A 57,671-nucleotide genomic window follows, 5' to 3' on the forward strand; every position below is an offset into this window, starting at 1 on the left:
TCTTCTTTTACCAAGAAGAACTGAGGTTAGAAAAAGAATTAGAACAAGTTAGGCAAAGCTTTTAATTAGTTTTATATTCAATTATTTAAAAATAACCATGCTTTTCATAAAGCATGGTTATTTTTTTAAATAGCAATTAATAAATTATGGCATTTTGATTATAAGACGTCGCTATTTAATACTCGAATTATTTCTGCCGATTTACTGCCCGTTAATATAAAACTTGTATATATACAAAACAGATTCATGATAACATGCGTGGTATTATTCAACTTATAGTTGTAAATGTTGAGTTTATGCTGTTAAACTTTAAAAATAATGTACATTATTAATCAGGTTGTAAAGCATTTTACTTAAAAATGTAAATAATTAGTTATAAAATTTTAACTGAACATTCGATCAATGAGTCAATTAGTTCATCGATTTATAATGTTGGTAAAAAGTTAATAGTATGGATTTTTATGCTAAGGAAGTAATCTGCATTAAAACATATGGTTTAAATGGTTTAACGCTGTAAATTAAATTATTGCAGTAAATTAAAAGTAGGTTGCCTTTGTTCTGCTTAAAAATGTACTATGTGTTTTGTATTTTGTTGCATACTTTAAAATATTCACTTGGAGTAACTTTACAAAAAGTTTTAAAAGCTCTATTAAAAGATTGTTGTTTTTTAAAACCACACTCTTTCACTAATGCATTTACAGTATATTTATTTAAATACCCATTGCTTATAAGTGAACAAGCATGCTTTATTCTCAAAGAATTAAAATACATTGGTATAGTTAATCCATTAGTTTCTTTCATAAACTTTCTTAATCTATAATCTGCAATACCTGTATCTATACTCAACCTTGAAATGCTATAATCTGGCTTTAAATAAGCTTCAGTAAGCATTAAATGATTTTCAATTTGTTTAAAAATATTACTATGCTCGGATTTGTCAGAAATTCTGGTATTGCTAATTTCTTTTAAAATGAAAGTTGTTGCAGAAAGAACTAAAAGACTTGCTATGGTTATTATTTTTTGTAGCAAAATAAATTCTACTGTAATAAGTTTAAAAAGGATTAGATTAACATGTAAGCTCAAAAAAATGCTGCTTAACACGTAAAATAAAACATAGTGGTAGAAAAAACTCAGTAAAGTTGTCCTAACTTTACTTTTTATAGCTGTGTTTATAGTAATTTTTACATAGACAGTAATAATATTTACACTATAATAAATAATTATAATTGTTGATATTATAATTACATCTTCAAATCCATTAAAATAAAATTTACTTAAATCCATTATGCTTCCAGTCATTGGTATATGGTATTCAAAACTTGTAAGTTTTATACCAAAATGGTTTAAGGTGTTAACAATAATTAAGCATGTAAATAGCAGCTTATCAGTTATGTTAATTTTCACATATCTTTCTAAATAAACACTTTGCAAGTGTTTAAAGATAAAAATTAGGGCTGCTAACTTTACAACACTTATAAAAAACACAGATAACTTTATTTTTAAAGTTATGTAAAGACAAATACTAACAATAATAAATAACCTGGCAATGAAATGTAACAGTAAATAAATAAATTGGTATTTGTTTTTTTTATTTATTCTCTTAAATATTATAATTAAGATATAGACAAGAATAAATACAAGTAAGAAAGCAGGGCTAATCATACGCAATATTACACATTTTTTAAAAACTGAGTGCAACCAAAAATTAATTGAAAGCGTCTAAGTAGACTTAAATGTAAATTTGAATTTGTTTAAAACCCCTTTATATGCAAATTAAAATTACACGGTATTTCATTCATTTTATAGTTTTTTTTGGTATTGGATTGTTATTTGCTCAAACTGTTCCCCAAACATCAAATTTAATAGCTTATTATCCACTTTTTGAAAATGCTAATGATATAAGCGGAAATAATTACAATGGTGTTATTTTTAATAATCCAACATTGGTTGCTAACCGATTTGGGACATCTAATTCTGCTTATTTCTTAGATGGCGAAGATGATTTCATTTATTTTGGCGATGAAATGTATGCTAGTTTACCTGATACAGATAATGATGGTTTTTACGAAGATAGTTTTTCTATTAGTATTTGGGCTAAATCATCTTCAAACTCAACAGAATCGTTTATAGCGTTTGGTGTGAGTGATGGTTTATATACTGGTTTGATTTCTAGAATGGAAAGTAATAATCAAGTTTCTTTTAATTCTTCTAACTGGGGTTTTAATACGCATACTAGTGGTAGAAGAAGCGATGGTAATTGGCATCATTATGTATTTGTTTATACGGCAGGTAGTTCTAGGAAAGTTTTTATTGATGGTGATCTTACAGGAGTAAATTCTGATATCTCAAGACGTTTTAGATTTAAAACCTATGGCCTTTCAATTGGTAGAGAACGTTACATTCCTAATCAAGATATTACAGATCTTAGCAATAGTACTATTAATTACACCGGCAGTGTAGATGATGTAAGACTATGGAATATTGCTTTATCTGATGCAGAAGTCGCGAGTTTATTTAATTATGAAAACAATTCGACTAACGATTATAGTCCTGAAACTTCGTGGGATGGAAGCCAATGGGATAAAGGTACACCATCGATAAATTCAACTGCTGTAATAGCTGTAGATTATTTAGAATCAACCAATTTAATATGCAATAAACTTGTAGTTAATTCTGGTATTAAAATTAATGTTTACAAGACTTTAAATGTAGGTTCATCAATACTAAATAATGGACAAATCATTTTTAAAAGTGATGTTACGGGCGATGGTTATTTGGATGAATTTACAGGAACAATTTCGGGAACAGGAACCGTTATTACAGAAAAATACTACCCCGCCAAACGTGCCTTTAGAATGGTAGCTAGTCCTATAAGTGGTGGCAGTATTTTTGACAATTGGCAAGATGCCGGAGCTAGTAATACAGGTATTGGAACGCATATTACGGGCGAAGTAGGAACAGTAGGACAACACAATACTACAACAGGGCTAGACTATACCCAGTCAGGTAATCCTTCTTTGTTTGGGTTTAATGGAAGTTGGCAAATGGTTACTAATACAAAAACCACTAATTTAACAGTTGGAGTACCTTACCGCTTAATGGTACGTGGCGATCGAACTCCGAGTTTATTACAATCTAATGATGCAACACCCAATCCTACCACTTTAGTTTCTACAGGTAATTTAGAAGTTGGCACTAAAAACATTACTTTTCCAAGTGCAACAGCTGGCGGTACAACTTATGCTTTTATAGCTAATCCCTATCAATCTAGAATCGATATGAGTGATGTTCTTTCAGCAAATACCAATACAGATAACACTAAACTTTGGGTATGGGATCCGATGGTAAACGATCGAGGGACTTTTATTTTAATCGATGAGTTATCTGGTAATGGAACAGCTACACCAGCAAGTACAGCTACAAAGTTTATCGAACCTGGACAAGCATTGTTCATTCAAACAACAGAAGAAAGCCCAAGTATAACTTTCACTGAAAGCATGAAAGATGTAAGTAGTTTAAGCCTATCACCTGAAAGTTTAAGTCAACAACCACAGTTGTTATTCAACCTTCAAGATGAAAACCAAGAAGTGATCGACGCTATTCGTCTGCGCTTTACTGAAGATACTGATAACGGAATAGATGCTTTGGATGTAGTTAAAATGGGCAATTTAGATGAAAACCTAGCTTCGGTAAACGAGAATAGTTTATTCACTATTCAGCGTAGAAACTTTCCAGAAAATGATGAGGTGATTCCGTTATTTACCAACAACTGGCGTAATGAAAATTACAGTTTTACCGCGAATTTAAATAACTTGGGAGATACCAATGTGTACTTAGTAGATCACTACTTAGGCACAGAAACTTTAATAACTAATGGTGAAGCTTACAGCTTTAGTGTAGATACGAATATAAGTGAATCGGTAAACAGTTTACGCTTTGCGTTGAAGTTTAATACAGAGACCATGAGTATAGAAGAGCAAGAAAACACTTTCTTTAGTCTCTATCCAAACCCAGCAAGAGATGTAGTCAACATTCAAACGAGTTTAGCCTTAGGTAGTCAAGTAAATATTCAAATCTACAACATGCTAGGTCAGCTAATGTTAAGTCAGAAGCAAACACTAAAAGCGAGTAGCTTACAAGTAGATGTACATAACTACCCAAGTGGGATATATATGGTAAAACTTACTAACGAAACAGGGAATAAACAAGCGCAACAACTTATTAAAGAATAAAAAAATAGGATTCGCTAATAATTAATTCTTTTTTTAAATCTAGAGAAGTCTGATAAGTAAAAATTATACTTTTATAATGATTACTATTTATAAAACCTATTTAAGTTTAGTAACTAGCTAATTGTCAGCTATATTTTTCTAATTCTGTATTTTCTATAACTACAAAAGAGTAAAAGTATAAAATAGATACTTGCAGAATATTATACTAAGTTCGTTTTTATTATTTCTGCTAAAAAAATCAAAAATAGTAACAAACACAATTAAATATCTGTTATTACTACTAATAGAATTTTTTTTATTATTAATTTGTAGATTAATTTTTACAAATGAAAGTTTTTGTTCATTTTTTGTGTGTTATTTTTTTTTCCTTTTGTTGTTTAGGAGAAACAGGATTGTATGCTTACAATATATCTAAAAGCAATAACCAGCCAGAAAAAAAAACAATAGATTCTTTAGTCAATCAATCAAATTATTATCTAAATAGTGATCTTAATAAATCATTAAATTATGCCTTAAGTGCACTTGAAGTTTCTGTTAAGGGAAATAATAAAAGTGATTTAATGCATGCTTACAATCAGTTGGGGAGAGTGTATTTTTATGTTGGCATGTTTGAAAACTCTTATGTTAATTGGCATAAAGCACATCAATTAGCTATTGAAACTTCTATAGAATCAGATGTTTCTAGTACTGCTTTTAATCTTGCTGCTTTATTTATAATTTTAGAAGAATACGACAAAGCCCAAGATTTTCTAAATATTGTAAAGCCTTATTATTTTTCATCTACTTCTAAGGATTTTTTATTGAAACAATTAAATGTAATAAATAATCAAGCCTTGATTTACCATAAAACAGGAAAAATAGAAGAAGCACGAGAGCACTTTGAAAAAGGCATAATCATTATTGAAAAAATTGAGCATAAAGCTCATGCTCTTTCATTTTTAAATGCCTACGCAAGCTTTTTAATAGAACAAAAAGATCATGCTTTGGCATTAAAAATACTTAATAAAATTGGCGAAGTAAACAATGTTGACCTTTATTACAATGCACAAGTTGATGCTACACTACAGTTGAAGTATGCTAGTATTTATTTTGAATTAAAAAATGAACAAAAGGTAAAATACCACTTAAATAAGGGCATAGCTTTAGCAAAATCAATTAACTCTATTTCGTTGCTTAAAGAGTATAGTTTATTCTACCATCAAGTTTTTAAAGCTGAAGGCAATGCTGAAAAAGCACTCTTGTTTAAGGAAAGTTCAGATTCACTTTATAAACTAGAACAACATAACGAATCAAAAATTGCCATTATTCGAGACGAGTTTGAAGAACAGTTGACTCAATTCAGAGGAAAAATAGATGAAGAAGCTTTAAAATTTACAAGACAAAAAAGGTTAATATTTATCTTTACCTTTATTACATTAACAGGATTATTGTACCTTATTTTTCTTAAATCCAAAAAACAAAAGTTGCTTAAAAAATTGAATAAAAAAAACATTAACCACTTAGAAAAAAAAGTAGAAAGTAAACATAAAGAAATTATTTCACTAGAATTAAAACACATACAACAAAATTCTATGTTTGAAAAAATAATTTCAGACATAAAGTTTAACACTTCACAAAAAGAAATATTTGTAAACGATAAAAAAGCAATTGCTTCGTTGGTAAAGCAAAACAAGTCTTTGTGGGATGAGTTTGAACTAAGGTTTAATCAAATCGATGCTGGTTTTTATACGGCTTTAGAAGCACAAAGCAAACAACTCACAAAAAATGAAAGACGACTTTGTGCACTTCTGCGCTTAGATTTTAGCACAAAAGAGATTTCGAACATAAATAATCAATCCATTAGATCTGTAGAGATTGCCAGAACACGCATTAGAAAAAAATTAAATTTAACCCATACCAATATCAAACTTAATGCGTTCTTGAAACAAATTTAGTGCAAAGTCCTTTTTTTTAGCACAAAAATTTTACAGTGTACAAATCAATATTAGCCTTTCCTTTTTTGTAAAAACACTTGCCTGTTGCAATCTAGATAATTGTAGACTACTACAATTTTAATTCCTAATAACCTAAAAACGATTTTATTTTATACCAATTTTAGCCTACAGCTTCATTATACTTCTACAAACATGGAAAAGGGTTTTCTAAGTGTTAAAAATATTCTTTACGCCTGTTTTTTAATACAAAAAGCCATTTTGTGATAGTTTTGTGCTAGTAATATGAGATTTTCATGATGTGTTTTGTAAATCAACAAAGCTAAATTGTCATACATTTATTTAAGTATAAATTTAACAAACATATAATGAATAAGTACTCCATTTTGTTTTTAATGTCTATTCTAGTTAGCATTTGTTACGCACAAACACCTGGTCTAATTTACAAGCCATCTTCTACCGATTTAGGGAGTAGTATTTTAGACCCTAATGGAGACGGATTTGTATCTCCAACCACCAATGGTTTTTCAGTTACAGATTCTGGAGTTGGAAGCGAGTTAAAAATGATTTCATTACCAGTTTTTGAAAGTGAACCATTAAATGACATTTCTACAGGTTCTGGAGGAGGTCACACAGATATAGCTTCAGCTGGAGGTTCAGAGTCGTGTTACATTCTTAAGCGTACTGTAAACGGTATTGATTACCTCATTATTCGCTTTAGGCTAGGTGGTGCATCTACAGCCAGTAAAGGCTACTCCCTGCTTATTGATTCGGATGGCGTTTTTGGTACGGCATTAAGTTCTTCAAATTTAGGTTTTGATAGAGAGATTGTATATGAAACAGGTAATAATGGCCGTATTGCAATCTATAAACACGAGCAAGGAGCGGCAGGAACTTTAATTGCTTCATACAACGTAAATGCATACTCACAACGTTCTGTTGCACTCTCTACTGCAGGAGGAAATCCCGATTATTTTTATGACTTCTTTGTTCCATTAGAAGATATTGATGCGCCTGATCCGGTTCGTTTTACAGCAGTAACCGTTACAAGTGCAGGTAGTGGGGTGTTAGGAACCATTTCCGATTTTAATGGAATAAACGACAAGCTCTACGGAAACAATCTCTTATTGATTCAACAATTACTCATCAATTCATTTCCTGCGGTTTCATTTGAAAATTTAGATGAAAATTTTGAAGCTTCAAACTGGTTGGTAAAAACAAACCATCCTACTATAAACGCAGGTGTAACTCCAAGTTCCAATAGTATTTCTGGATTCAGTACCGAAGCAGATGGTACGCTCATTGAAGTTTTTAAGAACGCTATTTCATTAGGAACAACTACAGTAAGTAGTAATACATGGTCTATTAGCATAACTGGATTAGAAGCAGGAGATATAATAAATGCTACCGCAAATGCTTCAGGGAAGAATAGTTCAGATTTGTCAGCTAATGTTGTTGTTGCTAATGCACAAAGTTGTTTCACATCAAAACCAACGAACCTACAGAGAGGGAATCAACAAACAATAACAGGCGATTGGAGTCAAGAAGGTGTTGATCCTTCTGGTAATGTTGTGAGCATTCAACTTTATGAGCAAAACATTACTACAAATGCAATTACAATTAGAGATGATTCTCCCAACCATACCGTATTTGTTCAATCAGATGGTACTTGGAGTATGTCTCTAGCGGATAATCAAAATAACTTCAATAATAAATCTTATCTCTTTAAGGCAATTATTATCGCCAACAATTGTACTTCTGCATTTTCTAACGTATCTACTAAAACCAATGGAGGTGCAGGTACTATAACATTTGCACCAGATATAACAACCAGTACCCTATCGGATGTTGCTACAGAGCAACAAGTCTCTGTAATTAATCAAGATGCTGCTGCTGCCAATCTATTTTTGTATGTTAATGGTTTAGAAATACAAACATCTGCAACCACTGTTGCATCAAATACTTCCTATTCGTTTACAGTTTCTGGACTTGCAGGCGATGATGTAATAACTGCGCGAGCTCAGGTTCCAAGTGAAGAATATTGGCTTTCAAATGTTTCAAATCAAATTAGTGTAACATTATCTGATCCACAAGCTTCTAGTATTCCCACAATAACGGGTACCTATGTTGCGGGTTCAGGCATTGGCATTACGGGAACAAGCTTGGAAGCATCAGGCACATTAATTACGGTATTTAAAAATGGTGTAGAAATTGGCACAGCTACTGTTTCTGCTTTTGGTACTTGGGAGTTAACAGGGCAAACCCTTGTCGCAGGAAACTCGCTTACAGCAACAGCAAAAGCAACGTCTAAGTCTGTTAGCGAATCATCAAATTCAGTTAGTGTTATTGCTAGTTTGCCAAGCTCGCCAACACTTAATGGTCCAATTAGTGTTGGGGATACCTCAGTTTCAGGCGGAGGAATAGATGGAAATACTATTATAATTCTTGTAGATGCCGATCCTATTGGTACTGCAACGGTTGGAGCAGATAATGAATGGTCTTTAGAAAATATAGACTTAAACTACTTGTACAAAGGTGCAGAAGTTACAGCTATTGTTGTAAATAACAATGTTGAAAGCGAGCCTTCAAATGCAGAAATAGTATCCGGAGTATCTGATTTTTCCTTTACTCTAGCAGATGGTAGTGTCATTCCAAGTAATTTAATTTCAGGGGAAACTATTGAAATAAAAATCACTGCTCAAGACTGTGCAAGCACACCTTGTACCACAGCTACTAACTTTAATTCTTCAATAAGTCTAGCTTCAAATGCCATTATATCTCCTTTAGGTGAAACAGCCAATTTTAGTAGTGGGGAGTTAACGCTCTCATTAACCATTGGAGGAAGCGGAACTGTAAGAATATTAGGGACAAATCCTAACGATCCTACTGCAACAGGAGAATTTCAAATAGAAGTTTCTCCAGCAACTTGGGTGGGCGGTACTTCTACCGACTTTAATACAGCTTCCAACTGGCTTACAAATTCTGTACCTGGTAATGGGGCAGACATTGTATTTGATGCAAATGTTCTGAATAATTGTGCGTTAAATAATAATATCACTTTAAATACAATTGATTTCAATTCTGGGAGTCACTCGTATTCAATCGATTTAAATGAAAAGGAACTAAGTCTTAGAGGCACACTCGTAAACCATACGCAACAAAAGCCTTTATTGGCTTCTGGTGAAGCAAAACTCAATTTACTTAGCAGTAGCCAAACCTTTACTGTTTATTTTGAAGAAAATTCCAGCCTAGAAAATTTAGTGATTAATGCAAATGCAAGCGAAATAACTCTAGGAAGTGAACTTCGTGTGACCAACACAGTTGAACTAAAACAAGGAACATTTAATACGAGTGATTTGTTAGTTTTTGCAGTTACACTTCCCCAAACCGACGATGATGTAGCTAAAGAAGCTTCATTTTTTTACGAAAGTGGAACGCTAAACGGAGAGGTAATCGTTGAAAAATATTACCCTGTTAAACGTGCTTTTAGAATGGTAGCTAGTCCTGTAAACGGCGCTAGTATCTTTAGTAATTGGCAAAATGGAGGTAATTATGAACCTGGTTTTCATACCCACATTACTGGGGAAGTAGGCACTGTAGGACATCACAACCCTAGCACAGGTATAGATTATACCACATCAGGAAACAAGTCCTTATATTTATTTGATAATGGTTGGCAAGAAGTTTTAAACACAAAAAATACCAACCTACAAGTAGGATTCCCTTATCGTTTAATGGTTCGTGGAGACAGATCAACTACTAATATTAGTAGCAATACGGGTTCAAATAATACCATTATTCGCTCTAAAGGAACTCTAGTACTAGGCAACCAATCACTTTTTCCGCCAACAGCAACTACCACTACCACTGGTGGAGGTAATCCTAATCACTTTAGTTTATTGGCTAATCCATATCAAGCTACCATAGATGTTTCAAGCATATTGTTTAGACCTGCTAATTTAGATAAAGCCAATAACAACGCATTTTATGTTTGGGACCCCATGATTAACAATCGTGGAGCTTTTGTTACAGTTGACAATCTTGAAAATGGAGGGCAGCCTGTTAATTCAAATTCTTCAGCTTCAAATTTAATCGAACCTGGACAAGCTTTTTTTATTCAAGCAAATACCAACAACCCAAACATTAACTTTACCGAATCAATGAAGGTAATTCCATCTGCTACTATTGTTGATAAACCAGTTGCCTTTAGTACTAATGAAATGAGTGTGTTATTCGAGTTACATAACGATGAAGCTCAAATTATCGACGCTATTCGTTTGCGCTTTGCTGAAGATGCTGATAACGGAATAGATGCTTTGGATGCATTTAAAATGGTTAATTTAGATGAAAACCTAGCTTCGGTAAACGAGAATAGTTTATTCACTATTCAGCGTAGAAGCTTGCCAGAAAACAACGAAGTTATTTCACTATTCACCAACAACTGGCGTAATGATAATTACAGCTTTACCGCAAATTTAAATAACTTGGGAGATACCGAAGTCTATTTAGTAGATAATTACTTAGCAACAGAAACTCTATTAACAGATGGAGAAGCTTATAGTTTTAGCGTAGATGCCAACATAATTGAATCGGTAAGCAGTTTACGTTTTGCATTAAGGTTTGATAATGAGACTATGAGTGTAGAAGAGCAAGAAAAGACTTTCTTTCATCTCTATCCAAACCCAGTAACAGATGTAGTCAACATTCAAACCAGTTTAGCCTTAGGAAGCCAAGTAAAAGTAGAATTATACAATATGTTAGGGCAATTGCTAAGTAGCCAAACAAAAATCATCATGCAGACAAACCTAAGTTTAGGAGTTATGCATTTAGAAGCGGGAGTGTATTTAGTAAAACTCACAGACCAAGATGGCCATAGCCAAACACAAGAATTAATCAAACAATAAAAACAAAATGTATAGGCCTGTTTATTTTAAGGTACATATAAAATGAACAGGCTATATATAAAACTTAAACGATGAAAAATCCAGTATACATAAAAAAAATAGTAATTGTCTTGCTATTAATAATAGCCTTTATTCCCGATATCAATGCACAAAATTTAGAAGACGTCTTTGGCTTTAACGACGATAATGTAAACGATGTACCCGAAGCCCCGATACACTTTTTGGTTGCATTAGGCTTACTAATAGGTGGATTTATTGGTGTAAAAAAGTTTAAAAAAGAATAGCATTTTGAAATCTTCAAAAAAAAATTTTTGGCTTGATATACTAGTTATAATTCTAACAATAGGAATAATTCTAGAACTAATTATAATGTTTTTTTTATATAAAGAAGAAGTGCGATTAGAAAAAAAATTAGAGCTGCTTAGAATAAGTTTTTCTATTACTTTGTAGTTATATTTCTTTTTAAGATTAAACACTCTTTACTTTTAGGTAAAGAGTGTTTTTTTATATAATACTATAAACTTAAAAAGTGGACTGCCAAAAAAGTTACCTACCAAGAGCTTAAATTTAAAAGTTAATGATGATTAACTTTTAAAATAATGTACATTAATCTATTTAATAATGTGCTATTTTAGTTATTAATTAAACAGAATTTGTAAATATTGTAAGTATGTAATTAATTATTTGTTTCAAACAAGCTAAAAAGGAGTACATACTAGCCTAGTCTTTAAAGTATTTCAATATTTAACAAGATAAAAAACAATTAATTTAATTTCAATAAACTGTAATACTTAGTTATAAAATAGAAAACATATGGCTAATAAAAGATTACAATATCATTTTCCACATCCTAGTACGGCAAATGCAGCTGGACTCTTGTCTATTGGTGGAGATTTGCACCACCAACGCTTAATCCATGCTTATCAAAATGGGATTTTTCCTTGGTACAATGAAGGTGAACCTGTATTATGGTGGAGTCCAGACCCAAGAATGGTACTGTTTCCTGAACAATTAAAGATTTCAAAAAGCATGCAACAACTAATCAAAAAACAAACTTTTAACATTACAGTAAACCAAAATTTTGAAGCTGTTTTAAGCAATTGTGCAAGTATGCTAAGAAAAGACCAAGACGGAACGTGGATTACAGAACATATGAAAAAAGCCTACATTGATTTACATAAATTGGGTCATGCGCAGTCTGTTGAAGTTTGGAAAGGCTCAGATTTAGTAGGCGGTTTATATGGTGTTTACTTACAAGAGCAGAAAGTTTTTTGTGGAGAAAGCATGTTTACTAAAGTAAGTAATGCTTCAAAATATGGTTTTATTTGGTGGGTACAACAACTTCAACAAAAAGGAGTACGGCTTATCGATTGCCAGATTTATACTTCGCATTTGGCTAGTTTAGGAGCCAAAGAAATAAGTAGAGATGCTTTTTTAAGTTATCTACAAGTCTAAACCAATTTGCCTAACTTCGTTAAATCGAAAACAGCATGTTAGATGGTCGTTCACCAAACCTGCAGCTTGCATAAATGCGTAAGTAGTGGTTGGTCCCATAAATTTAAAACCTATTTTCTTTAGGTGTTTACTAAGTTTTCGACTCAAATTAGTTTGTGAAGGAATTTCATTTAAATCTGAATATTGATTCTGGATTGGTTTAAAGTCTACATATTTCCATAAAAATTCAGAAAAAGAATTTTGGTTTTTTTGAATTTCTAAAACAAGATTGGCATTGTGTATACATGCTTCAATTTTTCCACGATGCCTAATAATTCCTTTATTTTGAAGTAATTTTAATATATCCTTTTGAGAAAATTCAGCCACAGTATGAATCTCAAAATTTGCAAAAGACTCACGAAAATTTTCTCGTTTTTTTAGTATTGTTAACCAATTTAGTCCAGCTTGGAAACTTTCTAAAACAAGCAATTCAAATAAATCACGATCACCGGTCTTAGGCACTCCCCATTCTTGGTCATGATATTTTGTATATACATCGTTTGTAAGGCACCAGTTGCATCTGTTGAACTCCATAAACACTATGTTTTAGAAATAATTGTTCATTTTTTAAATCAACGCCTTTTAATCTTTAGGCTCTAGACTTGAAAGAAAAACAAAACTATACTTAAGCTTACACAATTAATTAAATGTAAAAATACGCTAAACCAAAATATAAGTAATGAAAACTAAAACGTACAGGGTTTAAAATGCATGAAGTAAAATTTTGAACTCATTAAATCCTTTATTGTAAAGTGACTACTATTTTGTTTGCTTTAAAACTTAAAAAAATAAAATAAAAAATTTTGTAGTCTTGAAGTTTGGATTATATTTGCACTCGCAATTTAGCAGGGCGCATAGCTCAGTTGGTTTAGAGCGTCTGGTTTACACCCAGAAGGTCGGGGGTTCGAATCCCTCTGCGCCCACCAGGCTTCAACAGAAATGTTGGAGCTTTTTTTATGGTTATTTTTTTGATTCGGGGTTGCCGTAAAATGGAGTTTTACGGGCATGCTCGCTGGTTGTGAAAACTGATTTTTCAGTTTTGCAATCATCGGCATTGAAATCCCTCTGTGCCCACCACTTAACTTAAAAATCTTTAGATCAATGATTTAAAGATGTTTTTACTTTTCTTCAAAATTCATCAAAGAGTTATTATTCATTGAGTTATAGGTTCGAACTTTTATAGTCGAGAAATTAACGACCTAAAACTATAATTCTTATATTATAATGATGCATATTAAATACATAAATACTATATTTGTCGCAAATAAGAGACTTAATGAACTCTAAGAAAACAATACTTCTTCCTAAATATCAAAAGATGTTTGAACAAATAGGTGAGAATATTAAACTTGCCAGGAAACGTAGAAAACTAACTACACAACAAGTAGCAGAACGTGCTGGGATTCATAGAGCCACGCTTTATCGCATAGAAAAAGGTGATCCTGCTGTCTCCATAGGTTTATATTTTAATGTCTTCAGAGTCCTTAACCTTCAAGATGACTTTTTAAAATTAGCTAGTGACGATGAGTTCGGCAGAAAGCTACAAGATCTTGATTTACTATAGAAACTGTGGGAACCGGAAAATTTGACATATTTGTTTATGCTGACTGGATAGAACTGGATTTCCCTACTTTAGTTGGAGTTTTATCAGCCCATTTTGCTAAAGGTAAAAAAGCGTTCAGTTTTGAATACGATCGCGAGTGGCTTAAAAGTAAATCGCAGCACTTGCTCGATCCACATCTTGATTTTTTTTCTGGCGCACAATATCCAACAAATAAAGAGAATTTTGGCATTTTTCTAGACAGCATGCCAGACACCTGGGGAAAAACCTTGTTGAAACGTAGAGCAGCTCAAGATGCAAGAGCTAAAAGTGAGAAAGCTACAACACTTTATGATATAGATTATCTATTAGGTGTTTATGATCAGATTAGAATGGGTGCTTTACGATTTAAAACAGATTTAAATGGATCTTTTCTCGATAATGATGAACACAGTCCTACTCCACCGTGGTCTTCTTTAGGTGATTTACAAGAAGCTGTGAATCAATTAGAAAATGATGATCATAATGAAACTATTAAAAAATGGATTGCTGTTCTTATTGCACCTGGTTCTTCATTAGGTGGCGCAAGACCTAAGGCTAATGTATTAGACAAGGATAAAAACTTATGGATTGCAAAATTCCCATCTAAAACAGATACCACTGATAAAGCTGCGTGGGAATATTTAGCCTATAAATTAGCTTTAAATGCTGGAATAAATATGGCAAAATCTAAGATTGAAAAAATCAGTGGAACTTACCATACTTTTTTAACACGCAGGTTTGACAGAGAAAATAATAAAAGGATTCATTTTGCATCTGCCATGACTATGACTGGTAATACAGAAGATAGTATTAAAGGAACAACTCCTAGTTATTTAGAAATAGTAGAATTTATTGAAAATTATGGAGTACATATAGAAAGTAACCTTCACCAAATGTGGCGACGTATTATTTTCAATATAGCAATATCAAATACAGATGATCATTTACGCAATCATGGCTTTATTTTAACAGAAGAAGGCTGGATTCTATCACCAGCATACGACTTAAATCCTTCCATTGAGAAGGATGGCTTATCCCTAAATATAGACATGGATGATAACGCACTGGACTTTGAACTGGCAAAAAATGTCGGCTCTTATTTCCGCTTACGCAAAAGCGAAATGGACACGATCATTCAGGAAGTTTCACAAGCTGTCAAAGATTGGAAAACAATTGCAAAAAAAATAGGAATTAAAAACTCTGAAATAGAATTAATGTCTGGAGCTTTTAGATATTGAAAATTTCACATCCCGATACTAAATGATTTTTCAGTTTTGCAATCAAAGGCATTCGAATACATTTGCCTTTAACAAAGCAAGTTGTTTTTTACCTTCTGTCTTTCAGCCATGAATAATAAGGCCAAGATTAATTTACAAAAACACGTATTTCGCTTTATTAAAATTGTATTTTTAATTTATATCAACATATTAGTAAGCCTAAATTCCCTTTGCTAACTTTGTGTTTTTATGCTTATGAAAATTCTAGGACAAAACATTCGCTTTGGTAAAAGTCTCTCAGAAAGAGATGAGAAAGTAATTTGGCACCCGCTAACGCAACATAAAACTGCTGCACCTTTAAAAGCTATTAAAAAAGCAAAAGGGGTTTGGTTAGAAGACGAAGATGGAAAGCAGTATATCGATGCTATTTCATCATGGTACACCAGTATGTACGGTCATTGTAATTCAAAAATTAGAAAAGCAGTAAGCAAACAAATGGAGAAACTAGACCAAGTAGTGTTTAGTGGTTTTACACACGAACCTGCTGTAGAATTAGCAGAAAAACTCTTGGAAATTTTACCACAAAATCAAGCCAAGCTTTTTTTTAATGATAATGGATCGACAGCTACCGAAATCGGAATAAAAATGGCTTTGCAGTATCATCATAACCAAGGTCATAAACGCCATGTAATGTTAGCCTTAGAAGAAGGTTTTCATGGCGACACTTTTGGAGCTATGTCTGTTTCAGGACTTTCAGTGTATAATGGCGCTTTCGAAAAACATTTTATTGAAGTAATAAGACTACCCAAACCCGTCGGTTACAATAACGACGAAGTAATCAATCTTTTACAACAATGGATTGAAACTTACGAAATTGCAGGTTTTATTTATGAACCTTTAGTACAAGGTGCGGCAGGAATGAAAACCTATTCTAAAGCTGGTTTAGAAGATATTTTGAAACTATGTAAACTCAACGATATTATCTGCATTGCCGATGAGGTAATGACTGGTTTTGGAAAAACTGGAAAAACCTTTGCATCGCAATACATGCAAACTTCGCCCGATGTAATTTGTTTAAGCAAAGCCCTTTCAGCTGGAATGGTACCGATGGGAATTACTAGCTGCTCACAAAAAATATACGATGCCTTTTACGATGATGAGCTTTCAAAAGGCTTGTTTCATGGCCACACATATACCGGAAATCCGTTGGCTTGTGCAGCTGCCTTAGCATCAATTAAATTACTACAATCTGAAGAAATTCAACAACAAATTAAAAATATAATGAGTTGGCATCAATCCTTTGCTATTCAATTAAAACAGCATCCTAAAATTGCAGAAGTACGGCAAATAGGCATGATTTTAGCATTCGATTTATCGGTTAAAATGGAACGTTACGGAAGCTTAAGAAATGAATTGTACGATTATTTTATGCAAAAAGGAATTTTTTTACGACCTTTAGGAAACACCATCTACATTTTAACCCCTTTTGTAATTAAAAAGGAAGAGATGCAACAAGTATACGACAGCATTTTGAGTTGTGTAGAAGAAGTAATTTAAAAACTATGAAAGCATTTATTCTTGTAATATTAATATGTATGAGTACACCGAAAACCAATTTATTCAATTTTAATACGAGTACCAATTCATCATCTTGGCAAATTATAAACGATGGTGTTATGGGTGGAGTTTCTAAGAGTACTTTGCAAATAACTAACGATGGACACGGTCTATTTTCTGGTCATGTTTCCTTAGCCAATAATGGTGGATTTGCTTCTATTCGACACCAACCTAATTTTAAAGATTTAGATCAATTTACGCATGTAATTCTTAAGCTAAAAGGCGATCAAAAAAACTATCAATTTCGATTAAAAGCATCTACACAACAACGCCAATCTTATGTGCAAGAATTTAAAACCAATGGCAAGTGGCAAGAGATTGAATTAAAAATCAGTGATTTTTATCCGCAGTTCCGCGGCCAACAACTAGACATGTCTAATTTCAATTTTAATGAAATACAAGAAATGGCTTTTTTAATTGCCAATAAAAAGGAAGAAGATTTTAGTTTACTTATCGACCAAATTATGCTTAGATAAATGAAGAATAACGATCAAAAATTTATAGAAAATTGGCGAAAAACCAAGTCCGCTGGTTTTAAAAAATATGCACTAACCCATGGATTAGGATTTGGGATCATTATAACTATATTCAATTTAATTTGGCTTAATTATGACAATGAACAATCCGTTGAAGTAGACAAATTCATTATAGCTGGTATAGTGATGATTCTTGTTGGTGGTTTTAGCTACGCAGGAGTTTCTTGGCTTTTAAATAATTATATTTATAAGAAGAAAGTGGGGAAGCAGTAAAACATATTTGATTATTAACTACACCCAATATGTTTTTTTAAGCAAAACTTTTTTAGAATTATTATACCCATTTCAAATATACCATAAGTAACATCCAGGCATTTCTTAAGCATCTCATAAGGATTTGATTTCAATTTATTATAACAATTTTAATTTTAAAAGTTTCGTTAAGGGTACGAAATTGCTTTTACAACCTAAGTACACAGAGTATTTTAGCTAGAATTCACAGGATTGGTGATGTTGTTGTTTTTAAACATTTGGTTGTGTATTGCTTCCAGAAAATTTGATGTAAAACTAAAATGTAAGGCTGCTGAGTAAAAACAAAAAAGCTCCCAAAAGGAGCTTTTTTGTTTTTGTACCGAAGCACCGATTTTTAGTACCGATAATACGCTGGTTTAAATGGTCCTTCTACTTCCACGCCAATATATTCGGCTTGGTCTTGTTTTAGTTTAGTAAGTTCTGCACCAACACGGCTTAAGTGTAATTCGGCAACTTTTTCATCCAAATGTTTGGGCAGCATATAAACTTTGTTTTCGTATTTTTCGTTGTTGTTCCATAATTCCATTTGCGCCAAAGTTTGGTTAGTAAACGAGTTACTCATTACAAAACTCGGGTGTCCAGTAGCACAGCCTAAATTTACCAATCTGCCTTGCGCTAATAAAATTATATCTTTTCCGTCGATGTTATATTTATCAACTTGTGGTTTAATTTCTACGTGGGTATCGCTATAATTTTCTTTTAGCCAAACCACATCAATTTCGTTATCAAAATGCCCAATGTTACAAACAATTACTTTATCGCGCATAGCCTTAAAATGTTCTCCACGCACAATGTCGCGGTTACCTGTAGTAGTGATAACGATATCTGCATTGGCAACTACGCTTTCTAAACGTTTCACTTCAAAACCGTCCATAGCAGCTTGTAGGGCACAAATTGGATCGATTTCAGTTACGGTAACAATCGAACCTGCTCCACGAAAAGAAGCCGCTGTACCTTTGCCTACATCACCATAACCACAAACTACCACGCGTTTTCCAGCCAACATGGTATCGGTGGCACGTCTAATGGCATCTACTGCGCTTTCTCTACAACCGTATTTATTATCGAATTTAGATTTGGTAACCGAATCGTTTACATTAATGGCCGGCATCACCAAAGTTCCTTTTTTCATGCGTTCGTACAAACGGTGAACGCCAGTTGTGGTTTCTTCTGAAAGGCCACGAATGCCTTCCGCTAATTCGGGATATTCATCAAAAACCATATTGGTTAAATCGCCACCATCATCTAAAATCATGTTTAATGGTTTACGGTCTTCACCAAAAAATAAAGTTTGCTCTATACACCAATTGAATTCTTCTTCCGTCATGCCTTTCCACGCATACACAGGAACTCCAGCAGCAGCAATAGCAGCCGCAGCCTGATCTTGAGTAGAATAGATGTTACATGAACTCCAAGTTACATCAGCACCTAATGCTACTAAAGTTTCAATTAAAACCGCAGTTTGAATAGTCATGTGCAAGCAGCCGGCAATTCGAGCTCCTTTTAGTGGTTTTTCTTTTCCATATTGTTCACGAAGCGCCATTAATCCTGGCATTTCTGCTTCCGCTAATTCAATTTCTTTTCTTCCCCAATCAGCTAAAGAAATATCTTTTACTTTGTAAGGCACATAAGGTACGGTATCTTTACTCATAGTCTGTATTTTTGTCTAAATTTGCTGCAAAACTAAGCATAAACCTACTATTTTAATGCCTGTTTATAAAACAATAACAGTTAATGAACATACCAAAGTCTTGATTTGGAAGGTAGAAGAATCTTTTGATGAATTGGCTAAAGGAATACGCTTGTCGGCCAATTCGCAAAACCGAATCAATAATATGAAATCAGACCTTCACCGCCGTGGTTTTATGAGTATTCGGCATTTGTTGAAGAAGTTTGGCTACAAAGACGAAGACGTAGTTTACGACCAAAACGGAAAACCCCATTTAAACGATGGTAAACACATTTCAATTTCGCACTCATTCGAATTTACATGTGTAATCGTGAGCGATGTGGTCGTGGGAATTGATGTTGAAAAACAGCGCAATAAAATTAAAAAAATTGCGGCCAAATTTACGCCTATTAAAGAATACCGCGCATTGGGTAATGGAGAAGATTTGGTAAGAAAACTCACCATTGTCTGGGGTGCAAAAGAATCGCTTTACAAATTGTACGGTAAACAAGGTTTATTGTTTTTACACGATATTTTTGTGAAAGACTTCAATTTTGAAGCTGGAGAAACTACCGCAGAAGTGACTTACAATAGCCTTAAAAAAGAATATGTGCTTCATTTTTTAGAATTTGAAGGCTTTACATGTGTTTATGCTTATAAAGATGAATAGAAAATCTACTGTAAAATCCATAGCTTTATTGAAGCATTTTCAGCAAGCCAACAACCAGTTAGCGGTTTTAATCGACCCCGAAGATTTTAGAGAGAGCCCAGTTGATTTTTTAAAGAAAATACCCGAAGAAACTTCTATTTTGCTCGTAGGCGGAAGCCAAGTATCGGCAGGAAAAACAGAAGAAGTGGTAAGTAAATTAAAGGCTTTTACACATTTACCTATTATTTTGTTTCCAGGAGATTACTCGCAATTAACGCATAAAGCCGATGCAGTTTTGTTTTTGAGTTTGCTCTCGGGTCGAAATCCAGAATATTTAATTAACCAACACGTAAAAGCTGTTCCATTTTTGCAAACTAGTAATTTAGAAGTTATCTCTACAGCATATATTTTAATCGATGGTGGTTGCGAAACTGCAGTAGTAAACATTAGCGAAACCCAACCCATTGCAGCAACCGATGTACAGCAAATTGTTAATACGGCCTTGGCAGGCCAATTTATGGGCAAACAACTTATATACTTAGAAGCGGGAAGTGGAGCTAAAAATCCAATTCCTGTTGAAGTGATTTCTGCAGTTAAAAAAGCCATTCAAATTCCGTTAATTGTTGGTGGCGGAATTAAAACGCAAGCACAAAAGCAAGCTGCATTTATAGCTGGAGCTAACTTGGTAGTTATGGGAACAGCTTTCGAAAATTAAAGCTTTATATGTAAATATCTAAGCCCAATTCGGTTTTCCACATTCTTCGTAAAACTGATTTAAAAACTGAAGCATAAATTCATGGCGTTGTTGGGCAAGTTGTTTTCCTGTTTTTGTATTCATCTGGTCTTTTAGCAAAAGTAGTTTTTCGTAAAAATGATTAATTGTGGGTGCGTTTGAAGCTTTATATTCAGCTTTAGATTGTTTGGTTTTCGGGGGAATTTCAGCATTAAAAATAGCTCTGTTTTTGTATCCACCATAATTAAAAGTACGCGCTATTCCAATTGCACCCAAAGCATCCAAACGATCGGCATCTTGTACAATTTGAAATTCAATTGATTTTTCTGCAATGGAAATCGTATCCGATTTAAATGAACTGTGTTTTACTATGTAAACTACTTCGTCTATTACAGATTTTTCTAGATGTAGTGCTGTTAAAAATGAAGCCGTTTGCTTAGGGCCTAATTTTTCATTTCCATCATGAAATTTTGCATCGGCAATATCGTGCAATAAACAACCTAATTTTACGATAAAAGTATCTGCTTGTTCGTAATTTAAGAGTTCTTCAGCATTTTTTAAAACCCGCTGAATATGTTGCCAATCGTGTCCGGCTTCAGCATCAGCTACCTGCCTTTTTACAAAATTCGTAGTTTTTAAAAGTATTTCAGTTTGTTTAGCATTCACAACAAAAGTTTATTTTACTAAAGCTGGTTTTACCCATGCAAAAGTAGTTTGTTCTTGTGGAATACGAATACGCTGATTAATGCGTTGCATACGGTCGGGCAACTTCATTAAATAGTCTCTTGCTTTTTCGGCTTCAGGTGTTAATCCGTTCAACTTTTCAATGTCCCATTGTTTAATTAAGTTGCGCATTATATCAATATAATCTTGGCCTGTGTAAACACCAATGCGTTGTGCACAATTCGAGAAATCTTCAAAAGCAGTACCAATTCCTTTACCCGATTCGCGTAAAAAATGTGCAGGCATAACAATTTTACTCACCATCATTTCTTTAAAAGCAATCATCATTTGCGATGGGTCTACGGCAAAAATTTCTTTTACAAATGTGCTGTAAGCACGGTGATGCCGCATCTCGTCTCCAGAAATTATTTTACACATTCTAGCTAAAGACTTATTGGCATATTGCTTAGCAATTTTAGCTACACGATTGTGCGAAATATAGGTAGCTAATTCTTGAAAACTGGTATACACAAAATTTTTGTATGGGTCACGATCGGTTTCAATAGAAAATCCATCGTTAATTAAGTGTTGTGTTGTAATTTCAACCTGGCGCATATCTACTCGTCCCGATAAATACAAATATTTGTTTAGCACATCGCCATGGCGGTTTTCTTCTCCTGTCCATTGGCGAACCCATTTTGCCCATGGGTTTCCTGCATTTCCATCGTGTTGATTTATACCTTCTACGTCCATTAACCAAGATTCGTAGGTAGGTAAGGCTTCTTCAGTAATTGTGTCGCCTACTAAAACAACCCAAAAATCGTAAGGTAATTCTTTAGCTAATTCCCGAATTTCTTTTATTTCATCAAAAAAACTATCGCTTTCAGAATTGGGTAAATAGTCGGTAGGTTGCCAAATTTTTTCAACAGGAATTAAGTATTCTTGAATTAATCCATCTACTTTTTCTTCCAATTGCTTCATTACTTCTAATCGTACATTGAATGCTGACATATCTTTCAATTTATATTATAAGGTCGTTAGTGACGCTTTGTTCTACTTTTTGTATTAATTCTTTTGGATCGAAGTTTTTTACAGGAATGGGTTGTTGCACAGTAATTTTTAAATGTACACCCAAATCTAAAGGAAACATTCCGAAACGCTGCAATTTCCACGAGTTATTTATACTTACAGGCACCACAACTGCATCCGGGCAATATTTAAATAACATTAATAAGCCATTTGTAGAAAACTTTTTAGGCACACCTGTTTTGCTTCGTGTACCTTCTGGAAATATGACTGCAGCATGCTTGGTTTGGTTTAAATAGTCAGTAAATTTTTTTATTTCGGTTAAGGCTTGTCTAGAGTCTTTTCTGTCGATTAATATAGAGCCTCCATGACGTAGATTGTACGATATACTAGGTATTCCCTTGCCTAATTCTTTTTTGCTGATAAATTTTGGATGTAATTCTCGTAAAAACCAAATTAAAGGGGGAATGTCGTTCATAGATTGGTGGTTGCTTACAATAATATGGGGTTTACCTTTCTGAAATTGGTCGGCAAACTTGTTTTCGAATGTAATTTTTGTACCTAATATATGTAAGGTTTTTAATAAAAACCAATTAAAAACATCGACACTTTTTTTATGAGCTCTATAGCCGAAAAGGTTAAAACACAACCATTGAATAGGATGAAATACGATTAGCCAGAGTCCAAAAAACAAGTAGTATACGGCGCTTAAAATGTAATTGAATAATTGTTTCATGTGTGAAAATGAAAAAAATAAATGCTAAATTATATATGCGTGCATAATAAAAAAGCTGCCTGTTTAAAGGCAGCTTTTAAATTTATAAATGGTATTGAATTAAGCGCAATGCTCATCGTAAGCTTGCTTTAAGTTGTCAGCAATCATTTCGGCGGGTCTACCTTCTATATGGTGGCGCTCTAACATGTGTACTAATTCTCCGTCTTTAAACAAAGCCATAGAAGGAGAGCTTGGTGGAAAAGGCATCATTTGTGCACGAGCCACATCGGTTGCTTCTCGGTCTACGCCTGCAAATACAGTAAATAAATGTTCTGGTTTTTTTGCATTAGCTAAAGACATTTTTGCGCCTGGTCTTGCATTAGCTGCAGCACAACCACAAACTGAATTTACTAAGACTAAAGCAGTTCCTTTTTGTTGTAATGCATTTTCTACATCTTGTGCAGATAATAATTCTTTGAAACCAACGGTAGTTAGTTCTTCTTTCATCGGTTTTACTAGCTCTGGTGGATACATATATTTTCTACTTTTATTTAAACTTAATTTAGATTGCAAATATACATAAAAAGCAAGAGTTGTTTAATTTTTAATCTTAATGCTTTGATAAGAATTTTTTATGTTGAATAGGCTTTTGCTTACAACTAATATCATTTTAAATTTTAAATCTTCTACTAAATTGAGCTTTGCTTAGCCTATGTTTTTATTTACCTTCCTTTATATGCTTATTTAAAAAGGAAAATAACTTTGTGTGTTTTTCCTTCCAATATTTTATAAATCTTAAAAATGAATTTGTTTTTAAGCTATTTTTGTAAGCTTGATTTTAGAAAAAGAAAATGCACAACAACCAAACTTTACAAACTACCGGAGTTGAATTAAATTTAACTTACGAAAAAATTATTGAAGATATTGGTCGACAACATTGGTCTATTATAGACCATTTTTTACCCCAACAGCTTGTAACTAATTTACGGGCTAATTTGCAAGTAAAACATAAAGAAGATAATTTAAAGAAAGCCGCTATCGGCAACCGAACTAACGAATATATTGTAAAAAATATACGAGGCGATTTTATTCAATGGATGGATGAAAAAAAAGCAGGGCCTATCGAAAATCTATTTTTTAAAGAAGTTCAGCTTTTAATACAATACCTTAACCGAACTTGTTTTATGGGAATTTTACATAAGGAATTTCATTATGCACTTTATCCCCAAGGTACATTTTATAAGCGTCATTTAGATACGTTTCAAAACGATGACCGCCGAGTGCTTTCTATGGTTTTTTACTTAAATGAAGCCAATTGGGACATAACTAATGGGGGCGATTTAGTTATTTATCAACCCATTAAAGATGGAGAAAACCCAATACATATTCACCCATTACCTGGTAGATTAGTAATATTTGAAAGCCAAGTTCTAGAACACGAAGTGCTACCTGTATTAGCAGGAGAACGATACAGTATTACGGGTTGGCTTAAAACTAGGTAAAAGAATTTTGTGAAATCTAACTGAAATAAAGGCTTAACTTTTTGGCTTAACCTATATTTGCAACAACTTTTAAGTTTATGTTTAAATTAGTTGGAATTGTAGCAGGGTTTTTAGTATTCAAAGGTTTTTTTGGTGCTTTTATAGGTTTTTTTATTGGTAGTGCAATAGACCGTTTATTGGGTACAAAAGTGCAATTTCAAACAAGTAGTTTTGGCGATCGTAGCAGAAATGTAAGCCCTGGCGATTTTGAACTTAATTTACTCTCCTTAGCTTCAATAGTTATTAAAGCAGATGGAAAAACCACCCAACAAGAACTCGATTTTGTACGCCAATATTTTGTGCAAGCTTACGGAAAGGAACGGGCTAATGCTACTTTTAGAACTTTTAACCAAGTAGTTAAAAAGCGAGAAGTTTCTGCAGAACGAATTTGCGATTTTATTCGTCCAAGATTAAGTTACGAAGTGCGTCTTCAAGTCTTGCATTTCCTTTTTAATATAGGTCAGGCAGACGGTCGTGTGTCTGATGCTGAATTAAATGTTATCATGCGTATTGCCAGAAATTTACGCATTAACAAATACGATTTTGAAAGCATTAAAGCAATGTTCTTTAAATCGGCAGATAATGCTTATAAAATTCTAGAAATCGATAAGTCCGCTTCTAACGACGAAGTAAAAAAAGCTTATCGGAAAATGGCCAAAAAGTATCATCCCGATAAATTACAACATATGGATGAAGCTTACCAAAAAGGCGCGCAAGAAAAGTTTACTAAAGTACAAGAAGCTTACGAGCAAATACAAAAAGAACGCGGTATATAATAACAGTTTTTTAAGCATTTACTAGCTTAAAATTCAACATTAATTTTTTTTGGTAGGATGCTCAATTTTACCATTGGCATATTGAGCAAAACGCCCTGTGTTTTTATCGTGTACATTTTCGTACACATCATGCGGCCATCCACCAAATTGAGAATGTTGATAGGTGTTAATTACCTCCATCATTTCTGTTCTAGAGTTTGCCACAAAAGGGCCTTGTTGTACAACAGGCTCGTTAATCGGCATTCCTTCTAAAAGTAGAAATTCAGCTTTAGTGGTTGCATTTTTTAACAACAGCTCTTCGGTAGGATTTAAAACAAGCGAATGCTTTTCTTGTATGGTAAATCCATCTGCTTCAATTTGACTACCACTATAAAAAAACAACATTTTATTAGTGTTTGCTTTCGATGCAGGAAGCACCCATTCTGCATGAGCATCCATCGTTATTCGCCATATTTGCACATGGTTTTCTTCCTTTGCTGCAAACGAATCTGGTGTGGGAGCAATTGCTTTTTGGTTACATAGTTTACCTGCAATTAGTTTTACACTAATGCCATTACCATTTGCATCGTTTATTTTTTCAACAGGAATATCTTCATTCCAAAACATTTTAAAATGTGGATTCACTTTTTTTGAACGAGCCGGTAAGTTTAACCACAACTGAAATAAAACCAAGGGATTTTTTTGGTCTTGGTGTACTAGCGGAAACATTTCGGAATGTAAAATGCCTTTACCAGCCGTCATCCATTGTACATCGCCATTTCCAAATCTCCCTTTTGCACCTAAAGAATCAGAATGATCTGCAAAACCTTCTTCAACTAAAGTTATGGTTTCAAAACCAGCATGTGGATGTCCAGGAAATCCAGGCACTTTTTGGCCGTGATACATTCTAAAACCATCTTTTTTGGTAAAATCATTACCTGGAATTCTTCCGCTTAGATACGATGGGTCTGGGCCTAGATTTTCATTTCCTTTAGGAAAATCGTCTTGATGATATGCACAAAATAGAAACGGGTCTAAAGTTTCCCAGTGAAAACCCAGTTCGCGTATTTTTAATATTTTAGGCATGTTTAAAAGTAAATAATAAATTCACCATTGGTTATACTACTTCCTTCATCGGTAGTAAAGTTAAATGTACCCGCTACACTATTTAATGTTTCATTAAATGAAATAACATCTATGTTTCCGTCTGTAGCAAACTCGATTCCTTCGGGTGTTTGGTAGGAAGCTTCAAAACCTTCATCTTGTCCAAAAACATATTCACCAACTTCCGTAGGATTAGGTATTGAAATAGCAATAGAAGTTTGTGAAGCAGTTGTGCCACTAAACAAAATTGAATTTCCTTGCTGCATTCCAATTACAATAAGAATGTTAAGGTTGCTTCCATTTACAGTAGCTTCTAGCACATTTTCTACGTCTGGATTTTCGTCATTAATAGGTATGTCTGCATTGCTAAACGGGACACGCCAAATTGTACCTTTAGAAAAGTTTAGCCGTTCGCCAACACCGTTTCTTCTAGCTTCAAAATAAAAGTTACCTGTTACATAAGCATTGGTTATTTCTTCAATTTCAATCATTCCCCCAGAATTTGGTCCGGCTGTAATAAAAGTATTACCATCGCTTACAAAAGAAGCAGAATTACCAGAATTCGGTGAAATTTCATAAAGACCAACAGCGCTTGCATTGGTTTTTAATCTTACAGCATCTACATTAGAGCCTTGAATAATAAGTTCTCCAGCTTCGTTAATAAAAGCAGTTTCGGAGTTCGATCTAAACAAAGTTTCGTTTACTTCACCCTGTATAATAGAGCTAGGTTCAACAACATCTTCACAGGCAGAAAAAAGAATAACAAAGACAAATAAATACAGGATATTACGCATAATAAGTTTAAAATTTAAGAAACAAATGTAAAATAAAATATTCAATCTATTTAATGCAAGTCTTAAAATAATTAGCTTATCTTTGCGCGCAATTTTAATAGTATTAATAATCGGAGTCGCGAACTCCAAAATTTAATTTTTATGCCAGTAAAAATCAGATTACAAAGACACGGTAAAAAAGGAAAACCTTTTTACTGGGTAGTAGCCGCCGACGCGCGCGCTAAGAGAGATGGTAAATTCTTAGAAAAATTAGGAATTTACAATCCAACCACTAATCCTGCAACGGTTGAGCTAGATGTAGATGCATCTGTAAAATGGCTTCGTAATGGAGCACAACCAACCGATACTGCAAGAAGAATTCTTTCTTACAAAGGAGCAATGCTTAAAAAACACTTGCTAGCCGGAGTAGATAAAGGTGCACTTACCCAAGAGCAAGCTAACGAAAAAATGGAAGCTTGGTTAAAGGAAAAAGAAGACCAAGTTTTCGCTAAAAGCCAAGAAGTAACTCAAACTGCAGCCGAAGCTAAACAAAAAGCTTTAGACGCAGAAAAAGAGAAAAATGCTAAGCGTGAAGCTGATGCTAAAGCTGCTAAAGATGAAGCTGATGCTGAAGCAAAAGCTGCTGCAGAAGCAGAAGCTAAAACGGAAGAAGCTACAGAAGAAACAGCAACCGAAGAAGCTAGCGATGACAAAAAGGAAGCTTAATATTGTTTAACGATGACCAAAGATGAATGCTTTTATCTCGGTAAAATCGTTAGCAAATATAGCTTTAAGGGAGAGTTACTGATTAAATTAGATACAGACGAACCCGAAACTTACCTTACAACGGAATCGATTTTGGTAGAATTAAACCAAAAATTGATTCCGTTTTTTATTGAAGAATCCAGCCTTCATAAATCTAGCTTGCTCCGCGTTCGAATCGAAGATATAGCTAACGAAGAAGATGCCGACGAGCTTGTTGGCTTATCAGTATTTCTTCCTATAAAAGAATTGCCTGAGTTGGCTGAAGACCAATTTTATTATCACGAAATTATTGGCTTTACCGCTTTCGATAAAAATTCAGGGAAAATAGGAAGCATATCTGGAGTAAACGACTCCACACCACAAGCCCTGTTCGAAATTAAACACCCAAGCGGTAAAGAAATTTTGATTCCTGTAAACGATTCGTTTATTGAAAAAATCGATAAGCTTAACCAAGAATTTTATTTTCAAACTCCCGAAGGATTAATTGAGATGTACTTAGATTAAGTCGTTTTTTGTATTTATAAGCTAAAAACAGTATTTCAAAAAATAGACTCTGCAATGTATAAATATCTTGTATTGTGCATCTTGTAACATCTTACATTTGTAATCAGTAAAAGTTTTTTATATATATTAAAATGAACTAATCAATGTTGTGGATGAAAGTCCTTAAATCGAAAGATTTTGTGGCTTTTTTTGTAGAAAACATTTTGCCATTAAAATCTTTGTTTTACTTTAGCAATATATTACAAACCAAATGCTAAACAAAGTTTATTTCTGGAACTATTTTTATTTTGCTTTTTCAAGCGAAACAGGGGAGTTCTAAATAAATGTGAACATAAATTTATAGAAGCCCCAAATATGGGGCTTTTTTTATGCCTATGAGTTTTTCAAAAATTGCTATACAAGGAATTGAAGGTTCTAATCATTATAAAGTGATTACGGATTATTTTAATGCACAAACGCAAATAAAAGCATGTTCAACTTTTAGAGAAGTTGTAGATGCTTTGGTTCATAACCAAGTAGATGCAGCTTTAATGGCCATAGAAAATTCTATTGCGGGAAGTATTTTGCCCAATTACCGATTACTCATCGATGCTAATTTGCAAATTACCCAAGAGTTTTATTTAAACATCTGTCATAATTTAGTCGCTTTACCTAACCAAAGTATAGAAGATATTACCCAAGTAAAATCTCACCAAATGGCACTACATCAGTGTGGCGAATTTTTTAATGCACACCCACATATTCGCTTAATTGAAGATGAAGATACTGCTCTACCCGCTAAAGTTATTGCAGAAAATAAACAAAAAAATGTGGCTGCTTTGGTGCCAACTGGCACAGCCGAATTGTTTGGCTTAACTGTTATTCAGCCCAATATACAAGATGTCGACTCCAACGAAACCCGTTTTGTATTATTAGAAAAGTCGGCTAAAACAGGAATAGAAAATGCCAACAAAGCCACTTTGCATTTTGAATTAAAGCATGAGCGTGGAAGTTTAGCAGTGCTCTTAGCTGTAATGCATCAATACCAAATGAATCTCACTAAAATACAAAGCATTCCCATTGCTCATAAAAAATGGACTTACGCTTTTATTGTTGATGTGCGATTTACAGATGCAGAGAATTTTAAAAAAATGAGCCAAGAGCTAACTTCTACTACAGAAGTATTTCAAGTACTTGGTCTATACAAAAGCGGAAGAATATGATTCGATTTTCAACGCGATTAGCGCAAACAGAAGAATACTACTTTAGCAAAAAGTTAAAAGAAGTAAAAGCTTTAAAAGAAGCAGGAAAACCAATTATAAACTTAGGGATTGGCAGCCCAGATTTAGCTCCGCCCAACTCGGTTTTTCAAGCTATTGAAGATGCTTTGCACGAAAAAAATGCTTTTCAATATCAGGCATATCGCGGTATTGACGAATTGCGAAATGCATTGGCTTTTTTTTATAAACAACACTACAATCTTAGCATTGATCCTGAAGAAGAAATTCTGCCGTTAATGGGTTCTAAGGAAGGAATTATGCTCACTTCTATGGCATTTTTAAATGAAGGCGACCAAGTTTTAATTCCCAATCCAGGTTATCCAACTTATGCTGCGGTAACTAAATTGTTAAATGCAGTACCCAAGTTTTATAATTTAGATGAAGAAAATAAATGGCATCCTAATTTAGAAATGCTTCAACAAATGGATCTATCTAAAGTAAAAATCATGTGGATTAACTATCCGAACATGCCAACAGGTGCAGATGCCGACCGACAAAAAATTCAAAAAATTATCAACTTTGCCATTCAACATGAAATTTTGTTGGTAAACGACAATCCTTACAGCATGATTTTAACCGAAAATCCATTTTCTGTTTTTCAGCTACCTAATGCCAATCAAGTTGCTCTAGAGTTAAACTCCATGAGTAAAAGCTTTAACTTAGCTGGTTTTAGAACAGGGTTTTTAGTCGGAAACGCTTCATTTGTAAATGCGGTAATTAAAGTGAAAAGCAATATGGATAGTGGGATGTTTTTACCCATTCAGCAAACCGCAGCAAAAGTACTTCAGTTAGAAAAAAATTGGTTTACTGAATTAAATGAAGTTTATAAAAAACGCCGGCAATGGATTTGGAAAATTGCAGACGAGCTCGATTTAAGTTACGATGAAAATACCACAGGCTTATTTGTTTGGGCACAATTAAAAAATAAAGAAAAAGCAGAAAAATTAGCTGATCGATTACTCTATGAAGCCGACTTATTTGTTACGCCAGGAAAAATATTTGGAAGCCAAGGAGAAACATATCTGCGATTTTCCTTATGTGTTGATATAGCAGACTTACAAGTTTGTTTAGAACGGGTTCAAAAATTCAAAAAAACGAACTTATGAAAGTAGCCAGCATAGGTTTAGGTTTAATCGGTGGTTCTTTTGCGTTGGCCTTGCAAGAACATGTTCTTGAAGTAGAAATTTGGGGAATAGACCACAATCAAGCACATATTGAAGCGGCTTTGGCTCGGAAAATTATTCACCATAAAGGAAGTATAGACGATTTAAAAAACTTCGATTTAATTGTTTTGAGTATTCCGGTTGATGCAGCAAGTGCATTGTTACCCGAAATTTTACATCAAGCAGAAAAAGAATGTTTAGTAATCGATATGGGTTCTACAAAAAATGATGTTTGCGAAGCGGTAAAAAATCATGTAAAACGCAATCAATTTTTAGCCTTGCATCCCATTGCAGGAACAGAATTTTCGGGACCAAAGGCCGCTTTTGCTAGTTTGTTTAACAACGCGATGATGATTGTTTGCGAAGCTGAAAAAACCGATGAAAATTTAAAGAAAAAGGCCTACCAAATTTTACAGAAACTCAAAATGCAGCTTCATTTTATGTCGCCCAAAGAACACGATAAACATTTAGCGTATGTTTCGCATTTATCGCATGTAAGTTCATTTATGTTAGGAAAAACAGTATTGGATTTAGAAAAAAATGAAGGTGAAATTTTCAATTTAGCAGGCAGTGGCTTCGAATCTACGGTGCGTTTAGCTAAATCGAATTCTAAAACTTGGATAGCCATATTTAAGCAAAATAAAGCTGAGGTACTAACTAGCCTAAAAGAGTATCAACAAAATTTAAAAGAATTTGAAAAACTTTTAGAAACCAACCAATTTTCTGAACTTGAAAATTTATTGAATTCAACAAGTAGAATTAAAGAGATATTAGCCAAAAAATAAAAGAAAGCATGGAAAATAGAAAAGAGATGAAAACCTGGTTAAATAACCTAGGCCTGAACCATCCATTGGTTATTGCTGGGCCTTGTAGCGCAGAAACAGAAGACCAAGTAGTAAAAATAGCGCATCAGTTAAAAGAAACAGATACCAGTATTTTACGTGCAGGTATTTGGAAGCCAAGAACTCGCCCAGGCAATTTTGAAGGAATTGGAGCCATTGGCTTAAAATGGTTACAACGCGCTAAAGAAGAAACCGGTTTAAAAATCGCCACCGAAGTAGCTAATAAAAACCATGTTGAGCTCGCATTAAAAGCAGATGTAGATGTGCTTTGGATCGGTGCCAGAAGTACGGTAAGTCCTTTTATTGTACAAGATATTGCCGATGCTTTACAAGGCACCGACAAAATTGTATTGGTAAAAAACCCAGTAAATCCAGATTTGCCTTTGTGGCTTGGTGCTGTAGAACGTTTGCATGATGCCAATATTAAAAATTTAGGCGTAATTCACCGTGGATTTTCTACTTACGAAAAGACTAAATACCGAAATAATCCCGAATGGCAAATTGCTATCGATTTACAAAATGAATTTCCAGATCTGCCTTTAATTTTAGATCCTTCGCATATTGCTGGAAGAAGAGATTTAATTTTTGATTTATGCCAAACAAGCTTAGATTTAAATTACAACGGAATTATGGTAGAAACGCATTTTGACCCCAATAATGCATGGAGCGATGCCAAGCAACAAATTACGCCAAGTAGTTTAGACCAAATAACGGTAGATTTAAAAATTAGAAAAGAAACCACTAAAGCAAGTGACTACCAGGAATGTTTACAGAACTTAAGAGTAAAAATAGATGTCTTAGATCAACAAATTCTCGATGCTTTAGGAAAACGAATGCGTATTGCAGACGAAATAGGCTTGTTAAAAAAGAAGAATAATGTAGCCATTTTACAATCTAAACGATGGAACAGCATCTTAGGCAAAATGATTCATTTAGGAAAAGAACAAAGCTTAAGCGAAGATTTTATTTTAAAATTTTTAAAAGCTATTCATGAAGAATCCATCAAACATCAGCATGAAATTATTAGCGATTAATTTCTGACTATTTATTAAATTACAATTGCTTCTATACAAAACAAGCCCTTACTTTTGGCTTGTTTTGTGTTTTTATATGAAAGCTTAAGCCCTATGTAAGGAAGAACAAACAAAACCTTTACATAAAAACTATTTATGTATTATATATAACATATAAATAAAAACTTATGAATTAATCTTTGCATATTTGCAAGCATAACTTAAAACCATTAATCATGAGTACATTAGAAGCAAATAAGCAAATTAAAAGCAACAAGCTTTATAAGCCAGTAAAAATTGCTGTGGCAAAAGGCGATGGTATCGGTCCGGAAATTATGAATGCTACCCTGCGAATTTTGAGTGCAGCAGGTGCGCATATTGAACCTGAATTTATTGAATTGGGTGAAAAGGTATATTTATCGGGAAATACTTCTGGCATTGATGATGCATCTTGGGAAGCTGTAAATAATAATAAAGTAATTTTTAAAGCTCCAATAACAACTCCACAAGGTAAAGGTTATAAAAGTTTAAATGTAACCTTGAGAAAATCTCTGGGTTTATTCGCAAACATTAGACCGGTACAAGCTCTTACTCCGTATGTGCCTAGTCATTTTCCAGCTATGGATGTAGTAGTGATTAGAGAAAACGAAGAAGATTTGTATGCAGGAATCGAGCATAGGCAAACACAAGATGTATACCAATGTTTAAAATTAATTACACGTCCAGGCTGCGAGCGCATTGTTCGCTATGCATTTGAATATGCAAAAGCTTATGGAAGAAAAAAGGTAACCTGTATGTTGAAAGACAATATTATGAAAATAACGGACGGATTATTTCATAAAGTGTTCGATGAGATTGCTGTAGAATACCCAGAAATACAAAATGAAACTCAAATTATAGACATAGGTTCGGCGCGCTTAGCAAATCAACCAGAAAACTACGATGTAATTGTTACAGCCAATTTATATGGAGATATTATATCTGATATTGCTGCAGAAATTGGTGGATCTGTAGGAATGTGCGGCTCTGCTAACATTGGTAAAAATGTAGCCATGTTTGAAGCCATCCACGGTTCTGCTCCAGATATTGCAGGCAAAAACATAGCAAATCCTTCCGGACTTATTAATGCTGCAGTTTCTATGTTGGCTCACATTGGGCAGCCAGAAATTGGCGACAAAGTTAAAAATGCATGGTTAGTAACCTTAGAACAAGGTTATCATACTGCCGATATTTATCGCGAGGGTGTTAGTAAAGAAAGATTGGGAACCAAAGAATTTGCAGACCATGTAATTACTAACTTAGATAAAACACCAACTCACTTATCTACAAGCGATTTGTCTAAGGGAAGCGGAACTATAAAAGTGCCAGATTACATAAGAAAAGAAGAGAAAAAAGAATTGGTTGGGGTAGATGTTTTTATAGATTGGAAAGGCAAAAACCCTAATAAAATTGGAAATGAACTTGCAGACATTAAAGCTTATAAGCTCGAATTGAAAATGATTACCAATCGTGGAGTAAAAGTTTTTCCTAATGGTTTAAAAGAAACCTACTGCACGGATCATTGGCGTTGTAGATTTGTAGGGGTAGATCATGAAAATTCTGCTTATGCTCCAATTGAATTTGATCATGTGCTTGCACTACTTTCAAAATTATCGGCTATAGATTTTGATATTATCAAAACAGAAAACCTGTATAATTTTAACAATCAGCGCGGATTTTCATTAGGACAAGGAGAATAATGTTTTCTTGAATCTGTATTTCATTTTAAAACGCCTTAGGTAGTAACTTAGGGCGTTTCTTTTTTGTCTGTTAAACCTTCGCTAATTAAATAAACCTTATATCTTAAAAAGAAGCTACACTTAAACTAGGTTTCTTAAATTTGCATTACTTATTCTTTACTAATTATATAGTTCAATTCGGCTGCTATGCTTAAATTCTTCTCTAAATATAAATCCTTTGCCATCTTTATGTTTATACTTTCGGCAATTATAATTAGCTTAATTTATAATGCGCTAAAAGTAGATCCAAAGCTACCTATTTATCAGCCAGATATGGTAAATAAAGAATTAGCAGACACCAGTGTTCAATATGTGAGAAAGTTTCATAAAATTGGCAACTTCAATCTAATTAATCAAAATGGTGATAGCATAACACCCAAAGATTTTGAAAATAAAATTTATGTAGCAGACTTCTTTTTTACTACCTGCATGAGTATTTGCATTCCTATGACCGAAAACATGCGGGTTATTCAAGATAAGTTTATTAAAGATGATGAAATTAAACTTTTATCGCACACCGTAACCCCCGAAATTGACGATGTAAAACAACTCCGTAAACATGCTGATAAAATGGGATTAGTCGATGGTAAATGGCACATGGTCACCGGCGATAAAAAACACATTTACGATTTAGCTAGAAAACATTATGTTGCTTCTAAAACCGATGGCGATGGTGGGCCTTATGATTTGGTTCACACCGAAAATTTTGTATTGGTCGACAAAGAAAAAAGAATTCGTGGTTTTTACGACGGAACCAAAGATGATGAAATTGAAAAACTAATAAAAGATATCGGTATTTTGAAGCTGGAATATCAAGAGTAAATTATGTTAGATAGCTCTGAAATAAAAACTCAGCGTTCTCTGCGACTCTTCGGTGAAAAAAATTCATTTACGAAAAACTAACCGCAAAAACATAAACAAGACACTACAAGCAATCCATTACAAACAATTTATAACTACATATTTTCAAAATCCATCTAAATATGTACATTTACTGAAAATCATTTGAATGAAAACCATTGCCAAAATTCTTAAATGGATAATTGGAATTCTAATTCTTATTGTTCTTGGACTCTATATAACAGGTTACGATTACATTTTTAAAGGAATTCGTGTAGTTTATATGACAGGTCACGACACCGCATTTATAGACGATTATACCTATTTCGATAATCGAAGTATCGAAAATAACCAAGCAACACCACTCAAAAAACACAAAGATTACAATACCGCATATATTCCGCAACAATTAGGTGAAGCCAACCATACGTATGGAACCATAGCCTTTCTGATTTTTAAAGACGGAAAATTATGGCACGAAAATTATGCGGATGGATACGGGCCAGACTCTTTTACCAATTCCTTTTCTATGGCCAAAAGCATTACCACTTTATTGTTAGGCAAAGCTATTGAAGACGGATTTATAGAAAGCTTAGACCAAAAAGTAATTGATTTTTTTCCAGAATTACAAGGCGAATATGCCGACCAAGTAACTGTTGGCGATTTGGCTTCAATGGCATCTGGACTAAATTGGAACGAAAATTATTATTCCCCTTTTTCAATTACTGCTCAGGCTTATTACGATGAAAATATACGCGATTTAATATTAGGCTTATCCGTTAATGAACAACCAGGCCAATCTTTTAATTATTTAAGCGGAAATACACAATTATTAGGAATGGTTATAGAAAAAGCCATAGGCAAAAACCTTTCGGTTTATTTAAGCGAAAATTTTTGGAAACCCATGGGTATGGAAAACCGCGCATTTTGGCAATTGGATAGTCAAGAAAGTGGAATGGAAAAAACCTATTGTTGTATTTCTTCTAATGCAAGAGATTTTGCAAGAATTGGTTTATTGATGATGAACAATGGGCAATGGAATGGAAAACAAATTTTAAATGAAGCATTTGTTCAACAATGCATTCAACCGCGATTCGACGATTATCCTAATTACGGTTACGGTTTTTGGCTAGAAGAAATTGGTGGCAGAAACTTTTTTGTAATGCAAGGTATTTTAGGTCAATATGTAATTGGCGATCCCGAGAAAAATATTTTAATTGTACGTTTAGGTCATGAACGCGAAGAAAAAGGCAATAATGCAGTTTTTCCATCCGACTTTTATGAGTATTTAAATGGAGCCTACGAAATGATGCGAGATGCCAAATAAAAACTAAGAATTATGTTACATAAAATTCACTTAGAAAACATCCTGTTTTTAGATATTGAAACTGTTCCTGAAGAACAAAAATTCAATCAACTTTCTGCTAACAAACAAAAGTTATTTGCAGATAAAACATCCTATCAACGCAAAGATGAATTTACACCCGAAGAATTTTATGAACGCGCAGGAATTTGGGCAGAATTTGGAAAAATTGTTTGTATTTCAGTAGGATTTTTTAACCCTAAAGGAAGTGAGCGTAACTTTAGATTGAAAAGCTTTTATGGTGAAGAAAATGAAATTTTAATCGAATTTAAACACCTATTAGAAGATTATTTCTTTAAACCACAGCATTTGCTTTGCGCACATAATGGTAAGGAATTCGATTTTCCTTACATTGCTAGACGCATGTTAATTCATGGAATTGCACTGCCCGAAAAACTCAATCTTTTTGGAAAAAAACCTTGGGAAGTTCCACATCTCGATACCCTAGAATTATGGAAGTTTGGCGATTATAAACACTATACATCTTTAAAATTACTTACCGAAATTTTACAAATTCCATCGCCTAAAGACGATATCGATGGTAGCCAAGTAGCAGCTGTGTTTTATGAAGAAAACAACATTGACCGCATTATTGTGTATTGTGAAAAAGATGTAATTGCCATTGCACAAGTTTTTTTAAGATTAAGACAAGAAGAATTGCTAGAAGACCACGAAATAACAACTACATAACCCAAGCTGAGCATGACCGAAAAATCAGCATTACTTAAAGTTGAAAATTTATCGATAAGTTTTCCGAATGATGCCGAATTAACTCAGGTTGTACATGGAATTTCATACGAAGTTTTTCCAAATGAAATTGTTGGCATTGTAGGCGAATCAGGTTCGGGTAAATCGGTTTCTAGTTTAGCTGCCATGGGTTTGCTTGGTAAAAATGCAAAAATTGAAGGAGAATTAACTTTCGAAAACAAAAATTTACTTGCACTATCGGATACTGAATGGCAGAAAATTCGTGGTAACAAAATCAGCATGATTTTTCAAGAACCCATGAGTTCCTTAAATCCTTCGATGAAGTGTGGACAACAAGTAATTGAGGTGCTTCAACAACATAAAAAGCAGTCTAAACAAGAAGCTAGATTTGAAGTGCTTCGCTTATTTGAAAAAGTAAAATTACCACGACCTGAATCTATATTTTCTGCTTATCCGCATCAAATTAGTGGTGGCCAAAAACAACGGGTAATGATAGCCATGGCCATTGCTTGTAAACCCAAACTGCTCATTGCAGACGAACCCACAACTGCTTTAGATGTAAGCGTTCAAAAAGAAATCTTGTTGTTGTTAAAAGAGCTTCAGCAAGAAACCCAAATGAGTGTGTTGTTTATATCGCATGATTTAGAAGTTATAGCCCAACTTTGTCAGCGTGTTTTGGTCATGCATCAAGGCAATTTAGTAGAGCAAAATACCACAGAAGCCATTTTTGAAACCCCCAAAGAACTTTATACAAAAGCTTTAATTGCTTCCCGTCCTTCAACCAAAAATCGCGTTTTTCCCTTGCCAACTGTTAGCGATTTTTTAAACAATAGTGTTTCTACTGAAGCAGAATTAATTTCAGAAAGACAAAAAAAACATGAGAAAATATATGCCAATCCACCTTTGCTTGAAGTAAAAGGATTGGTAAAAAAATTCATCGATCAAAAAAACTGGTGGAGTAAAAAAGTAGAATTCCAGGCGGTAAAACAAGTCGATTTACAAATTTTTGAAGGCGAAACTCTAGGTTTAGTAGGCGAATCGGGTTGTGGTAAATCTACCTTGGGAAATTTAATTTTACGCTTAGATCAACCCAATGCTGGGCAAATTTTTTATAAAGGTAAAGACATTACGCACTTAAAAGGCGAAGAATTGCGGAAGTTGAGAAGAGAAATTCAGTTGATTTTTCAAGATCCTTTTTCATCTTTAAACCCCCGAATTCCAGTTGGTGAAGCCATTATGGAACCCATGAAAGTGCATGCTTTATATAATTCTAACCAAGAGCGCAAAGAAAAAGCTTTACAACTCTTGAAGCGCGTAGGCTTAGAAGAAATACATTTTACTCGGTATCCGCATGAATTTAGTGGCGGTCAGCGCCAACGTATTGGCATTGCTCGCACCATTGCCGTTCAGCCTAAACTCATTGTCTGCGACGAGTCAGTTTCGGCTTTAGATATTTCGGTACAAGCACAAGTTTTGAATTTATTAAACGAATTAAAAGAAGACTTTGGCTTTACTTATCTTTTTATTTCTCACGATTTAGCCGTTGTAAAATACATGGCCGACCAATTATTGGTTATGAAAGAAGGCCAAATTGTAGAACGTGGAGAAGCCGATGAGGTGTATGCTTCGCCAAAGCACGCATACACTAAAATGTTGTTGGAAGCAAGGCTTTAAAATTTAAAACAGATTGCTTGTTGAATAATACAGTTTTTTACCCAAAATTCTCTTTCACTTTGCATCAAAAAAAACTACTTTCGCACAAGCAAAAAATTCAACATCATGCAAGCGCAACATAAAATTAAATCGGCCTTAATTTCTGTATTTCACAAAGATGGATTAACTCCAGTGGTAAAAGCTTTGGCGCAACAAGGCGTACAAATTTACTCTACTGGCGGCACCCAAAAATTTATTGAAGAACAAGGTGTAAAAGTTACTCCTGTAGAAGATATTACTTCGTATCCGTCGATTTTGGGCGGTAGAGTTAAAACTTTACATCCCAAAGTTTTTGGTGGTATTTTAAATAGAGCAGAAAACCAATCGGATCAAAATGAATTATCAGAATTTGAAATTCCGCAAATCGATTTAGTAATTGTTGACTTATATCCCTTTGAAAAAACACTGGCATCTGGCGCAAGCGAACAAGATATTATCGAAAAAATAGACATTGGTGGCATTTCTTTAATTCGTGCAGCCGCTAAAAATTACAAAGATGTACTTTGTGTTTCTAACCAAACGCAATACCAAGAATTGTTGCATTTAATTGAAAATCAAGAAGCTTCAACTTCGCTTCAACAGCGTAAAAAAATGGCTATGGAAGCTTTTCAAGTTTCATCGCATTACGACACAGCCATTTTTAATTACTTCAGCAAAGACGAAGAACAAGCTAGATTTAAAAGTAGTTTTCAGCCCCAAAAAAAATTACGTTATGGCGAAAATCCACACCAAGAAGCAAGTTTTTATGGCGATTTTGATGAAGTTTTCGAAAAGTTACACGGTAAGGAACTTTCTTACAATAATTTATTAGATGTAGATGCAGCTGTACAACTCATGCACGAATTTAAAGGTGAAGCACCTACTTTTGCCATTTTAAAGCACAACAACGCCTGTGGTTTAGCACAACGTGAAACTATTGCTCAAGCCTATACCGATGCCTTAGCAGGTGATCCTGTTTCTGCATTTGGTGGAATCTTAATTGCAAACACCGAAATTGACGCAGCTACAGCAGAAGAAATTCATAAATTATTTTGCGAAGTAGTTATTGCTCCAAGCTTTTCAGTTGAAGCACTAGAAATTTTAAGAGGAAAGAAAAACAGAGTTTTATTGATCCTTAAAAACTTTGAACCTGCTAATAAAATTGTGCGCAGCTGCTTAAATGGAATCTTAGTACAAGGCAGAGACCATATCACCGACGATGCAGCTATGTTAAAAACAGCAACAGAAAAAGAAGCTTCAGCAAGAGAAGTAAGCGATTTGTTGTTTGCTTCTAAAATCTGTAAGCATACCAAATCCAATACCATTGTGTTAGCTAAAAACAATCAGTTATTGGCTAGTGGAACAGGGCAAACTTCTAGAGTAGATGCGCTAAATCAAGCCGTAGCTAAAGCTAAAGCCTTTGGTTTCGATTTAAACGAAGCAGTAATGGCGAGCGATGCGTTTTTTCCATTTCCAGATTGTGTAGAAATTGCATACAATGCAGGAATTAGTAGTGTAATTCAGCCTGGCGGTTCGATAAAAGATCAACTAAGTATTGATTTTTGCAATGAAAAAAATATATCAATGTTAATGACCGGCACACGACATTTTAAGCATTAATTTTATTACTTTTAGCAATTGTTAGTTTAATACCCTTTTTACCACATTTATATTATGGGATTTTTTGATTTTCTTACCGAAGAAATTGCTATAGACTTAGGAACAGCAAACACCTTAATTATTCACAATGATAAAGTTGTGGTAGATAGTCCGTCGATTGTTGCAAAAGACCGCATTTCTGGAAAAATTATAGCTGCTGGAAAAGAAGCAGCGATGATGCAGGGTAAAACCCACGAAAACATTAAAACTATTCGACCTTTAAAAGACGGTGTTATTGCTGATTTTGAAGCCAGCGAACAAATGATCAGTATGTTTATTCGTGAAATTCCGGCCTTAAAAAAACGTATGTTTACGCCATCTTTGCGGATGGTAATTTGTATACCAAGTGGAATTACAGAAGTAGAAATGCGAGCCGTAAAAGATTCAGCTGAACGTGTAAATGGTAAAGAAGTGTATTTAATTCACGAACCCATGGCAGCTGCAATTGGTATTGGTGTAGATATTATGCAGCCCAAAGGAAACATGATTGTAGATATAGGTGGAGGTACTACCGAAATTGCTGTAATTGCGCTTGGCGGAATTGTGTGTGATAAATCGGTTAAAATTGCTGGAGATGTCTTTACCAACGACATTATTTATTACATGCGTACGCAGCATAACTTATTTGTTGGAGAACGCACTGCAGAGAAAATTAAAATTCAATTAGGCGCTGCTACAGAAGAGCTAGAAACGGTTCCAGACGATATGAACGTGCAAGGAAGAGATTTGCTTACAGGAAAGCCTAAACAAGTAGAAATTTCTTCAAGAGAAATTGCAAAAGCTTTAGATAAATCAATTTTACGAATTGAAGATGCAGTGATGGAAACTTTATCGCAAACCCCACCAGAATTAGCAGCAGATATTTATAACACCGGAATTTATTTAGCGGGTGGAGGTTCTATGTTACGCGGTTTAGATAAGCGTCTATCTCAAAAAACAGATTTACCGGTTTATATTGCCGAAGACCCTTTACGCGCCATTGTTCGTGGCACCGGAATTACGTTAAAAGATATTGAACGCTACAAGCCAGTTCTCATAAAATAAGCAACTTGATGTATGCAGCAAATCTTCAACTTTTTAGTCAGGTTTAAAACCGGATTAACCTTTTTCTTGTTGTTTTTTGTTGCAATTGCTTTAATTATTGAGGCACACTCTTATCATTCATCTAAATGGGTTTCATCTACTAATTTTATAAGTGGTTCAATTTATGAAGCTTCGTATAATGTGAGCGAGTATTTCAATTTAAAATCGGAAAACAAAAAACTTAGCGAAGAAAATGCAGATTTAAGAAATGCACTGATTAATCTACAACATAACATTGATTTTCCTTCTGATTCTTTAATAACGCAAAATACTAGTTTTAAGTCATTTCCAGCTAAAATTTTAGCAAATTCGTATGCTAAAAAAGATAATTATTTGTTGTTGAACAAAGGAAGTAAAGATACAGTTGCCGAGAATATGGGAGTAATTTCGAGTAAAGGAATTGTGGGTGTTATTGAAGAAACCAGCGAAAGTTATGCTCGAATAATTTCTATTTTAAACTCAAATATCTCAATTAATGCAAAATTGAAAAAATCCAATCATTTTGGTTCCCTTGTATGGGATGGTAAAAATCCAAACCTTACACAACTAATCGATGTGCCTCGTTCAGCAACTATTCAAAAAGGCGACACTATTGTTACGGGTGGAAATTCATTAATCTTTCCTGCTAATATTCCTATTGGTTATGTTTCAAATTTTGATTTGAATGAAAATCAAGGGTACTACACCATTCAGGTAAGTTTGTTTAATGATATGACGAGTGTAGAAAATGTATATGTAATACAGTTTAATAAACAAGAAGAAGCTAGTTTGCTTTTTCAAAATAATGCATCCGATGAATAATTATGCTGTTCATGGTATTCGGTTTATAATCTTGTTATTACTACAAGTTTTAATACTCAATAATATGTTGTTTATGGGTTTTTTAAAGCCCTATGTTTATCCATTATTTGTTATTTTATTACCTTTAAATATCAATAAAATTCAAGCTTTATTTTTAGCTTTTGTTATGGGTTTAAGTGTCGATTTTTTTGAAAACACAGGTGGTGTTCATGCGGCAGCTTGTTTAGTAATTGCTTTCGTAAGACCTTTGGTTTTGAGATTTTCGTTTGGTATAAATTACGATTACCAAACTTTAAAATTTTATAATGAAGGCTTTAAGCAGCGTTTTAATTATTTGGCTATCATGGTTTTTACTCACCATCTAGTCATGTTTGCACTAGAAGCATTTTCGTTAAAACATTCACTTTATATTGTAAAAAGCACCTTGTTATCTGGTCTGTTTTCGTTATTTTTAATGTTGTTGTTTGTACAATTAATACGTAATAGAAAATGAGAAAATTACTTCCTTTCCTTCTCATAAGTCTAGTTGCTTTTATTTTTTTAGGTAGGTTAGTGTATTTACAACTCATCGATGATTCTTACAAAGAAGTGGCTTTAGAGTTTTCTACCAAAAAAGTATACGACTATCCACAACGGGGCTATATTTTTGATCGAAATGGAGAGTTGTTGGTTGCTAACCAACCCGCTTACGATGTTATGGCTGTACCTTTAGATGTAGAGCCTTTCGATACAATTGCATTTGCAGAGATTTTGAATATTAGTCCAGAACGCCTTAAAAATCAATTGAGAAAAGCTTGGGTATACTCACCTAGGCTTCCTTATATTATTACTCCGCAGCTTACCAAAAAAGAATATGCTTATTTACAAGAACAACTGCATAAATACGATGGTTTTTATATTCAAAAACGCCAACTTCGAGACTACCAAACCAATAGCGGGGCCAATTTTTTAGGGTATATAGCCGAAGTAAATCAGCGAGATTTAGACAGAAACCCATATTACCAATCTGGAGAATTAATTGGAAGGCAAGGAGTTGAAAGTCAATATGAAGAAATATTACGCGGAACGCGAGGGGTTAAATATTACCAAAGAGATAATTTTAACCGAAACATAGGGAGTTACGAAAATGGTGTTTTCGATACCATTCCCAAAAAAGGAAAAGATTTAACCTTAACCATTGACTTAGCTTTGCAAGCTTACGGCGAAAAGTTGATGCAAAATAAATGGGGAGGCATTGTTGCTTTAGAACCTGAAACAGGAGAGATCTTAGCTCTTGTGAGTGCTCCAAGCTACGATCCAGACGATTTAGTGGGTAGAAAACGCTCTAGGAATTATACCAAAATGTGGTATGACTCAATCTCTAAACCACTATTCGATCGTGGTTTACAGGCCATGTATCCACCAGGTTCGCCTTTTAAAGTGTTTACAGGTTTGGCTGCTCTACAAGAAGGAGTGGTTGGCCTTAACGAAAAATTTTCTTGTTATGGTGGTTATTCCTATGGTCGTAGCGACAGGATGGGATGTCATGCACATGCAAGTCCGGTAGAAATGATTTCTGGTATTGCTTATTCGTGTAATTCATATTTTGCACAAGTTTATCGCCGAACTATTGAAAAATTTGAAACTGCTCCAATTGGAATTGAAGCATGGAGTAAACACATGAAAAGTTTTGGCTTTGGGAATTTCCTTGGGTATGATTTAAAAGTAGGGAGAAAAGGAAGAATTCCAGATTCAACCTATTACAATTCGGCTTATAAATTTAAATGGTATGCTACAGCAACATTGTCCAACGCCATCGGCCAAGGCGAAATTGAAACAACACCTATTCAACTAGCTAATGCCATTGCTGCAGTTGCTAATCGTGGTTGGTTTTATAGACCACATATTTTGAAGGAAATTGATGGAAGTGCAATTAAAGATTCAGTTTATACGGTAAAAAACAAAACCACCATCGATGAAAAGTATTTTGAACCCGTAATAGATGGTATGCACGATGTCTACAAGTATGGAACAGCAAGATATTTACAAGTTGAAGGCATTGAAATTTGTGGAAAAACAGGTACGGCAGAAAATTTTACAAGAATAGATGGTGAACGGAAACAATTAACCGACCATTCTATTTTTGTAGCTTTCGCGCCTAAAGATAATCCTAAAATTGCTTTAGCTGTTTTTGTAGAAAATGGCGGATTTGGAGCAAGATATGCTGGAAAAATAGCCAGTTTAATGGTAGAAAAATACTTGAAAGGAAATATAAGTAGAACTGACCTAGAAAATTGGATTTTAACGCATAGTTTAGAAGAAGAATATGCAAAACCATATAGCGGTGAAGAATTCAAAATAAATCAGTAATTTGAAGACACTTTTAAAAATAGATTGGTTAAGTATCCTTATTGTACTCCTGTTAATTGCAATGGGATGGGCTACCATCTATTCTACAACACTTGCTGAAGAACAACCTAATGTTTTTGACACGTCTAAACTCTACGGAAAACAGTTGCTTTGGATTGGAATGAGCTTTTTCTTGGTTATTATAATCCTATCTGTAGAAGCGAAGTTTTACCAACGTTTTGCAAGTGTAATTTATATACTGGCTTTATTGGTATTATTGGGTTTACCTTTTTTTGGTAAAACCATTGCTGGTCAAACTGCTTGGTATTCTTTTGGAAGTTTTAGTATCCAACCAGCAGAATTTGTTAAAGCTGCTGCGGCCTTAGCTATCGCTAAATATTTAACTGGCATAAACGTAAGCTTAAAAAACTTTAAAAATCAATTACAAGTACTCTTGTTAATGCTTTTGCCAATGGCATTAATTATGCTTCAACCCGATGCGGGAAGTGCATTAATGTATGTAGCATTTATTATTCCTTTATACAGAGAAGGATTACCAGGAATTTATTTAATAATAGGTGCTTTAATTATTTCTATTTTTTTAACTACGATAAAGTTTGGGGCCATTTATGTAAGTCTTGCTATTTTGCTTTTAAGTATCATTATGCTATATTTTAAACGCAAATCGAAACCAAACTATGCATTACCTTTTTTGGTGGTTGCTTTGTGCATTGGTTTTTCGTTTGCTTCTAATTTTATTTTTGATAAAGTTTTGCAACCCCATCATCAAGATCGATTTGAACTGATTTTAGGAATGAAATCCGACCCGCTAGGAGCAGAATACAACACCTACCATAGTAAGGTTGCCATTGGTAGTGGTGGTTTAACAGGAAAAGGCTGGTTGCAAGGAACACAAACAACAGGAAAGTACGTGCCAGAGCAACACACTGATTATATTTTTAGTGCAGTTGGAGAAGAATGGGGTTTTGTAGGAAGTAGTTTAGTTGTGCTTTTGTTTTGTAGTCTTATGTTTCGTTTTTGGTTTTTAGCTGAACGCCAAAAATCTCCATTTAACCGCATTTATGGTTACAGTGTATTAAGTATTTTATTTTTTCATTTTGCAGTTAATATTGGGATGGTCATCGGTATTTTTCCAACTGTAGGTATTCCTTTACCTTTCTTTAGTTATGGCGGATCTGGTTTATGGGGAACTTTAATTTTAATTTTTATATTTTTAAAGCTCGATGCCAAAAGAATGGATTTATAAATGGAAACTACATTTTTAGAAATTCAGTTTTTAACCAATCAAAAATTGGTAAAATTGATTTTTAAAATAACTTTTGTTGCCTTTGTAGTTGGAGCTATTCTTGGGTTAATTCAAGATAGTAGTATGTTTGAAATTTTTACCACTTTTTTCCTTTTTACTTTGGCTTTATATGTTTCCTTTTCCAAAATTGGTATGAAAACTAAAGTAGATACAACCACACTATATATTAAACATCCGTTTGTTGGAAACATGAAAGTTCTTTTATCTGAAATTGTTTCAGTAGAAAAAACCAATTTTAAATTTCCACCTAACCGAAAAAGCTATCACAAAAAATTCGGCACATTATATAGAATGTATGGAAACAATGGGCTATTAATTAAAATGAAAAATAAAAACTCCGTTTATTTAGGAAGCCAAAAAGTTGAAAATTTAGAAGATGCCATTCAGTCTAAATTGAATAAAAAGATGGATTGAACAATTGAAGGCGTTTTAAGTAGCGATTCTGTATCTTTGAAAACCATTGTTTGATTTTATACTTATGGAATATCTATACATTAAATCCCTTCATTTAATATTTGTGGTTACCTGGTTTGCTGGCTTATTTTATATGCCAAGGTTATTTATTTACCATATTGAAGCTTCAGAAAGACCCAAAAATGAAGCTGAAATTTTAACCGAGCAATTTAAATTAATGAGTAGGCGTTTGTGGAATATCATTACTTGGCCATCAGCTATTTTAGCAAGCTTATTTGCTGTTTGGCTGCTCCTGCTTCAACCTGGGTGGTTGCAAAGCCCATGGATGCATATTAAGCTGGCTTTTGTTGTGTTGTTGTTTGCCTACCACATTAAAACACATTTTATATTTAAGCAATTTCAACAAGATATTATAAAATGGACATCTAACCAAATGCGTTTATGGAATGAAGGAGCTACTTTAATTTTGTTTGCTGTTGTGTTTTTAGCCATCACAAAAACAGCAACCAACTGGCTTTTTGGCATGGGTGGATTAATAGGCTTAGCATTACTTTTAATGCTAGGCATCAAAATATATAAAAACTACCGAATTAAAAAAGGCGAACAATAAATTAGATGAAAACTTCTTTACGTATACGTATTTTTTTATCGATGCTTCTGCTCGTACTAGCAGCTTCAGTTTTAATTGCTGCTGTAACCATTTATCAGTATCGAGAAGAAGCCAAAGCCTTGCATATTGATAAATTAGAACGTAAAGAAAAAGCCATTAAATCTAATATTCAATATATTTTCAGAAAAACTTACTACCCTGTAAACACCGAAAGTTTAGATTTAATTTTTAAAGAACGTATTTATGAAATTCAAGAAATACATAACGAAGAAATTGATATTTACGATTTAAAAGGAAATATTATAAAATCTTCTTATGCATCAAATTTGCATCAAGACACAGTTAATTTGAGCATAAATCCTTCCATTTTAGAACAGTTAGAAAACGCGCCAGACAAACGAGTTGTAGTAGATTTTAAGCTCGATGGGCAACGTTACCAATCTTTGTATACATTAATTACCGACGCGTATTTTAAACCCATTGGCATTGTTAACATTCCGTTTATAGAAGACGATGGGTTTTTAGATGCCAACTTAAAAGAATTTTTTAAGTTGCTTTTACAGGTTTACGTATTAATGTTTTTAGCAGCTATTGCAATTGCCTACTTGCTATCTAACTACATTACTAAATCCTTAAAATTAGTTGGACAACGAATAACCCAAACTAAATTTCACCAAAGCAACGAAAAAATTAGTACAGATAAGTTAAGTGTTGAGTTAAAACCGATTATAAATGCATACAATCAAGTAATAGATGAACTTGAAGAAAGTGCCGTAAAATTAGCCAAATCTGAACGTGAACAAGCATGGCGAGAAATGGCAAGACAAGTAGCCCACGAAATTAAAAATCCGTTAACCCCAATGCGATTAACGGTTCAAGATTTTGACCGCAGATTTAAGCCTAACGATGATGCAGCTATTGCAAAACTGCACGAATTTACTCAAAAAATAATTCAACAAATCGATACTTTAAGCTCAATTGCTTCTGCGTTTTCTAGTTTTGCAAAAATGCCAGCGCAGCAAAATGAATTAATCGATGCTTGCGAAACCATTAAATTAGCAACAGGAATTTTTTCTGAAGAAAACATACAGGTTTTAACCCCTGAAGAAAACATTTATATCAAGTTCGATAAAACTCAGTTAATACGAGTAATTACTAACTTGTTAAAAAATGCCATTCAAGCAACTGCAGAAAAAGAAAGTCCGAAAGTAGTGGTTCAAATTCATCAAGATCATAATTATGTGTATGTAAGTGTTTCAGACAATGGTGTAGGAATTAAAAACGAGCATCAAGACAAAATATTTGAGCCTAAATTTACTACTAAAACAAGTGGAATGGGCTTGGGTTTAGGAATGGTAAAAAACATCGTAGAAAACTATAAAGGAAACATTCGTTTTGTTACCAAACCCAATAAGGGAACAACCTTTACAATAGAATTACCTAAAAAATAAGATATATGAATTACCAAAACATTAGTTTACAAGTAGAAAATAAAGTAGCAAAATTAAGCATTAATCGACCTAAAAAATTAAATGCTTTAAACCGAGCAACCTTACAAGAAATCCATGAAGCTTTAACCGATTTAAAAGCAGACGAAAGTGTAAAAATAATTGTGTTAACCGGAACGGGAGAAAAAGCTTTTGTGGCTGGAGCAGATATTGCCGAGTTTGCCAATTACAGTGAAAAAGAAGGAGAAGATTTAGCCGCTAAAGGGCAAGAATTAGTGTTCGATTATATTGCTAATTTCCCAAAACCTGTAATTGCTGCCGTAAATGGTTTTGCATTGGGTGGTGGTTTAGAATTGGCTATGGCAGCACATTTTAGAATTGCTAGTAAGAATGCAAAATTAGGTTTGCCAGAAACTTCGCTGGGTGTAATTCCTGGTTATGGTGGCACTCAACGATTGCCACAACTCGTAGGGAAGGGAAGAGCTATGGAAATGATCATGACGGCTAAAATGATTTCTGCTGAAGAAGCTTTACAATACGGCTTGGTAAACCACGTTTGTGAGTTAGAAGAGCTAGATGAAAAAGTAAATGCTGTTGTTCAAAAAATACTAGGAAATTCATTACAAGCTATCGAAGCTGCTATTAAGGCAATTAACGATGGATATATAGATGGAGTAAATGGTTTTGAAAGTGAAATTAAGGCTTTTGGTGAAGCTTTTGGAACCGAAGATTTTACAGAAGGAACAACTGCTTTTTTAAATAAACAAAAAGCCAATTTTAAATAATACAATAGGCATAGCAAGCAAAATGTTATTTTACTATTCCCATGCTTGCTATGCTTAACTTTACGTTGTTTAGTTTAAGTAACTCATGGCTACAGGCTTGTAAAGTAGCTCCAGTGGTAATAATATCGTCTACCAATAAGATGTGTTTGGGGCTTTTTAGCAAGCTGTTATCTACTAAGTAAAAATCTTTTATATTTAATTTACCCCTAGATAATCTGTTTTTAAAAACCTGAGTTTTGCTTACAGCTTTTCTCTGCAAAATATTCTTTTTACAGCTTGCGCCTAAAATTTTAGCGAAAGCATCAGCATATAAATCTACTTGATTATAACCACGTTCGCGTAGGCGTTTTTTATGTATAGGAACTGGCACTACCCAATCAAATGTATTGTACCATCCAGCTTCTTTTAAAAGTGAAGCATGCCATTTACCTAAAACTTCTGCTACTTGTGTGTTGCCTCGGTATTTTAAATCGTGTACTATGTTTTGAACGCTGCTTGCTTTTTCAAAATAAAAAAGCGATGATGCTTTTTCTAAAGGAATTCTGCCATAAAAGGTTTTTTTTGTTTCATTTTCTTCAGATTTATAATCCAATGTTAAAGGAAGCTGACTCCTGCATTGCGTGCAAATACAAACTTCATTTTTTAGTAAAGCAGCATCACAAGCTGCACATATTTTCGGAAAAAGTAAGTCGATAAAATCGGAAATCATAAGATAAAATTTTAAAACATTATTGTTTTCAAATAATGATAGTAGAATATATTAAGATCATAAAATATTCATGTTTAGTAAGTTAAAATTAACATATTTTTTGTATACTAAGTTTTTTTTTCGATTTTTGTAGAGAAAATTATCCGAATTTTTTCGACAAAAACTAACTATAGTAATCCATTTTGAGAAAAATTAAATTATTGGTGTTACAGATTTTTAGGAAGCTGTCTCAAAACTATGTTCCTAGATCAGTAATTCTACTTATCGATTCATCCATTGTATTTTTAGCTTTACAGCTAACTTTCTTATTAATTGGTAGTGCTCAACCTCATGCTGAAACTTTGTATTTTCTAAATTTCTCTAAGGAGTTATTTATCATTTTTGGAATTCAATTTTTTTATTTTTTTATTTTCAATTCCTACGCTGGTATTGTGCGTTACACAGGTTTTAAAGATGCATTTAGACAATTGCAAACCACTTTATTTACAGTAATTACGGCTTTAATAATCAATCAAATTATATTTAAAATTTACAACATTAAGCTTATTGTAGATGCAGGTGTAATCGTCTATGGTTTTATAGCTTTTTCATCTTTATATTTTTTTAGAATCGTTGTAAAGCGTGCGTACCAAATTATTCAATCTTCAAAAAGTACTTCTAGTGCTTATATTTTAGGAACAGAATTAACCGATGTTGCCATAGCAGAAAGCATTATTTCGGACACACAGAAAAAATTTGAAATAATTGGTTTTATTTCTGAAAATGATAAGCCTAAAAAAACAAAAATATTTACGCTACCTATTCACAGTTTAAAAGAGCTTCAAGATAAAGCAAAAAAAGGCACTTGTGTAATTGTATCTGCCGAAAAGCTTCAAGAGTTAAGCCTTTCGGGCAACAATATTATCAATGAACTTTTAGAGCTCAGCTTGAAAATTTACAAACTCCCCGAACTTCAAGATTGGGATGATAAATCGATTTCTACTGGAATTAAAAAAGTAAATTTAGAAGATTTACTACAGCGAAATCCAATTAAGTTAAGCAAAGAAAATCTAAAGAGTTTATACGAGTCGAGGGTGATTCTAGTAACCGGTGCAGGCGGATCTATAGGAAGTGATATTGTTAGACAGCTTATTCCATTCAAGCCTAAAAAAATTATTATGTTGGATCAAGCTGAAACGCCATTGCACCACATGAGTGTTTGCTTAGATAAAGAGTATCCAGATGTAAATTACGAAAAAGTAATTGCAGATGTAACCAATTTAACTCGTTTAAAGCATGTTTTTGAGAGTTATGCTCCCGAAGTGGTTTTTCATGGTGCTGCTTACAAACATGTCCCTATGATGGAAGCCAATCCTATTGAAGCTTTAATGGTAAATTACTTGGGGACTAAAAACTTAGTAGATTTATCGCAACAATACAAAGTAAATCGCTTTGTGTTTGTTTCGACAGATAAAGCTGTAAATCCAACTAATATTATGGGTGCGTCTAAACGGAGTGCTGAAATTTATGTACAATCAGCAAGTCGAAATAAACTTAACTCTACACGGTTTATTACAACACGTTTTGGAAATGTCCTAGGCTCTAATGGTTCGGTAATACCACTTTTTAAAAAGCAAATTGAAGCTGGTGGCCCGGTTACAGTTACACATCCAGAAATTACACGTTATTTTATGACTATCGACGAAGCTTGCCAATTGGTACTAGAAGCAGGTGCTATGGGTAAAGGTGGCGAAATATTTGTGTTTGATATGGGTAACCCAATTAAAATTATAGAACTAGCCAAACAAATGATTCGTTTATCGGGTTATGTGCCAAATGAAGAAATTGAAATTGTTTTTAGTGGGCTACGCCCAGGCGAAAAATTATATGAAGAATTATTGGCTGATAAAGAAAATACACAACCAACTCATCATCAAAAAATATTAATTGCTAAATCATCTTTTAAATTTGATACCGAAAACTATCAATTAATTGAAGATTTAACCGAAAGTATAAAGTCCTGCGAAACTAAACTAGCTATTCAGGTATTAAAAACCATCGTACCCGAATACAAGCCAACAGTGTTGAATGTAACTTCAAAAAATGTTAGTTAAATATAGGATAGGTATTTTTGGCTTTAATGTAGTTGCTTACTTTTTTATTTACATAAGTTAACAGTTCTTCATCTGCTTTGGTAAATGCATTTAAGGTATTCGAGTCTATATCTATCTGACCAATATTTTCTTCGTTATAAAAAAGCGGAATTACAATTTCAGACTTTACATTAATGTTACAAGCTATGTAATTGTCTTGCGCATGTACATTATCTACAATAAAATTTTGATGGCTTTCTGCAACTTGACCACATATGCCTTTTCCAAAAGGAATTATTTCGTGGTCGGTGGGCAAGCCTGCAAATGCCTTTAATTTTAGTTCTTTTTTATTGCCATTTTTAAAATAAAAACCGACCCAATCGTAATGCTCAACTTCTTTTTTTAAGGTTTCGCAAATACGAGTTAGTAGCTCGTTAAAATTTAAATTGCTTTCAAAAAGCTTATTTAGAGTTGTATATAATTTTTCCAATTTTTTTTTTTGCAAAAGTATTGATATTTCACCCGAAGTAGTTTTTTTTAATTCCCTATTTTTGTTAAACTATTTTAAATCTATTCAATTGAAGTTTTCATTTATTCAAAAAAATAAAGCTGTTCTTAAATTTCTTGCAATTTTTTTTGGGAGCTATCTTATGCTGGCTGGTGTTTACAAATTATACTTGCATTTAAGTGAATCTAGTGCCTATTTTCCAGATTATATTACAGCTTTAGTTGCCGAACAAACCAAAAGCACACTGCAAGGTTTTGGTTACGAAACATTTAGTTTGGATTATCCTAAAAATAAATCGATTAGAATAGGTATTAAAGATCGTACAGTTATACAGGTTATTGAAGGCTGTAATGCGGTTAGCGTAATTATTTTGTTTTTATCTTTTGTATTGGCTTTTTTTTCAGGATGGAAAAAAACATTACTTTTTATTTTTGGTGGAAGTGTATTAATTTATACGCTAAACGTTTTGCGGATTGCCCTTATTACTTTGGGTATTTATTATTACCCAGCTTATACCGATTTTCTTCACGAAATCTTATTTCCAATTTTTATTTATGGTGTTGTATTTTTACTTTGGATTTTTTGGGTAAAGCAATACCAAAACCCAGAACCTAGCCCAAATGAACAAATCGCTTAAAATAGGTTTAATTATAGTTTGTTTTATATTGCTAGCATTGATTAGAATGTTTCAATCCGAACTATTTAACGATCCGTTTATTGATTTTTATAAAGAAAATTACCTGCAAAAACAACCCCCAGAAATTCAACAATTCAGCTTATATTTAAATACGGCTTTTCGGTATTTTTTAAATACTATAATTAGCTTATTTGCTATTTACATTGCATTTCCCAAAAAGTCTGTTATTAAGTTTTCTGTATTTTTTTATACAGTTGCCTTTGTTTTATTAATGTTGATGAAAATAGTTGTGGTCAATCAACTTCAACCTGAATTATATAGCCTGCTTTTTTATATTCGACGTTTTTTAATTCAACCGATATTTGTAATTGTTTTGTTGCCTGCTTTTTATTACCAGCATAAAATTCAAAAACAGAAAGCATAAAAAAAGCTTGATAATTTTATCAAGCTTATGAAGAATTTAGAGCAGAGAATTACCGATTAACTTCTAAAATTTCGAAGCTAATTTTTCCATTTGGAACAACAATATCTGCCGTATCGCCTGCTTTTTTGCCCAACAGACCTTTGCCAATAGGGGAGTCTACAGAGATTTTCCCAGATTTTAAATCGGCTTCACTTTGTGCAACTAATTTGTAGGTTACGGTTTGTTGATTAGCCATATTTTTAAGTTTAACACTAGAGTGAATAAGCACCTTAGAAGTATCCAATTGCGACTCATCGATTACACGGGCATTGGCCACTACTTCTTCTAATTTAGAAATACGCATTTCTAGCATGCCTTGTGCTTCTTTAGCTGCATCGTATTCAGCATTTTCACTTAAATCTCCTTTATCTCTAGCTTCAGCAATTGCTTGCGAAGCTTTTGGGCGCTCTACGTCGCGAAGTTGGTCTAATTCAGCTCTTAATTTTTTAAGGCCTTCTTCTGTATAATAAGATACTTTACTCATAACTTCATCGTTTAATATATAAAAAATAAAGAATCCCGCCAAAGCAGGATTCCAATTACAAATGTAGTAATTTTGTTTTTAATATTCATTTTTACCGCTGAAAGCTTAATGTAATATAAGCTTGTAATTTGGTCGGTATATATTTAATTATTGGTTTATGAAGAAAATGCTTTTACTTTTTTCAATTATGGTCTTATGTTTTGGCTGTGCAGATGATGATGTTCGTAGAGAAAACCCTTTTTTACTAGACTTAAGAATTGATGTTACGATCAATACCAACCTGCCACAATACAACAGTTTAAATTTTCCGGGTAATGCTATTTATTTTGGTGGCCAAGGTAACGATGGTATTATTGTGGTCAATGCTGGGCCAAACATTTTAGCCTGGGATGCATCTGACCCCAACGAAATACCAAGGGGTTGTACTCGCCTACAAATACAGGGTTTAGTTGGGCAAAGTACCTGCGAAACACCGAATGCTTACAGTTTAATAGATGGGCAACCTTTAGAAGATGGAAATTTACAATTTGGTTTGTTTAATTACCGCGTTGAAGAAAACGGAAATGTAATTCGTATATTTAACTAAAATGAATTTTTAGTTTAAAGCTTTGCTTAGTATTGGTTTTTGTGTATTTAGCTTATTTCTGAATAGGCGTAATTTTACGCTTTTCCCAATTTTCTACTGAAAAATTAATGGCTATTTTTTTACCAACGGAAATGGGTTTATTATGATAAGCAAATACCCTAAGGTTTTGTAATTCGAGTTCAATTAAATACCGATCGGCTAAAAAATATAAATTTTTCACTTTAGCTTCTAAGTTTTTGTTTGAAGCATTAAGCTTGATTTCGTGTGGATAAACCACATAATTTTCCGTTGAGTTTCCTCCCATTAATTGGCCGGGAATTAAATTGGTTTCTTCAAACAAAGAAGCTACTTTTAAAGATTTAGGCTGTTCGTAAAGTGCTTCTGGCGAGCGGTAATCTATCAATCTTCCTTTATACATAACCAAGGTTTGATCTGAAAAGGATAGCATGTCTTTTACATCGTGTGTTGCAAATAAGCAGGTAATTTTTTCTTTTTTAAGATAGGCAAACAAATCTCTTCTCAGTTTGTTTTTTTTGTATTGGTCAATGTGGCTAAATGGTTCATCTAAAAGCAATAACTTTGGTTTTTTGGCCAAGGCTTGTGCCAAAGCAACACGTTGTTTTTGTCCACCACTCAAAAACTTCACTTTTGTAGTTGCCAATGCGCTTAAATCTACGGTATTTAATAAATCTTTACAAATGGCATCATTTTTTTCAGGATACATCCTAGATAAATGTTTTTTTACATTTTCTTCAACACTTGTAAAAGGCATTAAATCGAATTCTTGAGTTAGTAATTTTACATCATCCAAACCAGGAATTAAATTAAAAGCTGGGCCGAGCACTTTTGTATTGTTCCAATAAATTTCACCTTCATTTGCATCTAAATTTCCAAAAAGCAAGTGTAACAAGGTGCTTTTTCCACAACCGCTTTCGCCTATTATGGCTACATGTTGACCTTGTTCAACTTGAAAACTAATGTTGCTTAGGGTAGATTTTTCTTGAGTGTAAGCAAAGCCAATTTGGTTAACTTGAAGCATAAAATTAAAGTAATTTTACAGCATCTTTAGCAAAATAACTAGCTATTAAACTTGCTCCTGAGCGTTTTATGGCTAATAATTGTTCGAGCATAACGGCATCATGGTCTAACCAAGCTTTTTCTGAAGCTGCTTTTAGCATTGCATACTCACCACTAACTTGGTATGCCGCTACAGGAACATCTACTGTATTGGCTATATCGCGTACAATATCTAAATAGCATAGACCAGGTTTTACCATAACTATATCCGCGCCTTCTTCAATGTCGGCTAGGGTTTCTTTAATGGCTTCTTTGCGATTAGCAGGATTCATTTGGTAGGTTTTTTTATCTTTTGGAATATTTTTCACATCTACTGGAGCCGAATCTAAAGCATCTCGAAATGGGCCATAAAAAGCCGATGCATATTTGGCTGAATAACTCATAATTCCGGTATGGTGAAAGCCTTCTTTTTCTAAACGATTACGCATAATTTTAATTCGGCCATCCATCATATCGCTTGGAGCTACAAAATCTGCACCTGCTTTGGCGTGGCTTAAAGCCATCTCTGCTAAAAAGGAATTGGTTAAATCATTGTCAATTACTCCGTTGTTTACAATTCCGTCATGACCATACATAGAGTAAGGATCTAATGCCACATCGGTCATAACTAGCATTTCGGGTACAGTTTGTTTAATGGTGTCTATGGCGCGTTGCATTAAGCCTTTGGGGTTAACAGCTTCTATACCTTTGTTATCTTTGTATTTCTCTTCTACTTTTACAAATACTAAAACCGATTTTAGACCCATGTTCCAAATCAATTTAATTTCTTTGCTTAAAATATCTAAGCTCATTCGGTAATAATCGGGCATAGAAGGAATTTCTTCTTTTATATTTTCGCCTTCAACAACAAACAAAGGCACGATAAAATCGTTTGGACTTATGCTTGTTTCACTTACTAAATCTCGAATAGCTTGATTGGTTCTTAATCTTCTAAAACGCTGATTAGGATACATATTTATTGTTTTTTCTTGAATACTTCTATATAAAAATCTACAGTTTTTTCTATACCAGATTCAAAATTCTCTGCGGCTTTCCAGCCTAAATTATGTTCTAATTTAGATGCATCGATGGCATATCTAAAATCATGGCCAGGTCTGTCTTTTACGTAGGTAATTAAATCGGTATAGGATTGTTGGTCTGCTCTGGCTTGCTTTACATCTAGCAATTCACATATTTTTTGAGCTATGTAAATATTGGTTCGCTCATTGCGTCCACCAATATTGTAAGTTTGGCCTAATTTACCAGTATTCATGGTAAGTTCAATTCCTTTACAGTGGTCTAGTACATACAACCAATCTCGAATGTTTTTGCCATCGCCATAAATAGGAATAGGCTCTTTAGCCAAAGCTTTTCGAATAAT

At 33.6% G+C, this 57,671-nt stretch carries 54 protein-coding genes and 1 tRNA gene (1 of these 55 running past the window's edge); 40 read left to right on the forward strand and 15 right to left on the reverse strand.

Features of this window, described 5'->3' with window-relative positions:
* Window positions 1-573 precede the first annotated feature (573 nt).
* Window positions 574-1,662 carry a helix-turn-helix domain-containing protein gene (locus IEV63_RS12255; RefSeq protein ID WP_188407108.1) on the reverse strand — a complete coding sequence of 363 codons (1,089 nt, stop codon included), beginning with the start codon at window positions 1,660-1,662 and terminating at the stop codon, window positions 574-576.
* Window positions 1,663-1,766: 104 nt separating this feature from the next.
* Here IEV63_RS12255 and IEV63_RS12260 point away from each other — a divergent pair, with 104 nt between their 5' ends.
* The 5 genes from IEV63_RS12260 to aat all read left to right on the forward strand — a co-directional run bounded on the left by IEV63_RS12260 (window position 1,767) and on the right by aat (window position 12,522).
* Entirely contained in the window at window positions 1,767-4,232 is a 2,466-nt protein-coding gene (locus tag IEV63_RS12260) for a T9SS type A sorting domain-containing protein (RefSeq protein WP_188407109.1), read from the forward strand.
* Window positions 4,233-4,558: 326 nt separating this feature from the next.
* A complete protein-coding gene (locus tag IEV63_RS12265) occupies window positions 4,559-6,166 on the forward strand; it encodes a hypothetical protein (RefSeq protein WP_188407110.1) in 1,608 nt (535 codons plus the stop codon).
* Between the two features lie 365 nt (window positions 6,167-6,531).
* Window positions 6,532-11,067: a T9SS type A sorting domain-containing protein gene (locus IEV63_RS12270; RefSeq protein WP_188407111.1), complete on the forward strand. Its 4,536-nt coding sequence runs from the start codon at window positions 6,532-6,534 to the stop codon at window positions 11,065-11,067.
* Between the two features lie 71 nt (window positions 11,068-11,138).
* Window positions 11,139-11,351: a hypothetical protein gene (locus IEV63_RS12275; RefSeq protein WP_188407112.1), complete on the forward strand. Its 213-nt coding sequence runs from the start codon at window positions 11,139-11,141 to the stop codon at window positions 11,349-11,351.
* A gap of 529 nt (window positions 11,352-11,880) precedes the next feature.
* The gene (gene aat / locus IEV63_RS12280) at window positions 11,881-12,522 is read left to right on the forward strand and encodes a leucyl/phenylalanyl-tRNA--protein transferase (RefSeq protein ID WP_188407113.1); all 642 of its coding nucleotides are present in this window, start codon (window positions 11,881-11,883) and stop codon (window positions 12,520-12,522) included.
* Here the strand turns inward: aat and IEV63_RS12285 are convergent.
* The gene (locus IEV63_RS12285) at window positions 12,511-13,095 is read right to left on the reverse strand and encodes a DNA-3-methyladenine glycosylase I (RefSeq protein ID WP_188407114.1); all 585 of its coding nucleotides are present in this window, start codon (window positions 13,093-13,095) and stop codon (window positions 12,511-12,513) included. The genes aat and IEV63_RS12285 overlap by 12 nt on opposite strands.
* A gap of 314 nt (window positions 13,096-13,409) precedes the next feature.
* Between IEV63_RS12285 and IEV63_RS12290 the strand changes: the two genes are divergently transcribed.
* The 6 genes from IEV63_RS12290 to IEV63_RS12315 all read left to right on the forward strand — a co-directional run bounded on the left by IEV63_RS12290 (window position 13,410) and on the right by IEV63_RS12315 (window position 17,726).
* Window positions 13,410-13,487, forward strand: a tRNA-Val gene (locus IEV63_RS12290).
* A 350-nt stretch (window positions 13,488-13,837) separates the two neighbouring features.
* A complete protein-coding gene (locus IEV63_RS12295; RefSeq protein WP_188407115.1) occupies window positions 13,838-14,125 on the forward strand; it encodes a helix-turn-helix transcriptional regulator in 288 nt (95 codons plus the stop codon).
* 5 nt (window positions 14,126-14,130) lie between these two features.
* Window positions 14,131-15,381 (forward strand): type II toxin-antitoxin system HipA family toxin, encoded by a 1,251-nt coding sequence (locus IEV63_RS12300; protein WP_188407116.1) that lies wholly within the window; start codon window positions 14,131-14,133, stop codon window positions 15,379-15,381.
* 234 nt (window positions 15,382-15,615) lie between these two features.
* On the forward strand, window positions 15,616-16,917 hold the full coding sequence (gene bioA, locus IEV63_RS12305; protein WP_188407159.1) for an adenosylmethionine--8-amino-7-oxononanoate transaminase: 1,302 nt from the start codon (window positions 15,616-15,618) through the stop codon (window positions 16,915-16,917).
* A 38-nt stretch (window positions 16,918-16,955) separates the two neighbouring features.
* Window positions 16,956-17,453, forward strand: a complete 498-nt coding sequence (locus tag IEV63_RS12310; protein WP_188407117.1) for a CIA30 family protein — start codon at window positions 16,956-16,958, stop codon at window positions 17,451-17,453.
* A complete protein-coding gene (locus tag IEV63_RS12315; protein ID WP_188407118.1) occupies window positions 17,454-17,726 on the forward strand; it encodes a hypothetical protein in 273 nt (90 codons plus the stop codon).
* A gap of 373 nt (window positions 17,727-18,099) precedes the next feature.
* On the opposite strand, the gene ahcY is transcribed toward IEV63_RS12315, so the two are convergent.
* A complete protein-coding gene (ahcY, locus tag IEV63_RS12320) occupies window positions 18,100-19,416 on the reverse strand; it encodes an adenosylhomocysteinase (protein WP_188407119.1) in 1,317 nt (438 codons plus the stop codon).
* 55 nt (window positions 19,417-19,471) lie between these two features.
* Between ahcY and IEV63_RS12325 the strand changes: the two genes are divergently transcribed.
* Together IEV63_RS12325 and IEV63_RS12330 are read left to right on the forward strand one after the other, a co-directional pair.
* Complete coding sequence (locus IEV63_RS12325) at window positions 19,472-20,104, forward strand: 4'-phosphopantetheinyl transferase family protein (protein WP_188407120.1); 633 nt, start codon at window positions 19,472-19,474, stop codon at window positions 20,102-20,104.
* Complete coding sequence (locus tag IEV63_RS12330) at window positions 20,097-20,798, forward strand: phosphoglycerol geranylgeranyltransferase (RefSeq protein WP_188407121.1); 702 nt, start codon at window positions 20,097-20,099, stop codon at window positions 20,796-20,798. The genes IEV63_RS12325 and IEV63_RS12330 overlap by 8 nt, the downstream gene beginning before the upstream one ends.
* Window positions 20,799-20,816: 18 nt before the next feature.
* Here the strand turns inward: IEV63_RS12330 and IEV63_RS12335 are convergent, their stop codons facing one another.
* The 4 genes from IEV63_RS12335 to IEV63_RS12350 form a co-directional block, all read right to left on the reverse strand.
* Window positions 20,817-21,482: an HD domain-containing protein gene (locus tag IEV63_RS12335; protein WP_188407122.1), complete on the reverse strand. Its 666-nt coding sequence runs from the start codon at window positions 21,480-21,482 to the stop codon at window positions 20,817-20,819.
* Between the two features lie 9 nt (window positions 21,483-21,491).
* The gene (locus IEV63_RS12340; RefSeq protein ID WP_188407123.1) at window positions 21,492-22,490 is read right to left on the reverse strand and encodes an acyl-ACP desaturase; all 999 of its coding nucleotides are present in this window, start codon (window positions 22,488-22,490) and stop codon (window positions 21,492-21,494) included.
* 10 nt (window positions 22,491-22,500) lie between these two features.
* Window positions 22,501-23,241, reverse strand: coding sequence for a lysophospholipid acyltransferase family protein (locus IEV63_RS12345; RefSeq protein WP_188407124.1), 741 nt, complete (start codon window positions 23,239-23,241; stop codon window positions 22,501-22,503).
* Window positions 23,242-23,340: 99 nt separating this feature from the next.
* Window positions 23,341-23,754, reverse strand: a complete 414-nt coding sequence (locus tag IEV63_RS12350; RefSeq protein WP_188407125.1) for a BrxA/BrxB family bacilliredoxin — start codon at window positions 23,752-23,754, stop codon at window positions 23,341-23,343.
* 317 nt (window positions 23,755-24,071) lie between these two features.
* Here IEV63_RS12350 and IEV63_RS12355 point away from each other — a divergent pair, with 317 nt between their 5' ends.
* Window positions 24,072-24,722: a 2OG-Fe(II) oxygenase gene (locus tag IEV63_RS12355; protein WP_188407126.1), complete on the forward strand. Its 651-nt coding sequence runs from the start codon at window positions 24,072-24,074 to the stop codon at window positions 24,720-24,722.
* A 77-nt stretch (window positions 24,723-24,799) separates the two neighbouring features.
* The gene (locus tag IEV63_RS12360) at window positions 24,800-25,537 is read left to right on the forward strand and encodes a tellurite resistance TerB family protein (RefSeq protein ID WP_188407127.1); all 738 of its coding nucleotides are present in this window, start codon (window positions 24,800-24,802) and stop codon (window positions 25,535-25,537) included.
* A 39-nt stretch (window positions 25,538-25,576) separates the two neighbouring features.
* Here the strand turns inward: IEV63_RS12360 and IEV63_RS12365 are convergent, their stop codons facing one another.
* Both IEV63_RS12365 and IEV63_RS12370 read right to left on the reverse strand, forming a co-directional pair.
* Entirely contained in the window at window positions 25,577-26,602 is a 1,026-nt protein-coding gene (locus IEV63_RS12365; protein WP_188407128.1) for a pirin family protein, read from the reverse strand.
* A 2-nt stretch (window positions 26,603-26,604) separates the two neighbouring features.
* A complete protein-coding gene (locus IEV63_RS12370) occupies window positions 26,605-27,414 on the reverse strand; it encodes a DUF6252 domain-containing protein (RefSeq protein ID WP_188407129.1) in 810 nt (269 codons plus the stop codon).
* A 141-nt stretch (window positions 27,415-27,555) separates the two neighbouring features.
* Between IEV63_RS12370 and IEV63_RS12375 the strand changes: the two genes are divergently transcribed.
* From IEV63_RS12375 to IEV63_RS12475, 21 genes are all read left to right on the forward strand, one after another.
* Complete coding sequence (locus IEV63_RS12375) at window positions 27,556-28,119, forward strand: 30S ribosomal protein S16 (RefSeq protein ID WP_188407130.1); 564 nt, start codon at window positions 27,556-27,558, stop codon at window positions 28,117-28,119.
* Between the two features lie 12 nt (window positions 28,120-28,131).
* Window positions 28,132-28,662: a ribosome maturation factor RimM gene (gene rimM / locus IEV63_RS12380; protein WP_188407131.1), complete on the forward strand. Its 531-nt coding sequence runs from the start codon at window positions 28,132-28,134 to the stop codon at window positions 28,660-28,662.
* Window positions 28,663-29,030: 368 nt separating this feature from the next.
* A complete protein-coding gene (locus IEV63_RS12385) occupies window positions 29,031-29,864 on the forward strand; it encodes a prephenate dehydratase (RefSeq protein ID WP_229737255.1) in 834 nt (277 codons plus the stop codon).
* Window positions 29,861-31,027: a pyridoxal phosphate-dependent aminotransferase gene (locus IEV63_RS12390; RefSeq protein ID WP_188407132.1), complete on the forward strand. Its 1,167-nt coding sequence runs from the start codon at window positions 29,861-29,863 to the stop codon at window positions 31,025-31,027. The genes IEV63_RS12385 and IEV63_RS12390 overlap by 4 nt, the downstream gene beginning before the upstream one ends.
* Window positions 31,024-31,869 carry a prephenate dehydrogenase gene (locus IEV63_RS12395; protein ID WP_188407133.1) on the forward strand — a complete coding sequence of 282 codons (846 nt, stop codon included), beginning with the start codon at window positions 31,024-31,026 and terminating at the stop codon, window positions 31,867-31,869. Before IEV63_RS12390 ends, IEV63_RS12395 begins: the two co-directional genes overlap by 4 nt.
* Window positions 31,870-31,877: 8 nt before the next feature.
* Complete coding sequence (locus tag IEV63_RS12400; protein WP_188407134.1) at window positions 31,878-32,960, forward strand: bifunctional 3-deoxy-7-phosphoheptulonate synthase/chorismate mutase type II; 1,083 nt, start codon at window positions 31,878-31,880, stop codon at window positions 32,958-32,960.
* Between the two features lie 215 nt (window positions 32,961-33,175).
* Window positions 33,176-34,678 carry an NADP-dependent isocitrate dehydrogenase gene (locus IEV63_RS12405; RefSeq protein ID WP_188407135.1) on the forward strand — a complete coding sequence of 501 codons (1,503 nt, stop codon included), beginning with the start codon at window positions 33,176-33,178 and terminating at the stop codon, window positions 34,676-34,678.
* A gap of 186 nt (window positions 34,679-34,864) precedes the next feature.
* Window positions 34,865-35,539 (forward strand): SCO family protein, encoded by a 675-nt coding sequence (locus tag IEV63_RS12410; RefSeq protein ID WP_188407136.1) that lies wholly within the window; start codon window positions 34,865-34,867, stop codon window positions 35,537-35,539.
* A 187-nt stretch (window positions 35,540-35,726) separates the two neighbouring features.
* A complete protein-coding gene (locus IEV63_RS12415; protein ID WP_188407137.1) occupies window positions 35,727-36,884 on the forward strand; it encodes a serine hydrolase domain-containing protein in 1,158 nt (385 codons plus the stop codon).
* Between the two features lie 12 nt (window positions 36,885-36,896).
* Window positions 36,897-37,610 carry a 3'-5' exonuclease gene (locus IEV63_RS12420; RefSeq protein ID WP_188407138.1) on the forward strand — a complete coding sequence of 238 codons (714 nt, stop codon included), beginning with the start codon at window positions 36,897-36,899 and terminating at the stop codon, window positions 37,608-37,610.
* A gap of 12 nt (window positions 37,611-37,622) precedes the next feature.
* Window positions 37,623-39,302 (forward strand): ABC transporter ATP-binding protein, encoded by a 1,680-nt coding sequence (locus IEV63_RS12425; protein WP_188407139.1) that lies wholly within the window; start codon window positions 37,623-37,625, stop codon window positions 39,300-39,302.
* A 105-nt stretch (window positions 39,303-39,407) separates the two neighbouring features.
* Window positions 39,408-40,940: a bifunctional phosphoribosylaminoimidazolecarboxamide formyltransferase/IMP cyclohydrolase gene (purH, locus tag IEV63_RS12430; RefSeq protein WP_188407140.1), complete on the forward strand. Its 1,533-nt coding sequence runs from the start codon at window positions 39,408-39,410 to the stop codon at window positions 40,938-40,940.
* A gap of 54 nt (window positions 40,941-40,994) precedes the next feature.
* A complete protein-coding gene (locus IEV63_RS12435; protein WP_188407141.1) occupies window positions 40,995-42,023 on the forward strand; it encodes a rod shape-determining protein in 1,029 nt (342 codons plus the stop codon).
* Between the two features lie 12 nt (window positions 42,024-42,035).
* Complete coding sequence (mreC, locus tag IEV63_RS12440) at window positions 42,036-42,863, forward strand: rod shape-determining protein MreC (protein WP_188407142.1); 828 nt, start codon at window positions 42,036-42,038, stop codon at window positions 42,861-42,863.
* Window positions 42,856-43,356, forward strand: coding sequence for a rod shape-determining protein MreD (locus IEV63_RS12445; protein ID WP_188407143.1), 501 nt, complete (start codon window positions 42,856-42,858; stop codon window positions 43,354-43,356). Before mreC ends, IEV63_RS12445 begins: the two co-directional genes overlap by 8 nt.
* A complete protein-coding gene (gene mrdA, locus IEV63_RS12450) occupies window positions 43,353-45,212 on the forward strand; it encodes a penicillin-binding protein 2 (protein ID WP_188407144.1) in 1,860 nt (619 codons plus the stop codon). Before IEV63_RS12445 ends, mrdA begins: the two co-directional genes overlap by 4 nt.
* Window position 45,213: 1 nt before the next feature.
* The gene (gene rodA, locus IEV63_RS12455) at window positions 45,214-46,458 is read left to right on the forward strand and encodes a rod shape-determining protein RodA (protein WP_262890067.1); all 1,245 of its coding nucleotides are present in this window, start codon (window positions 45,214-45,216) and stop codon (window positions 46,456-46,458) included.
* The gene (locus IEV63_RS12460; protein ID WP_188407145.1) at window positions 46,459-46,932 is read left to right on the forward strand and encodes a hypothetical protein; all 474 of its coding nucleotides are present in this window, start codon (window positions 46,459-46,461) and stop codon (window positions 46,930-46,932) included.
* A gap of 64 nt (window positions 46,933-46,996) precedes the next feature.
* Window positions 46,997-47,542, forward strand: coding sequence for a CopD family protein (locus tag IEV63_RS12465; protein WP_188407146.1), 546 nt, complete (start codon window positions 46,997-46,999; stop codon window positions 47,540-47,542).
* A 5-nt stretch (window positions 47,543-47,547) separates the two neighbouring features.
* Window positions 47,548-48,993, forward strand: coding sequence for a sensor histidine kinase (locus IEV63_RS12470; RefSeq protein ID WP_229737256.1), 1,446 nt, complete (start codon window positions 47,548-47,550; stop codon window positions 48,991-48,993).
* A gap of 5 nt (window positions 48,994-48,998) precedes the next feature.
* Window positions 48,999-49,775: an enoyl-CoA hydratase/isomerase family protein gene (locus IEV63_RS12475; RefSeq protein ID WP_188407147.1), complete on the forward strand. Its 777-nt coding sequence runs from the start codon at window positions 48,999-49,001 to the stop codon at window positions 49,773-49,775.
* 25 nt (window positions 49,776-49,800) lie between these two features.
* Here IEV63_RS12475 and IEV63_RS12480 read toward each other — a convergent pair whose 3' ends face one another.
* Complete coding sequence (locus IEV63_RS12480; protein ID WP_188407148.1) at window positions 49,801-50,484, reverse strand: ComF family protein; 684 nt, start codon at window positions 50,482-50,484, stop codon at window positions 49,801-49,803.
* A gap of 182 nt (window positions 50,485-50,666) precedes the next feature.
* Here IEV63_RS12480 and IEV63_RS12485 point away from each other — a divergent pair, with 182 nt between their 5' ends.
* A complete protein-coding gene (locus IEV63_RS12485; RefSeq protein WP_229737257.1) occupies window positions 50,667-52,577 on the forward strand; it encodes a polysaccharide biosynthesis protein in 1,911 nt (636 codons plus the stop codon).
* Here IEV63_RS12485 and IEV63_RS12490 read toward each other — a convergent pair.
* A complete protein-coding gene (locus IEV63_RS12490; RefSeq protein ID WP_188407149.1) occupies window positions 52,570-53,046 on the reverse strand; it encodes an XrtF-associated fRMsr-like GAF protein in 477 nt (158 codons plus the stop codon). The genes IEV63_RS12485 and IEV63_RS12490 overlap by 8 nt on opposite strands.
* 88 nt (window positions 53,047-53,134) lie before the next feature.
* Between IEV63_RS12490 and xrtF the strand changes: the two genes are divergently transcribed.
* Entirely contained in the window at window positions 53,135-53,701 is a 567-nt protein-coding gene (xrtF, locus tag IEV63_RS12495; RefSeq protein ID WP_262890068.1) for an exosortase family protein XrtF, read from the forward strand.
* Entirely contained in the window at window positions 53,685-54,125 is a 441-nt protein-coding gene (locus IEV63_RS12500) for an exosortase F system-associated membrane protein (protein ID WP_188407150.1), read from the forward strand. The genes xrtF and IEV63_RS12500 overlap by 17 nt, the downstream gene beginning before the upstream one ends.
* Before the next feature lie 49 nt (window positions 54,126-54,174).
* Here the strand turns inward: IEV63_RS12500 and greA are convergent, their stop codons facing one another.
* Window positions 54,175-54,648, reverse strand: coding sequence for a transcription elongation factor GreA (greA, locus tag IEV63_RS12505; protein ID WP_188407151.1), 474 nt, complete (start codon window positions 54,646-54,648; stop codon window positions 54,175-54,177).
* A gap of 157 nt (window positions 54,649-54,805) precedes the next feature.
* Between greA and IEV63_RS12510 the strand changes: the two genes are divergently transcribed.
* Window positions 54,806-55,234, forward strand: a complete 429-nt coding sequence (locus IEV63_RS12510) for a hypothetical protein (protein WP_188407152.1) — start codon at window positions 54,806-54,808, stop codon at window positions 55,232-55,234.
* A 52-nt stretch (window positions 55,235-55,286) separates the two neighbouring features.
* Here the strand turns inward: IEV63_RS12510 and IEV63_RS12515 are convergent, their stop codons facing one another.
* The 3 genes in view from IEV63_RS12515 to rfbB are tightly spaced (at most 4 nt apart) and all read right to left on the reverse strand, a layout consistent with a single transcriptional unit that may run on beyond the window.
* Entirely contained in the window at window positions 55,287-56,273 is a 987-nt protein-coding gene (locus IEV63_RS12515) for an ABC transporter ATP-binding protein (RefSeq protein WP_188407153.1), read from the reverse strand.
* Window positions 56,274-56,277: 4 nt separating this feature from the next.
* Window positions 56,278-57,264, reverse strand: a complete 987-nt coding sequence (gene hemB / locus IEV63_RS12520) for a porphobilinogen synthase (RefSeq protein ID WP_188407154.1) — start codon at window positions 57,262-57,264, stop codon at window positions 56,278-56,280.
* A gap of 2 nt (window positions 57,265-57,266) precedes the next feature.
* Window positions 57,267-57,671, reverse strand: partial view of a dTDP-glucose 4,6-dehydratase gene (rfbB, locus tag IEV63_RS12525; RefSeq protein WP_188407155.1) — the 3' end only. Its footprint extends 612 nt past the window's final position; 405 of the gene's 1,017 nt are visible here — the last part of the coding sequence; its start codon lies beyond the right edge, outside the window — the gene reads right to left on this strand; it ends in the stop codon at window positions 57,267-57,269.

It is taken from the genome of Psychroflexus salis (genome assembly GCF_014640175.1).
Lineage (GTDB): Bacteria > Bacteroidota > Bacteroidia > Flavobacteriales > Flavobacteriaceae > Psychroflexus > Psychroflexus salis.

Bases quoted from the DNA above. Each gene is read 5' to 3' on its own strand.
- IEV63_RS12255 (WP_188407108.1), bottom strand. From the start codon at position 1,662: ATGATTAGCCCTGCTTTCTTACTTGTATTTATTCTTGTCTATATCTTA.
- IEV63_RS12260 (WP_188407109.1), top strand. From the start codon at position 1,767: ATGCAAATTAAAATTACACGGTATTTCATTCATTTTATAGTTTTTTTT.
- IEV63_RS12265 (WP_188407110.1), top strand. From the start codon at position 4,559: ATGAAAGTTTTTGTTCATTTTTTGTGTGTTATTTTTTTTTCCTTTTGT.
- IEV63_RS12270 (WP_188407111.1), top strand. From the start codon at position 6,532: ATGAATAAGTACTCCATTTTGTTTTTAATGTCTATTCTAGTTAGCATT.
- IEV63_RS12275 (WP_188407112.1), top strand. From the start codon at position 11,139: ATGAAAAATCCAGTATACATAAAAAAAATAGTAATTGTCTTGCTATTA.
- aat (WP_188407113.1), top strand. From the start codon at position 11,881: ATGGCTAATAAAAGATTACAATATCATTTTCCACATCCTAGTACGGCA.
- IEV63_RS12285 (WP_188407114.1), bottom strand. From the start codon at position 13,095: ATGGAGTTCAACAGATGCAACTGGTGCCTTACAAACGATGTATATACA.
- IEV63_RS12295 (WP_188407115.1), top strand. From the start codon at position 13,838: ATGAACTCTAAGAAAACAATACTTCTTCCTAAATATCAAAAGATGTTT.
- bioA (WP_188407159.1), top strand. From the start codon at position 15,616: ATGAAAATTCTAGGACAAAACATTCGCTTTGGTAAAAGTCTCTCAGAA.
- IEV63_RS12310 (WP_188407117.1), top strand. From the start codon at position 16,956: ATGAGTACACCGAAAACCAATTTATTCAATTTTAATACGAGTACCAAT.
- IEV63_RS12315 (WP_188407118.1), top strand. From the start codon at position 17,454: ATGAAGAATAACGATCAAAAATTTATAGAAAATTGGCGAAAAACCAAG.
- ahcY (WP_188407119.1), bottom strand. From the start codon at position 19,416: ATGAGTAAAGATACCGTACCTTATGTGCCTTACAAAGTAAAAGATATT.
- IEV63_RS12325 (WP_188407120.1), top strand. From the start codon at position 19,472: ATGCCTGTTTATAAAACAATAACAGTTAATGAACATACCAAAGTCTTG.
- IEV63_RS12330 (WP_188407121.1), top strand. From the start codon at position 20,097: ATGAATAGAAAATCTACTGTAAAATCCATAGCTTTATTGAAGCATTTT.
- IEV63_RS12340 (WP_188407123.1), bottom strand. From the start codon at position 22,490: ATGTCAGCATTCAATGTACGATTAGAAGTAATGAAGCAATTGGAAGAA.
- IEV63_RS12345 (WP_188407124.1), bottom strand. From the start codon at position 23,241: ATGAAACAATTATTCAATTACATTTTAAGCGCCGTATACTACTTGTTT.
- IEV63_RS12350 (WP_188407125.1), bottom strand. From the start codon at position 23,754: ATGTATCCACCAGAGCTAGTAAAACCGATGAAAGAAGAACTAACTACC.
- IEV63_RS12355 (WP_188407126.1), top strand. From the start codon at position 24,072: ATGCACAACAACCAAACTTTACAAACTACCGGAGTTGAATTAAATTTA.
- IEV63_RS12360 (WP_188407127.1), top strand. From the start codon at position 24,800: ATGTTTAAATTAGTTGGAATTGTAGCAGGGTTTTTAGTATTCAAAGGT.
- IEV63_RS12365 (WP_188407128.1), bottom strand. From the start codon at position 26,602: ATGCCTAAAATATTAAAAATACGCGAACTGGGTTTTCACTGGGAAACT.
- IEV63_RS12370 (WP_188407129.1), bottom strand. From the start codon at position 27,414: ATGCGTAATATCCTGTATTTATTTGTCTTTGTTATTCTTTTTTCTGCC.
- IEV63_RS12375 (WP_188407130.1), top strand. From the start codon at position 27,556: ATGCCAGTAAAAATCAGATTACAAAGACACGGTAAAAAAGGAAAACCT.
- rimM (WP_188407131.1), top strand. From the start codon at position 28,132: ATGACCAAAGATGAATGCTTTTATCTCGGTAAAATCGTTAGCAAATAT.
- IEV63_RS12385 (WP_229737255.1), top strand. From the start codon at position 29,031: ATGCCTATGAGTTTTTCAAAAATTGCTATACAAGGAATTGAAGGTTCT.
- IEV63_RS12390 (WP_188407132.1), top strand. From the start codon at position 29,861: ATGATTCGATTTTCAACGCGATTAGCGCAAACAGAAGAATACTACTTT.
- IEV63_RS12395 (WP_188407133.1), top strand. From the start codon at position 31,024: ATGAAAGTAGCCAGCATAGGTTTAGGTTTAATCGGTGGTTCTTTTGCG.
- IEV63_RS12400 (WP_188407134.1), top strand. From the start codon at position 31,878: ATGGAAAATAGAAAAGAGATGAAAACCTGGTTAAATAACCTAGGCCTG.
- IEV63_RS12405 (WP_188407135.1), top strand. From the start codon at position 33,176: ATGAGTACATTAGAAGCAAATAAGCAAATTAAAAGCAACAAGCTTTAT.
- IEV63_RS12410 (WP_188407136.1), top strand. From the start codon at position 34,865: ATGCTTAAATTCTTCTCTAAATATAAATCCTTTGCCATCTTTATGTTT.
- IEV63_RS12415 (WP_188407137.1), top strand. From the start codon at position 35,727: ATGAAAACCATTGCCAAAATTCTTAAATGGATAATTGGAATTCTAATT.
- IEV63_RS12420 (WP_188407138.1), top strand. From the start codon at position 36,897: ATGTTACATAAAATTCACTTAGAAAACATCCTGTTTTTAGATATTGAA.
- IEV63_RS12425 (WP_188407139.1), top strand. From the start codon at position 37,623: ATGACCGAAAAATCAGCATTACTTAAAGTTGAAAATTTATCGATAAGT.
- purH (WP_188407140.1), top strand. From the start codon at position 39,408: ATGCAAGCGCAACATAAAATTAAATCGGCCTTAATTTCTGTATTTCAC.
- IEV63_RS12435 (WP_188407141.1), top strand. From the start codon at position 40,995: ATGGGATTTTTTGATTTTCTTACCGAAGAAATTGCTATAGACTTAGGA.
- mreC (WP_188407142.1), top strand. From the start codon at position 42,036: ATGCAGCAAATCTTCAACTTTTTAGTCAGGTTTAAAACCGGATTAACC.
- IEV63_RS12445 (WP_188407143.1), top strand. From the start codon at position 42,856: ATGAATAATTATGCTGTTCATGGTATTCGGTTTATAATCTTGTTATTA.
- mrdA (WP_188407144.1), top strand. From the start codon at position 43,353: ATGAGAAAATTACTTCCTTTCCTTCTCATAAGTCTAGTTGCTTTTATT.
- IEV63_RS12460 (WP_188407145.1), top strand. From the start codon at position 46,459: ATGGAAACTACATTTTTAGAAATTCAGTTTTTAACCAATCAAAAATTG.
- IEV63_RS12465 (WP_188407146.1), top strand. From the start codon at position 46,997: ATGGAATATCTATACATTAAATCCCTTCATTTAATATTTGTGGTTACC.
- IEV63_RS12470 (WP_229737256.1), top strand. From the start codon at position 47,548: ATGAAAACTTCTTTACGTATACGTATTTTTTTATCGATGCTTCTGCTC.
- IEV63_RS12475 (WP_188407147.1), top strand. From the start codon at position 48,999: ATGAATTACCAAAACATTAGTTTACAAGTAGAAAATAAAGTAGCAAAA.
- IEV63_RS12480 (WP_188407148.1), bottom strand. From the start codon at position 50,484: ATGATTTCCGATTTTATCGACTTACTTTTTCCGAAAATATGTGCAGCT.
- IEV63_RS12500 (WP_188407150.1), top strand. From the start codon at position 53,685: ATGAACAAATCGCTTAAAATAGGTTTAATTATAGTTTGTTTTATATTG.
- greA (WP_188407151.1), bottom strand. From the start codon at position 54,648: ATGAGTAAAGTATCTTATTATACAGAAGAAGGCCTTAAAAAATTAAGA.
- IEV63_RS12510 (WP_188407152.1), top strand. From the start codon at position 54,806: ATGAAGAAAATGCTTTTACTTTTTTCAATTATGGTCTTATGTTTTGGC.
- IEV63_RS12515 (WP_188407153.1), bottom strand. From the start codon at position 56,273: ATGCTTCAAGTTAACCAAATTGGCTTTGCTTACACTCAAGAAAAATCT.
- hemB (WP_188407154.1), bottom strand. From the start codon at position 57,264: ATGTATCCTAATCAGCGTTTTAGAAGATTAAGAACCAATCAAGCTATT.